Here is a 57671-nt window from a genome sequence, read left to right on the forward strand (position 1 = left end):
AAAACAGGTACCGATTTAGTACCTATTTCTTGTCTGCCGTTGGCTTTTTGTAGTCTTTAAATTGGAATAGATATTAAAAAAATAGCTTCCAATCTATTGATTTGGAAGCTATTATCTATATATTTCTCTCTGATGTCTCTCAGAGACAGAGCGAAAGACGGGACTCGAACCCGCGACCCCGACCTTGGCAAGGTCGTGCTCTACCAACTGAGCTACTTTCGCAATTGAGAGTGCAAATATAGATGCTATTTTTAATTATTCAAAATTTTCTCTCAAATTTCCTCTAAAAATATTACAATTATTTGACTTCCCAAGTATCTTTAGTCATCAAATAATCTCTTAATGTGCGGGTTGTATCTTTTTCCTGCACATCTTTTATTTGTTGTACTACCCCCTGATCATAAACCGGACTATTAACATCACGCACAACACCTAATGCGATAGGTAATCCCTGCTCTAATGACATCATGCCCAGCTTTTGATGCAAAGTATTATCTATTTCTTTAGCATCATGTACCAACACATCATCCATTGTATAGCTTTCCTGACCAATAGTCACAGCTTTCAGCTTCCAACCGTCAACAACAAGCCCTTTATCTTTATTTGTACCGAACAACATCTTCTCACCATGCTTAAGCAAGATAGTACGCTCGTCTCTCCAAGCCTTGTTCACAATATTGCTATGAATATCGTCATTAAAGATTACACAATTCTGAAGTATCTCAACTACAGAAGTCCCTTTATGATTAGCAGCTTTTACCAGCGTATCAGTAGTATTAGCCAAATCGACATCGATAGCACGGGCAAAAAATGTTCCGCGCGCACCAAGGCACAATTCTACAGGATGAAAAGGATCTTCAATCGTACCATAAGGCGACGATTTAGAAACAAAACCTCTATCCGATGTCGGAGAGTATTGCCCTTTCGTCAATCCGTATATTTTATTATTCAGTAGCAATATATTCAAATCTATGTTGCGACGTACGGCATGTATAAAGTGATTACCCCCAATCGCCAAACAGTCTCCATCGCCTGTTGCCAACCAAACCGAAAGCTCAGGCTTAGCCGTTTTCACACCCGTTGCCACAGCTGCCCCACGTCCATGAATAGTATGGAAACCATAAGTATTCATATAATAAGGCAAACGCGAAGAGCAACCAATACCCGAAACAACAGCTGTCATATGGGGTTCGAGTTTCAACTCAGCCATCGCCTTATAAAGGCAGTTAAGTAAAGCGTGGTCACCACACCCGGGGCACCAACGTACATACTGATCACTCTTATAATCTTTCGCCTGACGCGTATCTATTTGCAAATTTGTATCTATCATAATGTTTACTCCCCCATCTTTTTAGTGAAAGCCCCTATTAAATCTGACACCTCAAATGGTTGTCCTTCTATTTTATTATAACGCGAAAGTTGTAATCCGCTTATTTTCTCTTGCAGGTATCCTGCAAATTGTCCACTATTTTGCTCTGCCACAATCACTTTCTTATATTGCTTCAAAACAGATTCTGCATTCTTAGGCAATGGACTGATAAAATGGAAATGAGCTAGAGCAATCTTCTGACCTGCATCATTCATTTTCTCAATAGCTTCGCGTAAATGTCCATATGTACCACCCCACCCTACAACAAGCAAATCGGCATCTTTAGAACCAACAATTTCGAGTTCGGGTATATAATCGGCAATCTTATCTATTTTAGCCTGACGTACATCCACCATTTTTTGGTGATTAGCCGAGTCTGTAGAAATAGCACCTGTGTTGTAATCTTTCTCGAGTCCGCCTATACGGTGCGTACAGCCTTCTGTTCCTGCCGCAGCCCAATAACGAGCATAAGTCTCATCATCACGCAATGCACTGCGCCATTCATTACTTCTAAATAGACTAACATCATGCGGAGTGATAGACGGAAATCTATCTAAATCGGGGATTCTCCATGCCGACGAGCCGTTTGCAATATATCCGTCTGTTAGTAATATAACAGGAGTAATATGCTCTAACGCTATTTTGGATGCCCAATAAGCCATATCGAAACAATTTGTCGGACTTGCTGCCGCAACTACCACAAGAGGACTTTCGCCATTACGACCATAAAGAGCCTGACGCAAATCTGTTTGTTCAGTTTTAGTTGGTAAACCGGTAGAAGGACCTCCTCGCTGAACATCGACTACCACAAGCGGAAGTTCCGCCATAACAGCCAAGCCAATAGCCTCCCCTTTAAGAGCAAGCCCCGGACCGGATGTTGTAGTTACCGCAAGGCTTCCTGCAAAGCTGGCACCAATAGCAGTACATACACCTGCTATTTCATCTTCTAATTGAATCGCTTTTACGCCCAACTGTTTTAACTTAACTAGTTCGTGCAATATATCGGTAGCTGGTGTAATCGGATAAGAACCCAAGAACAATGGCTTACCCGAAGTCTCGGAAGCCGCAACCAAGCCATAAGCCGTCGCTGAATTCCCATTTACATCTATATAAAATCCTTTTTCTACATCTATTGTTTCTACACGATATGAGGAGACAGTCATATCACGGTTTTGTCCGTAATTGAAGCCATCGGTCAAAACCTTTAGATTCGCCTCAACAAGTATCGGTTTTTTAGAAAATTTAGTCGAAAGCATATGGTTCGCCACATCCAACGACCTATTAAATAACCAACAAACAAGACCTAAAGAAAACATATTTTTGCAACGCGTACGCGATTTACTATCCAAATCGAAACCTTCGAGGCTGGCACGCGTTAGCGACGTGATCGGCACAGCAACCACCTCTTGTGTAGTTAATCCGATTTCGACAAACGGATCTTCTGTCGCAAATAAAGCCTTCTCCAAATCTTTCTTCGAGAATGAGTCTGTATCGATAAGAATCACAGAATCCTGTTTCAAATATTTAGCATTAACCTTCAATGCAGCAGGATTCATGGCAACCAAAACATCGGCTTTTTCGCCCGAGTTGTGAATATTAGCACCTAAATGTACCTGAAAACCCGAAACACCGGAAAGTGTGCCCTGAGGTGCACGGATTTCGGCAGGATAATCCGGAAATGTAGCTATTTGATTACCAAAAATCGCTGATAAATTAGAGAAGATTGTTCCTGTTAATTGCATTCCATCTCCCGAGTCTCCCGAGAAGCGGATAACGACATCTTTTACGTCTTTTATGTTTACTTTATTCTGCATTTTTCTATAAGAAATAGTCTTTATTAGTTTTAGAATAACAAAGTAACAAAATATATACAAGAAAACAAGGTTCTTACATATAGAAAATAAACTTTGCCTTTTAATGTCATTTAGATTACAAAAACAAGCTGATACAACAATGTGAGCCAAACATTTGAATATCCGGCTCACATTTTAACTATTCGATATTAAAAATTATTCTTTAGGAATAGCTGCTTCATCCATAAAAACCACTTCCCATAGATGCCCGTCGGGATCTTGAAATCCCCAACTATACATCCAGCCGTAATCCTGCGGTTTATTCGATGGAGCTGCTCCATTTTTAAGAGCGGTATTAATTAGGTCTTCGACACGTTGCCTACTCTGAACCGAAAAACAAACAATAGCTTCGGTTGATGTTTTAGAATCGCTTATCACTTTCTTCCCAATAAAATCTTTAAAGAAAAGCTCCTTTAAAAACATTACGTATGAATCGTTCGTAATAATCATACATGTCGCATTGTCGTCAGTAAAATCCGGATTGAATTTAAAATCCAACTTTTCCCAAAACTCTGTTGTCCGCTTCAGGTCTTTAACCGGCAGATTCACATATATCCCTGTTGCCATATTATCACATCAATTATATTACTAATAAAAACTATATCCTATTAATAACAAATACCTAACTGAAAATGCTTCCGGATTAACTATGTTTTACAACAATAAACTTTGATACTTATTCACCCCAAGCCTCATAGCCTCCATCGATACTATATACCTCCTGAAAGCCTTGCTGAGAAAGATACATGGCAACAGACTGGCTACTATTACCATGGTAACACATCACCAGAACAGGCTGGGAAAAATCTGTTTTTTGTATAAAATCAAAAATACTGTCCTGAGACAAATGAATAGCACTTGAAGCATGCCCCTCTTTATAACTTTCGGAATCTCTAACATCCACTATAACAACATTATCATCATTCAACATCTCCTTGGCTTTTGCAGCGCTTATCCTTTTAAATACATTCATTTTATTTTCTATTCTTTATTTATATTCCAGGTAACTCAATTATATATGAACAATACCAAGCTGCTTTTGTTATAAAATTACAATAAATTTATACTATGTTAAAAAAAACACTAATTGTCCTAGGCACATTACTTTTATCAATTTCAGTATTCTCACAAACAGAACTGGCTTATAAAAAAGGAAAATTCTACGCTCTTTGGGGATGGAACAGAAATGCATACACCAACTCCAATATTCATTTTAAAGGTAACGACTACGATTTCACACTCTATCGTGTGAAAGCATCGGATAAGCAGAATAAGTTCAGCTATCACAACTATTTACAGCCAAATCGTATTACAATTCCTCAAACTAATTTAAGGCTAGGTTACTTCATTAAAGACAACTTAGCGATAACATTAGGTGTCGATCACATGAAATATGTAGTAAATCAAAATCAAACAGTAGACATATCGGGTAATGTACGCCCGGGATTTGAATCGCATGTCAACGATGATAATTCGATAAAACTCACAGAAGATTTTTTGATGTTTGAGCACACTGACGGCCTTAATTACATCAACTCGGAAATAGAATATTACCGTAACTTCTATAAAAAAGACTTCTTGAAGGTAAATGGTCTGATCGGCGGCGGTGCCGGATTCCTTCTACCCAAAACTAATGCAACACTTATGGGTGAAGAAAGGCACGATGCATTTCATCTGGCAGGATTCGGACTTACGGCAAAAGGTGGATTAGATATTCTTCTTTGGGATTTATTCTTCCTCAGAAGCGAAATAAAACAAGGTTATATAAATATGCCTAGTATAAGAACAACAGCCGATAGCAGCGACAAGGCTAAGCAGACCTTTTGGTTTGTAGAATGGACATATATGTTCGGGTTTAGCTGGAATTTTTAGGTTTTATAATATTTATCTTTTAGATATCAATCTAATAGATTCTAAGTCGTATTTCTTTTTTAAGATAAATCAGTTTTTCTTACACCTAACAGACCACAAATACCTGCGATCGGTATTACCGCGGCCAGTGCCAACGGCATCAGAACTCAAATTCCGATACACGGAAACAGTAGCCACACTATTTTGGCTGCCAGAACTGCTCGTCCAGAAAAAACTGCGATTACCATAATTCAAAAGCGTATTGCCATCCAGGTAACCGACAAGAAGAGCATTAAAACCACCTTCTGCAGAAGTTTTTGATGTACCATTAGTATTGATAGATACGTCAACAGAAGGAGTGCAGCTACTCTTCATCGCTGCACCATGACCAGAGGTCGTGGTAGAACCTCGATAAACATTCATATATATATGGTTAGGCTCCCCTCCCCAATCGACAACCCATGAAGTAGGGGTAAAGTTCAAAGTAGATGAACTACTATAGGTGGCAGCATTATTATAAATGTTTTGTTCGAGTTGATTCCACTCGCGATCGCTCGGGAGATGCCAACCATCAGGGCAGACTCCCTGAACATATTTATTGGGTGCTGTACCTAGTGGTCCTGTCATTTCGACTTCATACGATGCAACTGCAACCGATGTTACCTGCTGGTCGATAGTTATACTGGTATTGCCTTTGGCTGCGGCAAACCAACTATAAAGCAAACCTTGGTTTGGGCTCCATGTTGAAGGTGCAACACCCCAGTTAGCAGAGTTTCCATTAGGATAAGCGTATGCTACAATCGTGGATTCTGTTCTGCCTGTATGAACAGGTATAGCTCCGCCGCCCATGCTAGGAGCATAGCTTTTAGCCATGAGATTTTCTGTCATCCAAATTCCGGCGCTTCCAAACGCGGCTGCTTTAAAACTATTACCATCCTGATCTTTATACATTTTGACATTCGCTGACAATAGCTCATCCCCAAGAAGTTGCCACTTCGAACCATCCCAAACATTCATACCTGTCGGTGTGGGTGCGCAAACATTTGTGTTGTAAACCATCAGCCCGACATGCGCTATTTTCTGTGTAGCATAATCAGATTCGCTACCTGTGAGCATCGGATAAAGATTAGTCAAGCTCGTAAGAGATACGCGAGGCATCAGTAACCCTTTAGTAGAGGTTGCCAGATTGCCCGACTCAGCATTCTTATCTTTTAATTCGAGCAATGCACCCGATGCAGGAGGTATATTCGAACCGATAGTTACTTGCGCATATAGACCTGAAGTTAAAGCTAATAAACTAATAAAAGTTAGTTTAGTTAAATAAATCATCTTCATACTTAATTTATTGGTAATTGTAAGTTAGTGTGAACTCTTAGCTCCTACAATATTAACGAGCAAATGAGTTAGTGAAAAACAAAGGAATGACGAGCATTCCGAAAATCTAAATTATGTATACTTTGTGCGTAATATCGCACCTTTTCAATAAAATACACATAACAAGTCCGGCTTAAGTAATATAATATTTGTGGCTGACGTAATTTATAAAATTTAGTTGCAAAAATAACTTTATAATTTCAAATACAAGAGATTTAAGTTGTAATTTTTTAGTTAAAAAAGATCACAACTCATTATATCGTACATTTAACACAATATAAGAGCAAAACTATCTGCAAGTAAAACACTTTTAAGCATTAAAATGTTCTCCGAAGGCAATAGTCTTTATGGATTTATATACGATTAATCACACTATAAATTACTGACACGAAAGAGCGTGAAGATTTATATTATTTTCGTAACTTTGTTTCTCTATTAGAATTACCATTATAATATTACGAGATGCCTGTAAAAATCCCCGACAACTTACCTGCAATAGAGCTTCTTAAGAAGGAGAATATATTCGTTATGAGCCAACTAAGGGCCGACGAACAAGATATACGCCCTCTGAGGGTTCTCGTTCTTAATCTGATGCCTATAAAAATCACGACTGAGACCGATTTGATACGCTTGCTGTCAAACAATCCGTTACAGGTAGAAATCGAGTTTCTTAAGTTGCAGACTCATACATCTAAAAATACACCGGAAGAGCATTTACTTGCATTCTACAAAAATTTTGAGGATGTAAAAGACGATTATTATGACGGCATGATTATTACAGGTGCACCTGTTGAAATGTTCGAATTCGAAGATGTAAACTATTGGGGAGAAATTACCGAAATATTCGATTGGGCGCGTAAGCGTGTCACATCCACTTTATATATATGCTGGGCAGCTCAGGCAGCTATGCATCATTTTTACAAGGTAAAAAAAGAATTGCTACCCGAAAAAATGTTCGGTGTATTCAAGCATATTGCTCACGACAAAAAATTCCCTCTCTTTCGTGGGTTCGACGACGAATTTTACATTCCTCACAGTCGACATACAACTGTAACGAGAGAAGATATTGTGAAGCATAACGAACTAAGAATATTATCAGAATCGGACGATTCGGGTGTTGGCATCGTGTGCTCAAGAGGTGGACGTGAATTTTATCTGACAGGGCATTCGGAATATGCTCCGCATACTCTGCATACCGAGTACACGAGAGATAAAGAAAAAGGGATGGATATTAAATTACCTCAGAATTATTATAAGAACGACAATCCGGATAATGCTCCTTTAGTGACTTGGGCCGGACATGGCAATTTATTATTCAACAACTGGTTGAACTATTTCGTTTATCAGGAAACACCTTACGATAAGACGCTAATTGAGAAGCTAGACGAGATAAAATCTACTAACGATTCATATATGTATCACATATAAATTAAATAACAGATGAAAAGATTATCTTGTCTGATATTAGGTGTTATTCTTTCTTTAACATCGATACATGCACAATCTGTAAGAGAGAATATGAACAAAGCGCTTATCATAATAGATATACAAAACGACTACTTCGAAGGGGGAGCTAATCCGCTTGTGGGTTCTTATGAAGCCAGCCTGAATGCGAATCTACTACTTAACGATTTCAGAGCAAAAGACTTACCGGTTATACATATACAACATCTTGCAAACAGGGAGGGTGCAACTTTCTTTGCACCGAATACAAAGGGAGCCGAAATACATGCAAATGTAACTCCTGTTGATGGCGAAAAAGTGATTGTAAAACATTTTCCCAATAGCTTTAGAGAAACAGAATTGCACGCTTATCTGCAATCTCTCAAGATCGACAAATTGGTTATCTGCGGAATGATGACCTCTATGTGTGTCGATTCTACTACACGTGCTGCCAAAGACTTAGGATACAACTGCACTGTTGTAGGCGATGCGTGTGCTGCTCCTAACTTACAAATCAATGGAGAAACTGTGGCAGCAAAAGATGTGCAAAATGCTTTTCTTGCAGCCTTAAACTATTTCTACTCCACAGTTTTAACTACAGAACAATACCTCAAATAAATTGATAAAAGCCCGAAAAATAGAATTATTAGCTCCAGCTAAGAATTTAGAATGCGGTATCGAAGCTATTAATCATGGCGCAGATGCTGTTTATATAGGATCACCTCAGTTTGGCGCACGTGCTGCCGCCAGTAATACACTCGAAGATATAAAAGAACTGGCAGAATATGCCCATCTTTTCGGAGTAAAGGTATATGTGGCCCTCAATACTATACTATCGGACAGAGAATTAGCCGATGCCGAAAAACTGATTTGGGATCTTTACAATATCGCAAAGGCAGATGCACTAATCGTACAGGATATGGGTATAACAATGCTTAACCTCCCTCCTATTGCGCTGCATGCAAGTACGCAAACAGACAACAGAGATGTAAATAAAATAAAGTTTCTCAGAGATGCAGGCTTTAAACAAATAGTCTTAGCTCGTGAATTGACACTTGACGAAATACGAAATATCGCTTCACAAGTCAACACCCCGCTCGAAGCCTTTGTGCATGGTGCTTTATGTGTTTGTTATAGCGGTCAATGCTATCTTAGCCACGCCCTATCGGGCAGAAGCGCAAACAAAGGGGCATGCGCTCAATACTGCCGCTTACCTTACGATCTGGTTGATGCAACAGGCGAGAAGGTAATTTCTAAAAAGCATTTACTTTCGATGAAGGATCTTAACTTGTCGGAAGATTTGGAAGAACTACTCGATGCAGGTGTCAGCTCGCTAAAGATAGAAGGGCGATTGAAAGATGTATCGTATGTAAAAAATACGGTAGCTTATTACAGGAAAAAGTTAGATGCAGTTTTAGCAAAGCATCCCGAATACATCAGAGCATCCTCGGGAAAATCGACCTATACATTCGAACCCTTATTGGACAAGAGTTTCAACAGAGGATTTACCAAGTATTTCCTGCACGATCGTACCGATAATATATGGTCTGCTGATTCACCTAAATCGATAGGCGAACCAATCGGAAAAATTACAGAAATCACAACACGATTTATTAAAATAAGCACTTCAAAGAAATTGCATAATGGCGATGGGCTTTGCTTTTTCAACAACAAGAAAGAGTTGGAAGGTATCCATGTCAATCGTGTGGAGGGAGATATGATTTACCCCTTATCAATACCCGAAGCCAGAAAAGGAACATTTGTGTACAGGAACTTTGATCATGAGTTTGAAAAGAACTTGTCAAAGAAAACTGCCGAGCGAAAAATCAATGCAATTATTGATATCAACGAAGTCGCTTTCGGTTTTTCTATACAAATAACCGATGAAGATGATAACTATGCTATCCTGAATTTTGAACAGACAAAAGAGCCGGCACAAAAAGATCAGTCGGATAACATACGGAACAACTTAAGCAAAACAGGAAATACTATATTTCAAGTAGAAAAAGTGAATATTAATTTCACTCAAAATTGGTTTCTACCTTCTTCCGTCGTGTCTGAATGGAGAAGGCTACTTGTCGAGAAACTTCTTTCAGTTCGATCGATCAAGTACCGTCAAGATACCATTACACACAAGCAAACAACCCATGCATTTCCATTAAAAGAACTTACTTATCTTGGTAATGTAATGAATACTAAAAGCCAGCAGTTTTATCTGCAACATCAGACGAATGTTATACAGCCTGCCTTCGAAAAAGAAGCACAAAAAGATGTACCCCTGATGTTTACACGCCATTGTATCAAACAATCGCTTGGTTATTGTCCGAAAGAAAAGACAGAGAAACATCCATATGCCGAGCCGTTCTATTTAACATATAACAATACCCGCTTACGCTTATCTTTCGATTGCAAAAATTGTGAGATGAAAGTGTTTCACGATTCACATTGAGATAATACATTTTTGCTATATTTTCTGTATCTTTGACCTCACTATGTTATAACTAATTAGCATAGTTGATATTTATGTTGAAGAAATTATTGAAATATAGCTGGCCACCGGCAATTATAGCTGCTATTATATTTTACCTTTGCTGTCTGATTCCGAGCGATGATGTTCCCAATTCAGAAATTCCGCATTTCGACAAAATTGTGCATTTCTGCATGTATTTCGGGCTTTCGCTTGTTGCTTCATCCTACTATATCTACGAGAAGAAAGGTAAGGTTATTATCCTCAAATTGATTATATTTGCAATTATAATTCCCATATTCTACGGGGGATTAATTGAAATATTGCAAGATGTTTTTTTCGACAGAAGTGGCGATTGGTTCGATCTGCTTGCCGATATGCTCGGCTCGTTAGCAGCACTTCCTTTCGCTCTATCATTTAGGAAATTATTATTAAAACAACAAGAATTATGAAAAAGTTATGGCTTCTCTTGGCATTTATCTTAGTATTTGGTACAATGCAAGCACAAGATGCAGATAAACAATATAAGGTAAAAGTGGGCGACATGGCTCCCGATTTTGAAATGAGTCTACCATCGGGTGAGATTGTAAAACTATCGTCACTTCGAGGCAAGGTCGTTATGCTTCAGTTCACAGCCAGCTGGTGTGGTGTATGCAGAAAAGAAATGCCTCACATAGAAAGTCAGATTTGGCAAAAGCATAAAAACAACCCCAACTTTGCTCTATACGGCATAGACCGTGAAGAGCCTGCCGAAACTGTTATCAAATTTGCTGAAACAACAAAGGTTACTTACCCAATTGGACTAGATCCAAAGGCTGATATATTTGCACTTTATGCTGATCGTAAAGCCGGTATAACCCGAAATATTATTATAGATAAATACGGAAAAATCGTAAAACTCACCCGCTTATTCGAAATGGAAGAGTTTAACGAAATGGTTAAATTAATAGATGGCTTATTAGCCGAATAAAATGGCTTGGATTTATTTACTCATAGCCGGTGCTGCTGAAATAGTATGGGCCTATGGCCTGAAGATGTCGCATGGCTTTACCAATATAGGATGGACTTTGTCCACCTTCTTTTTTATAGCATTTAGCTTTTATTTCTTTGCCCGCTCCATGCGGACAATACCGATAGGAACTGCTTATGCCGTATTTACGGGCATTGGAGCAGCGGGGACTGCTATTGTAGGAATCGTATATCTGAATGAGGATTTAAACTTTTTGAAAATAGCATCCCTAATTGTTCTTATTTCAGGCATAGTAGGCTTAAAAATGCTTGATAAAGGAGAGAGCAAAGGGCCGGAAACAAATAAAACAAAAGAACAATGATAAGTTGGTTATTACTTTTCTTAGCAGGTCTGTGCGAAATTGGATTCGTAACAATGATGAAGCTATCGAAGGGATTTAAAATATTGAAATTCTCAGTACTTACAATATTATTTATGGCGGTCAGTTTTACACTCCTATCCACTGCATTACGCACTATACAAATTGGTGTCGGTTATGCTGTATGGTCTGGAATCGGAGCAATAGGAAGCGTGCTTGCAGGTATGATCTTTTTCAAAGAATCGAAAGATATAAAAAAACTATTCTTCATATCGCTGATTATAATCGGTATCGTAGGACTTAAACTATCTACAAATTAATAAACAGACAAGAAAAATGAGTATTGTCATTATAAAGTATAACGCAGGAAATATATTCTCAGTCGAAAATGCGCTTAAACGCTTAGGAACCGAAGCCATTGTTACAGGTGATATTAAACTGATTCGTGAAGCCGACAAGGTTATATTTCCAGGAGTGGGCGAAGCCAGTTCGACGATGAAATATTTGCGCGAACATGGTTTAGATAAATGCATTCAAGGACTGAAACAACCAGTGTTGGGTATCTGTCTGGGTATGCAACTGATGTGTTCCCGATCGGAAGAAGGCGATACAGATTGCTTGAATGTTTTTGACATTGATGTGAAGCGATTTATTTCAAAGAAACATGAGGATAAAATTCCGCACATGGGTTGGAATACTATTACCGATCTGAAAAGTGCAATATTCGACAGCTCGATGGAGAATGAATATACTTACTTTGTACACAGCTACTATGTTCCAATGTGTGATCACACGGCTGCCACAACCGACTACATTCTTCCATTTAGCGCAGGATTACATAAAGAAAATTTTTATGCTACACAATTTCACCCCGAAAAGAGTGGAACGGTAGGCGAAGGTATATTACGAAATTTCTTAGATATAAAATAAATGATCGAGATTATTCCCGCTATAGATATTATTGACGGAAAGTGCGTGCGCCTTTCGCAAGGTGACTACAATATCAAAAAAGTATATAACGAAGACCCGCTCGAAGTAGCCAAGATGTTCGAAGATGCTGGCATAAGCCGTTTACATCTGGTCGATCTGGACGGTGCGAAAGCCAAACATATTATCAACCATGCTGTTTTAGAAAAAATAGCTTCCAACACCTCTTTAACTATCGATTTTGGTGGTGGCGTGCAAAGTGATGAAGATATAGATATCGCTTTCAATGCAGGTGCAGCAATGGTAACAGGTGGTAGCATTGCCGTAAGAGATAAGGAACTGTTCACAGGCTGGGTTAAAAAATATGGGGCTGATAAAATAATATTAGGTGCTGACTGCAAAGATCATAAAATAGCCGTTGCAGGCTGGCAGGAATCCACGTCTTTAGACATTCTTTCTTTTATAGGTGATTATAAAAAAGAGGGTGTGACAAAAGTAGTGTGTACAGACATAAGTAAAGATGGAATGTTGGAAGGTCCATCAACTGACCTGTATAAAGAAATACTAGTCTCTTTCCCCGATTTGTATCTGATTGCAAGCGGCGGAGTAAGCTGTTTTCAAGACATACTTGATCTTGAAAATGCAGGCGTACCCGCTGTAATACTGGGTAAAGCCATTTATGAAAACAGAGTAACCTTAGAAGAATTATCTAACTATAGTAAACACTAAAACTTATGCTAGCAAAAAGAATAATTCCTTGTTTAGATGTAAAAGACGGAATGACCGTAAAAGGTACAAACTTTGTCAATCTCCGTCAGGCAGGCGATCCCGTCGAATTAGCGATTCGTTATTGTAAAGAAGGTGCTGACGAACTTGTTTTTCTCGATATTACAGCTTCGCACGAAGAACGAAAAACATTTACAGATTTAGTAAAACGTATTGCCGAAAATATCAACATTCCCTTTACGATTGGTGGAGGTATTAACGAGCTATCGGATGTAGACCGGCTGTTAAGTGCAGGAGCCGATAAAGTGTCTCTGAACTCGATAGCTATAAGAAATCCTAAAATAATAGAAGAAATAGCGAAAAACTTTGGTTCTCAGGTGTGTGTTTGCGCAATAGATGCTAACTTTGAAGATGGCGCATGGAATTGTTACACAAGTGGCGGACGTATTAAAAGTGACAAAGAGCTTTTCTCATGGGCAAAAGAGGTTGAAAATCTTGGTGCAGGAGAAATCCTTTTCACAAGTATGAGCCATGATGGTGTGAAGACAGGTTACGCCAATGAGGCATTGTGCCAACTGTCCGAATCGTTGAATATTCCGATTATCGCATCAGGAGGTGCAGGTAGTATGGAACATTTCCGCGATGTGTTTACACAAGGAAAAGCTGATGCAGCATTAGCGGCAAGTGTTTTTCATTTCGGCGAGATCGATATAAAAGATTTGAAAGATTATTTGAGAAAAGAGAATATAAACGTAAGATAATGATGAATTATAAATTATGAGTGATGAATATAGTAAAAGATAAAAGCTATAAATTCGCCATAAGAATTGTTCGTTTATATAAATTCCTGACGAATGACAGAAATGAGTTTGTCTTAAGTAAACAGCTCTTGCGGAGTGGAACAGCAGTTGGAGCTTTAGTTAGAGAAGCTCAAAATGGAGAAAGCAAAGCGGATTTTATACACAAAATGGGCATAGCCCAAAAAGAATGCGATGAATCAATATACTGGATCGAATTACTTAAAGATACAGAATATATAAAAGAGTATGAATTTCGAACCATACATAATGATGCAACTGAAATATTAAAAATAATCAGAAGCATCATTCTGACTTCAAAAAATTCATAACTCATAACTTATAATTTATAATTAAATAACATGACTCTCGATTTTGATAAAGTAGGCGGACTCATCCCTGCCATTATACAAGATAATGAAACCAATAAAGTATTGATGCTTGGTTATATGAACCAAGAAGCTCTTACTAAAACAAAAGAGATTGGTAAAGTAACATTTTTCAGTCGTACTAAACAACGCCTATGGACTAAAGGCGAAGAAAGTGGTAACTTCCTCAACGTAGTAAGTATTGTTGATGATTGCGACCACGATACATTACTCATAAAAGTAAACCCTGTTGGCCCTGTTTGCCACACAGGAACAGATACTTGCTTCAACGAAGAGAATAAAGAAGATATACTCTTCCTGAAGTACCTTCAACACTTTATAGAGAAACGCTATAAAGATATGCCCGAAGGTTCTTATACGACCTCGCTTTTTGAGTCGGGTATAAACCGTATGGCACAGAAAGTTGGTGAAGAGGCTTTAGAATCTGTTATAGAGGCATGCAATGGCACAGACGACCGCCTAATCTACGAATCGGCAGATATGCTCTATCATTTGATCGTATTACTTACATCAAAAGGACTGAGTATTGAAGACCTATCTCGCGAACTTCAGAAAAGACATAAAAAATAATTACCCGCTATGAATAATGACAAAGATGTTATAGTTGAATATAAAGGTGTTGAGCTAGATCGTGATGGAAACGTTATTCTAAGCGACATTAATGTATCGATATGCGAAGGCGATTTTGTATATCTGATAGGAAAAGTCGGTGCAGGGAAAAGTACTTTTCTGAAAAGCCTTTATCGTGAAATACCGGTTAATAAGGGTACGGGAAGAATCTTGGAATACGAATTGGGAAGTATGAAAAAGAAAGACATTCCCTATCTGAGAAGAAAGATCGGTATCGTTTTTCAGGACTTTCAATTACTGATTGACCGCTCTGCGTCTAAGAATCTGGAATTTGTTCTTCGAGCCACAGGTTGGAGTAACAAAGATCTTATAGATATTCGTATCAATGAAGTACTTACACAAGTAGGTATGCAAAATAAAGGCTATAAAATGCCTCACGAACTATCGGGTGGCGAACAGCAACGTATTGTTATTGCACGTGCTTTACTTAATTCTCCCGAAATAATTCTAGCCGATGAACCTACGGGAAACCTCGACCCTGAAACAGGAAATCAAATTGTACAACTATTGCATGATATATCGAAAGAAGGAACGGCCGTCATTATGTCGACACACAACTATGCAGTAGTACAGAAATATCCCGGACGCATTGTAAAATGTGAAGACGGACACCTAAAAGAAGTAAATGTTGGAAACAGAGAGCATGCATAAGATGCTCTCGCACTAGCTGAACTTCTCACAATATTCTATTAATAACTTATGAAAATAATCATTATAATGTCTTCAATCCTCCTATCCTTAGCCATTACCTCATGCGATACAAATAAAGCGGTAAGAGCAGAATATGCGGGTGTTGACATTTCTGATAAAGCATCCATTGTTAGAGACAAGAATACAAAACAAGCATCGCTAATAATAGATACAGATGGTAAATGGGCACTATACGCAGGCCCATCTGCCGATCAAATCAATTTCGAAAAAGCCATAGCAACAGGCGAAAATAGCGGAACATTCCCATTAGATGGGAACGACTCAACCAGAACATATTTTCAACTTGTCACCAATGATGGGAAAGCAATCCTTGCCGAACGTCATTTGCCCATGGCAGGAGGATACAATTTCAGGGATATAGGAGGAATAAAGACTACAGACGGGAAATACGTTAAATGGGGAAAAGTTTTAAGATCTGACGAACTGCATAACCTTACAGAAGCCGATTTAAACTATTTGAGTAGTATTCCACTTATTTCGATTGTCGATTTCAGAGCTAACAACGAAGTAGAGAAAGCACCGGATAAAAACCCGGTTTCGTTACATAAAAACTATCATCTGCCTATCAGTCCGGGTAACTTACTATCCATAGAAAGTATAGTTACTTTACCTGAAGCAGATATGGACAGCATCATGAGAAATATAAATAAAATGCTGGTTACTGATAGTGCCAGTATAAAGCAATATAAAATATTTTTCGAGTTGCTGCAAAACGAGAAAGACATTCCACTTATGTTTCACTGCTCGGCAGGTAAAGACCGCACGGGTATGGGAGCTGCGCTATTTCTTTATTCATTAGGCGTTGATGAAGAAACAATACTTAAAGATTACTTGGCATCTAATAAATATCTAGGTGATAAATATACCCCTATAGTTTCGAAATATCCTAACTTAAAACCATTATTGGAAGTCAGACCTCAATATATACAAGCCGGCATCGAAGAAATAAAAAATAAATATGGTTCTATCGATAATTTCTTAACGAAAGAACTTAAAGTAGATACTCTAAAAATGAGAGAACTGTATTTATATTAAGAATCCATTTTAAGCATAAAACAATGATATTACAACGATTAGACATTTCGAGCAATAAAGAATATACTTTTGTGGAAAATCTATATATAGAATCTTTTCCCCTCAGTGAACGTCGCCCTGTGGAAAAAATGTTTAATCTCTACAAAGAGAATCCCAGATTTACAATTGCCATTCTAATTGAAGATGAACAACTTGTAGGTTTCCTAACCTATTGGGATCTGGATACATTTATCTATGCAGAACATTTTGCTATTTCGCCCGAATTTAGAAACGGTGGTTATGGCAAAAAAGTTATGGATTTATTTATTGAAGACATGTCGAAGCCTATAATATTGGAAGTAGAGCTTCCGACAACTATTCTTTCGGAGCGCCGTATTGGTTTTTATCAGCGTATAGGATTCAAACTGTGGGAGAATATACAATATCAACAGCCTCCTTATATACAAGGAGGAAGTAATATTCCAATGAAGCTCATGTCTATTGGTGATATAGACCTAGAAGCGAATATCACAGAAATAAGAAGTGCAATATATAGCAATGCTTACGGTTGCTAAATAGCCATTGTCATCGAAAACTCTCTTTGATTTTATAAGGTAAAGAAATAAGTGAGTAAAATCTGCCAAATGAAGTCCAAAATATTACTTTGTATATTTTTCTTTTTGTTCTTAGTTACACCTTCAGCATACTCTCAGGAAAATGTGCAAACAAAGCAAATCAATCATAATGTCCACACTTGGAATGGGCTACTTACTACCCATCGTCTTTCTGACAATTGGGGAGTCACTGCCGATTTCATCATCAGAAGGGATGACTTTCTAAAAGAACCGGGGTTCTATTTTGCTCGATTAGGAGGAGGATATTGGTTTAATGACAATGTATCTGTCTCTGGAGCGTATGGTAATCTCTGGCTTTACAGGCCTCAACTTAGAGATAAAAACTTCACACTTGAATACCGTTTCGACCAACAATTAATAGTGGCATCCAGCCTTTGGAAGTTTAATGTAACGCAACGTTTCAGAATAGAATCGCGTTGGCGAGAAATAGTAGAAGGTGATCAAACAATGGGCAGAACGTTTTCGGAACGTATCAGATATTTATATACTTTCCGCTTACCCATATCTAAAAAACCTAACGTGCCACAATTGATGTTTAGCAACGAAGTTCTGCTCCAATTTGGCAAGCATATTGTTAATAATCCATTGGATCAGATTCGTTTATTTGTAGGTATTCGTCAATCGTTGGGTAAAGGTGTTGCTTATGATTTCGGATACTTCCCTATCTATCAGCAAACCGGTGCAGGAAATGTATATAACCTGAACCATACAATGCGGCTTTTATTCTATTTCTCAACAAATAAGTCGAAGCTCGACAATCACAATCTTCAAATGGAAGAACAGGAGTAATATTTTCTGATAGAGTTCGTCTTGACTTTTAACCACAGAGTCGCACAGAGTACCACGGAGTATATATTACTGTAAAATTGAATGTTTCATCTTTAGAATATGATTCATTTCAGTACTGAACTTAAAAAACTCCGTAAAACTCCTTTTACTCTGTGGTTAAAGTAAAAGTCGAGACGACTTCACAAGTAAAAAAGATTGCCCGAAAATTTCTCTCGGGCAATCTAAACTCAAACATGCATTAAAACACAAACACTAAAAGGAAATCTATCCATCTTAATTAATCACTCGATATTAATTCCATCCCGGATTTTGCACTAAAGTAGGTGAGCGTTGAATCTCGGTTTCCATAATAGGGAACAAATAATGGCGTGGTACATCAAATACCCTCTCTTCTACGCAATAACGCTCCATTCTATACTTTACGCCATTTATTACAATCTTTCCGTTCGGATCTTCTACGGGACGCATACCATTAATCATACGCTGGCTTTTAGGGTAAGACCTTAAACCTGTTGCCCAGTATTTCTGAGAACGTTCATCGTTTGTCGATCCGGCAGACCTCCAAGCTTGCTCCTTTATCAGCTCAGCTTCATTACTTGGCTCAACGTATAAGCGGCAATCCCAAGCACGTTTATTCTCATAGTAAAACTCAACCCTGCGCTCGCGTTTGATGTACTCACGCATAAGATTTTTATCCGTTTTGGTAGCAGGTGGCATTGGCGCCATAAACGAACGGGCTCTCACCGCATTTACCTTTTGATATATTTCTTCGTTTGGACCCGATATCTCATTTACCGCTTCACAGTAGATATAGACAAAGTCGGGCAGACGCCATATAGGAGGTGCACTTATGCTGACGCTTCCGCTTCTGTTCCATGAATCTCTGAAATATTTACGGTGATAATAGCCTGTTTTAGTAGCATTAGACGCGTTGATCTTATCAGAACCTGTAGCAACATCGACAGTAGCCGGATTGTTATTACCATCGCGAAAAGGTGCTCCATGATAAATAATATCTCTATAAAAACGAGGATCACGCTTTACCGATTTATATGGATTGCCATCGTCATATCCGTCTGCTTTGGCTTTTGCCGAATATACGGGATAACCATATCCATCGGGCGAAATATATTCATACTCGTCTACTTGCTCTTGTACCGGTTGCTGACGGGCACTACCCCCACGAGACGGAGGGTACATATCGCCATACCAACCTTCATATTTGTCTTTTGTAACAAACCATACAGCTTCATTTTGAAATGCCGTCATATCATAATACATATCCCAGAGACGAGCATAGACAGTCGATTCATTCTTATTCTCCCCTGCGTCGTCGTTAAAATCTGTTTCGGAGTGTGTATCATACAGTTTATACCTAAGCTTTCCATCGTTTTGACATTCTAATACAGCTTTTGCGGCATCTCTGGCGGAAGCCCATCGTGATTGGTCGTAAGTATATTCATTTTCAAAAACACGCTCACCTGTATAACCGGCCTCTTTTGCTCCATTCCAGAGAGGAGTGGCAGCAGTCCATCTGGCAATGGCAATAAGGCCTAAGCATGCCCCTTTGTCAACTCGTCCGAAATGTTCACCTCCCCATGCTCCGGGAACTCTTTTGTATCCTTCCTCAGCATCGGCTACTATCTTCTCAACAATAGAGTGAACAGATTCTTTAGTAAAATCCATAGACGAATTAGGATCAATGGAATGATCTAAATAAGGAATTTCTCCGTATGAGCGCAAAAGTAAATAATGCAAATAACCCCTAAGGAAATAAACTTCTCCTATCCTTTTTTCTAAACTGCCTGGCTCTAGTGGATTGTCAGGCGAATTATATTTTGCTACACCTTCAAGAATTACATTTGCACGTCTTATAAAAGCATAAATATCCCACCAGTATTGTCCATTGCTGCCTGCAAGGCTCATTGTACTCCAGTCGCCAGTATTAAACCGGTTTGTAATATTACCTTCAACTGTTGTTCCTTCAGCCTCGTCGGTAATCGCTGCCGACGAAAAATGATAAAACCATGCTAGAGGTCTATTTGCCACTTTGGATCTCGAATACAAATCTGTAACCAGTTTATTAACCTCGGTATAGCGTGTAAAAACCTCTTCTTCCGTTTTCTGATCATCCGGCTGCTTATCAAGATAATCTTCGCAGGCAAAAGATAGTATCGCAAACAGAATACAACTTATTATATATTTTATATTTCTCATATTCATTATAATTTATTGTTTTACAATTTTAGAATGTGACATCTACGCCAAAGTTCATGACCTTAAGTACCGGATACCAATAACCACTTGTTTGTCCTACTTCCGGATCGATATCAACATCACCCAAACCATCCCACGTAATTAAATTCTGGGCTTGAGCATAAAGCCGTACTTGCTTTAGACCTGTTTTACGAAGAAGATTACGAGGAAGATTATATCCCACCTCCACATTTTTCAATCGGATATACTTTGCATCGTACAAGAAAAGGCTACTTTGATTATTCTTATTATTTGTATGCGCCCCCATATGCAAAGCAGGATACTTGGCGGTTTCAGCAGTTTCGGGAGTCCATCGGTCTAAGTGCATAGGGCGCACCTTTCCCAATTTATCCTGATCATATTGCGGAAAATCCCAAACCGACCCATCAGTAAGCAATACCGATGTATTGGCAGCTCCCTGAAACAAGAAACTGATGTCGAATCCCTTATATTGCAATGTGATCGGAATACCAAATTGAATCTCGGGACTACGTGGATTTCCCATTATAGTACGGTCACCCAAATCATCTATTTTACCATCGCCATCTAAATCTTTGTAAACAACATCTCCCGGTATTAATTTGCCCCATGGTTGGAAACCATTACCATTATTCATACCGTTCAGTTTATCAGCCTCTTCCTGATTATTAACAAAATGATCAAATACATAAACGAAGTTTTCATATAATCGGGATCCTGTTTCAGTTCTCCAGCTATTTTCTCTGGGAATCTCATTCATAAACACAATTTTATTTCGTGCAAACGTTAAATTCGGTTTGATAAAATATCTGAAATCTTTACCAATTTTATCAGACCAGGTAACTTCAAAATCAATTCCTCGGTTTCGTACTTTTCCCGAATTGATATACGGAGCGCCTTTACCTACTATTGTAGGGAAACCAAGTTTGTTGTCATCGCCGACATTGGTAATAATATCGTATCTGAATTCGTTAAACACATCAAATGCAATACCTAGCCTCTGATTTAAGAAAGAAGCATCAATCCCTATATTTGTTTTACGCGATTTTTCCCATGTCAAATCAGGATTGGCTAAGCGTCCTTCCCTTATACCCCCGGGATTCGTATTGAAATATTGCGTACCGAAGTCGTACCCGTCTCCTCCTTCGAAGAATGGTAAATATGCAAACCTTCCGCTAGGCAATTTATCGCTACCTACCAAACCGTAAGAACCTCTTAACTTAAGATGATCTAACCAAGATTTCGTACCATCCATAAACTTCTCGTTCGACATAACCCAACCGGCAGATGCTGCGGGAAAGAACCCGAAACGTTTGCTTTTTGCAAAATTCTCCGATCCGTTATATCCAAAATTAAATTCGAACAGATAACGTTTATCATAATTATAAGTCGTTTGCCATGTTAAACCCTGATAGCGATAATCAACATCAGCTCTATCAGTTGTATATGCGCTTTGAGATGAACGATTCAATAATGCCATCGCTGCAACTTCATGCAGTTTATTGAAAATATTGGCATAACTGAGTCTAAACTGAAAATAGGTTCTGTTGCTAGGAGCAGACTGAGTCAATCTATTACGGACTGTTTGATCAACATCAAATTTATTACCTGTCTTAAAGGCACCATCATAAAAGCCGGGGGTCATAAACACATCTCGTCCGTCTACCGGTTGAAATGTCGCATAACCGGGATATTCACGGTAACCTTCGCTATATGTTTCCACATCTCTGTAAATCCATTGCTCTTCTTTGGTATCGTACGAAAATAGCCCTTCAATTTTGAGTCCATCTGTAATAAAATCGAGATCGTATCCCATAGAATAACTACCATCGAATGAAGATATTTTTTGGTTATGGTATCCTGTACGGCTTAACTCACCCAGTATATTGAAACGATACAACTGATCTCCAAAAAGTAGCCCTTGAGGGTTATTCAGTATGTACGCCTGATTAGCTGGATTATCGTTAGGTGCCAGTGTTATGGGCAAATGGGGAGGTTGTGTCATTGCGAGTGTCATAAGTCTGGATGCACTTGTTCCCGGTGCATTACGATCTGTAATGCGTGCTCCGAGATCTAATCTGACCCAGAATTTATCTGTGATATTGACATCGATATTAGATCGGAAATTATATCTTTTAAAAACGGCCTGCGTATCCGATTCACCCAAATCGGTATGCTTATAATTACCCCCTTGTTGGAAATAGCCTGCCATTACATAATAACGGGCTCTGTCATTTCCACCGCGTACCGATAATGTATAATCTTGTTGTTTTCCAGTCTTAAATATATAGTCGAAATAATCCCAATTGTAGCCTAAGCCATCACTATTATCACCTTTAGCCATTCGGAATTTATCAATAGCATCCTGAGTAAATAAATTCGTCATACCGGGATTGTCATTTCTCATAGCCTCGTTATATAGCATTGCATAATCGCCAGACCCTAATAATGAAGGTAATTTGGTCGGACTATTAAATCCGTATGCTGCTTTAAAATTTACTGTTGCACCATCCTGAGCCTTTCCTCTTTTGGTTGTTATTACCACAACACCATTGGCTCCCCGTATTCCAAAAGGGGCAGTAGATGACGCATCTTTCAGAATAGTAAATGTCTCTATTTCTTCCGGCGAGATATACGACATCTCACGCTCCACACCATCTACGATAACGATGGGTGATTGATCGCCATAAGTTGCTTTACCTCTGATAAATATTTCACTCTTATCGACTCCGGGTTCTCCCCCACTATACTGATTAACAATCAGCCCGGGAAGACGACCAGCCAAAGCATTATTGATATTTGCCGTAGGGCTTTGTACCAGATCCCGGGTAGTAATAGTAGATACCGCTCCGGTTATCGTCATTTTCTTTTGCGTAGTATAACCAACTACTACCACTTCTTCCAATGCTTTGGTATCCTCCACTAGATAAATCTCGAGAGTCTTCTTACCTGCTAGAGATATCTCCTGTGGCTGAAAACCTAAGTAGGAAAATGTGAGTAAAGCATTTGCAAAAGGAACTGTGATAGTGAAATTACCATCAGTATCAGTCATTGTTGCAGTATTAGTTCCTTTAACGATTACACTTACTCCCGGTAAGGTTTCTTTTGTTGATTGATCGAATACTTTACCTGTAACTTTAGTGGCATCTTGTTGCGTACTGTTTATTTCATTCTTGCTTACGCCAATAGCATTTATCCCTATACTACTACCTCCCAGCATAAAAAATGTAATCAGGAAAAGTAGCGTTCGGATATGAACGTGCGTATTCTGCATAGAATCGTTTTTTTCCATAGTCAATAAGATATTAGATTAATAATAAATGTTTTAACTGAATCTCATCCTCTAATGCTATTATGTAAGAAGCAGAAACAAAGGCATGAGAATCACGATTAATAGGTTAACTGTTAATTTAAGATTTGCGTCTCATCATAGGCCTCGATTTAAAATATTAGACATAGGTTTATAGCTCAATACCCGATTGGGATTAAGGAAATGTTCTAATTTTGGACGGAAAATAAGAATTGATATGGCTAAGGTAGGTACATAGAAAAATAGAATAGAAGCTAATTCTCTTAAGAAAATCAGCCTATTCTTTGATATAAATAATATTTTGGTTAAATTATCGCAGGGGTGCCCGTTATAGTGTGTATTCTCTCTCTCTCTCTCTCTCTCTCTCTCTCTCTCTCTCTCTCTCTCTCTCTCTCTCTCTCTCTCTCTAATAAAATAGAGCTAACGTCCAAATTTCCAAGAAAGAAAATGGTCAAATCAGTAATAAATTTTTGAGGATATTTTAGCATTAAATAAGGTCTTGATATACTTCGTATAATAATATCGACAGCAAATATAGCACATAATATAAAATATACAAATATTTATTAATAAAAACATCGCCATAATTAAACCTCACTGAAAACAACACACACAATTATCATTACAGCTATACTTATTAAATAATATTACAATAGACTAATGTATCATAAAACAAATAGCACGCAACACATATTATTTACAAAAAAAAGGAGTTGTCAAATTTGACAACTCCTTTCAAGCGAAATATATAATTTTATACTTCTATTATCTTAATAGCATATTCTTAATATCAGGATTTGCCAAGAATCGTGCAAATTCTCCATCAATAGCGATATCGGATGCTGATGCACCATTATCTAACGCCGATTTAAGATTTCCTGCTACACCTGCTGCATTATTTGTTCTGGCAGCAACAATAGCCGCTAAATAATAAGTTGTTGCATCCTTAGTAGGAACAGCATCTAATATTTGTAGAGCTTTACTATAATTCTTAGTCAATAGTTGAGCTAAAGCAGCATTGTTCGATTTAGTTTCACCAAAAGCCTGAACAGCTTTGCTGTATTCGCCATTCTTAATATATAGCAATCCTAAAGCTTCACCTAAAGTATTTGCTCCGGCTGCACTACCCAATAATTGCTCTGCCTTAGCAGTATTATTATCAGCCATTGCTAACAAAGCAAGATTCATATTTGCTTCAGGGGCACGGGATGAAACTTGATTTGCTTTAGTGAATGCTTGCGAAGCTTTAGCCATATTTCCTCTTTCGAAGTAATATGCTCCTAGGTTATTCCATCCACGGTAATCGTTAGGATATTTTTGAGTCACGTATGTATATACTTTATCTTTTGAAACACCATCTAAAGTTGCAGCATATAACAATTCTTCTACTGATAAACCAGTCATACCAGAGTTTACGGCAGCCTTCAATTCTTCATTTGTTTTTCCAATAACTTCAACATTTGCAATCAAACGCGAACGACGAAGTTTTGGTAAAATAGTTGCAGCCAAATCTGAATATACAATAGAAATATTCTTAATTTCTTTTTCTCTTTCTACAGGATCAGAATACATAGAAAGAACACTCAATATCAGATCTTTATCTTGCAAACTAGAAGCTTGAACAAGTTTTTGGAATCCTTCCCAGTCTTGAGCCGTATATTTTGCATTGATTTCTGTATCAACATTCTTTTTCTCGAACTCTTTCGACAAGAATTTAGTTGTATTTTGCTCACGTTTTTCTGCTAGTTTTTCATTCAATTCAAAACCACCATCAGGAGAAGCATAAGCAGAAACCTCAACATTTACATTTTTACGATCATTATGATCTGCTTCTTTTACAAGATCTTGCCATGCTGCAAGGTTTTTAGATGTCAATTCGCTAGAACGCAGTTCTGCTTGTTGAATCAAGAACATTATATCAGCATCGTAAGTCTCTTTAATAATACGTTGGAAAGCATCCGGAGCAACCGCAGGAGTCGAAGATGCAGCACTTGCCAAAGCGGCTGTTGCGATAACACCGTCGGCAATCTTCATATCAGGGAAATTAACAAGAGCCTTACCATTTTTAAGTACATCGACTCTCAAGCAAAGTTCCGATTTTTTCATTGCCGGAATGTAGTCGAAAGCCGATCGAAGAGTAATTGCGCCCCCGTCAGCCTGACTTATAACAATACCGTTTCCGGCAACTTTCTCTCCTTGGTAGGTTTCTGATGTCCCTAAAGCTTCGCCACCATCGTATTTCAATACCGGTGTTACAATAACTGTTACATTTTTGTCGAACCATTTTGCAGGGAAACGACCATTGACTGTTACCGGAACTTTTGTTCCTACTAACTCTAAAGGAGATGGATTTGCAGTGAATAACGAACTTGATAACGGATTCATTTTCTTACTACACGAAGTCATCATTATAGCCGCAAAAGCTATAAAGCATAGAAATAATTGTAATCTCTGTTTTTTCATAGAGCTAAAATTACTGATTTTATTATTGATATTATATGATTAACCTTATCATACAAAGCTAGCCTATTTATTTGGCACAATAGAATGTTGAAATCACTGTTTTCTCTTATCCATACTAGTTTTAATATTTTTTAATCTTTCAGCATTTTCACCGCCACTGTTGCTGAAGCATAAATAGCATTTTCAATGAATGCAGAATAGATTGCCTCATTCAGCGACACATTTATAGAAGCATAATCCGAAGAATCTACCCATACACGTATAGTAACATCTATTGTCCCATTATTAAGCATAGTTACCCCAACAAAAGGAGCCGGACTTTGTTTTATTTTAGCTTCTTTGCTGATAACCGATGAAAGAATATCTTTTACTTGCAAAATATCAGCCCCATAGCTAACAGACAAAGTAATATCGATACGTCTCTCATTTTGAGTAGAATAATTTGTAATACTACCTGTAGATAAAGGACCGTTAGGCATAAATATCGTTCTATTATCTCCTGTCAGAAGTACGGTATATAAAATACCAATCGATTGAACAACTCCATCCATACCTTGTGCTACAATACGGTCTCCAATCTTAAATGGTTTATTGATAAGAATCATTATACCACCCGCAAAATTAGACAGGTTATCTTTCATTGCCATACCGATAGCCAAACCTGCAGCAGCTAGAATTGCAGCAAAAGATGTCAAAGAGAATCCTAAGATATTAACAATAAGCAGGAATAGAGTAATTTGAAGTGTTATATTGGCCAGGCTATCTAAGAAAGATTTTACGGTACTCTCAATATGGCGTTTTTCAAGAAAACGACCGATCAATTTTCGCAGCCACCCAATAAGCCAACGGCCAACAAAAAAGATTATAGCAGCCAGAATTATCTTCTGACCCAACACAATAGCATGGTCGAATAACTGACCTAACAAATTATCGATTCGGGAAACTGATAGTTCTCCATTTTGAAGCACTTCTGCCGGAATTACATCTAAAAACATCATAGCTTATTTTTTAATTATGAATTAAATTAATTATATTGCAAAAATTTCAATAATAAAGGAATAAGAAAGAAAAGAATTATCTTCCCAAAAAGTCAGAACTTATGGGTAACCTCATTTGTTACATTTTAATAAGGCAACAAACTAAACTCTAATTTAAAACAAAATAATTATGAAAAAGTTATTATTTACGTTTATTTTATTAATCACTTCTTTTTCTGTTATTGCTTGTAGTAATGATGATGACGACAGAATTATTTCGCTAAAAGAGCTTCCAGCAATTTCTCAAGCTTTTTTAGAGAAGCACTTCCCTGAACAAACAGTAACGTTGGCCGAAAAAGATGATGATGGCTATGAAGTTGTTTTGAATAATAAATTCAAAATTGATTTTTCATTATCGGGCGATTGGGATGATATCAATGGATATGGACAGGCAATTCCCAAGAGTATATTAGAATTACTGCCCACAGGAATCGTTTCACATGTTGAAACAAATTACCCCTCGGAGATATTTATAACCGAAATAAATAAAGAAACTTATGGATTTGAAATAGAATTATCGAATAAGTTAGAATTAAAATTCAAATCTGACGGTACATATATTGGAATTGATAAGTGATATTGATAAGACAAAAAAATTCACACAGGAGATACTAAATGTTTAGTATCTCCTGTTTTGTTATACACTTAAGCACATTCATTTACCTTAACCTATTAATTACTGCGTCATAATATTCTCTAAATGTTTTCACTTCAATAAAAAATTTAAATATTAATCATTTGCATTACAACGATTAATATTTAAATTTGCCGACAGTTAAGGAATTTGTTAAATTTTATGCATCATATTATTCAAAATATGACGTAAATATTACCACCAAAACTTAAATATCTTTTACAAAACTTTTTTCTCACCCGTCTCCAAATAGAGAGGCTGAGGCTACTTAATCAACAAACATATGAAGATTACCTATCTAACAAAAAAAATCTTATTTTTTCTACTGATCTCTTCTTCCTCAACACTGAATGCCCAAGTAACTATTGGCTCTGATATTCCTCCAAAAGAAGGCGCTTTACTCGAATTAAAAAACAATATCGATGGCTCATCTACTAAAGGGTTAGGGATGCCACGAGTGGCAATTACCAGCTTAACTGACATCAAGTTAAGCATACCCAGTGTTCAAGTAGGGGAAGAAGCCCAACATGCCGGATTAATGGTGTATAATGTAAATGAAGACCAATGTGCCCCGACCCCTATCTTTAAAGGTTTATATGTCTGGGACGGTTCTGTATGGCAGCATCTAGGTAATGCAACATCTCCTGATGTTCAAATATATCAGGATCAGGATGGCAACGACTTTAAAGCTCGTCAGTTTGGTGCAGCAGGTGTATGGATGCTAGAAAACCTATATGCAAAAAACTTTGCGCCCGGGATGGGCGGTGCACCTATCCCTTTACCCACCGGTACTATTGTTTATAGTACTATAGCCTACGTCTATCCTAAAGGAACCTCTAGCAACTGGAGTGCTGTACCTCCCACTTGGGATAAAAGTCAGGGGTTGCTCTATACTTGGGCTACTGCTGCAAAAGGCAATACATCGACAGCGAATCAAGGTCAGATATCCGGAGCAAGTCCCGGTGTGGCAGAGGTGGAAAATATTGGACCTCTTGGTAGTGTTCCTCTTAAGTACGTACAGGGTGTTTGCCCTGATGGCTGGCATTTACCAAGTGACCGCGAATGGAATGAGCTTGAAAAAGAAATCTACAACAAAGCGAATATTTATAGCACTTCATCATCGTCGGAATTCTCTCCTACTACGTGGGTTTCAAGCTGGGAAACAACTCCTGATGATCGTGGTTCTAGTAGCACTCACGGTCATGCTAATGCAATGATGGTTCAATGTAGATTAGCGGGTAGCGGCATTGGTAATCCTGCCGGAACAAGTAGACCCGCAGCACAAGGAGGCTTTAGCGCCACTCTTCCCGGTGGCATATTCGCCAGCAGCGCACAAAACTATGGCTATTATAATTACTTATGGTCAAGCAGCTCCGCGGGCAATAGCGAGTCCGCATGGTCTCGGGATATTCATGTAAATAAAGCTACAGTAGCCCGTAAGAACAGCTCCCGAAATAGTATGTACTCGGTAAGATGCAAAAAGAATCAATAAATTAAATGATATCCTCATCGATATGTAATATTAATAAAGCACAGTAAAATTCTGACAGAGGATACTAAACATGCAGTATTCTCTGTTTTTATCACACGCTTATATATTTAGTATATTTAAGCAACTGATATCATTTTAAGTTAAAAAAAACGATTCAAATTCAATTATTAAGCCACATTCTCTAAATATTTACATCACAACAAATAATAACCCTTAATCATTTGCATTATAGCGATTTATATCTATATTTACAGAGTATTAATGAAGAGTTTATTAGACTTTGTGATTCATTTGTTCTAGATTAATATATACTGGAATTATTTTATACAACTACTCTTCTTCTTTTTCTTCCAAATTATTAGGAAAAAAGAGAATGATTAACACTAAAAAGCAGATGAAAAAGAAATATTTAAGAGAGTTTTTTATAATTACTTTCCTCTTCCTTTTTTCAATAGTAAATGCTCAGGTAACTATTGGCTCTGATGCTCCTCCAGGAATAGGATCCCTGCTTGATTTAAAAGAGAAAGCCGATGGCACGTCAACCAGAGGGCTAGGTATGCCACGGGTAGCAATTACTAATTTAACAGACATCAAAGTAAATATTCCTAGTGTTCTGGCCGGAGAAGAATCCGCACATACAGGCTTGATGGTTTACAATATCAACGAAAATTGGTGCTTAAAAACGCCTATCACTAAAGGTCTTTATGTATGGGATGGTTCGATGTGGGAGAATCTTCTCTCACAGGAATCTCGTGAGGTAACAACCTATAAAGATCAGGATGGAAATAATTTTAGGGCACGAAGGTTTGGAAATGCGGGAATTTGGATGATAGAAAACCTTGCAGCAAAAACCTATGCTTCGGGCATGGGCGGCGGTAATATCCCTGTTCATACCGGTGGCCAAAACACTAGTACTGAAGGTCGTGCCTATCCTCAACCTACTAGTAGCAGCGGAACCGACTGGGGAGCCGTGCCTCCCACATGGGAAAAGAAACACGGATTGCTTTACAGCTGGCCGACAGCTGCGAAAGGTAATACTTCTACTGTGGATCAAGGTCAGGGAGCAGCAGAAGAAAATATTGGAGTAATGATTCAGGGAGTTTGCCCTGACGGCTGGCATTTACCGAGCGATCGCGAATGGAATGAACTTGAAAAGGAGATTTATAATAATGCCGGCACATACAGTAGTTCTTTGACTTCAAGTTTCAATCCCACATCATGGGATCCGGCATGGGAAACTGTTATAGGCGGACGTGGTTCTGGTTCTTCTATTGGACACAGCACTGCTATGAAAAGTGAGTGCCCTCTAACTGGTAGTACCAAGATTAATGGCACAAGTAAATCTGCGGCACAGGGTGGATTTGCGAGTATGCTTACCGGCTATGTGGACGGCGTCACAATCCAGAGTTATGGTGCGAGTACTTTTTTTTGGTCCAGTAGTAGCTCCGAGGCTGCTGGTGGTACCAACGCATACTACCGGAACTTGTATAAAGACACCATTACAATCTTCCGAAGTCCCATCCGTCGGTTCTACTTGTGTGCGGTCAGGTGTAAGAAAAACTGATTTTCTTTTTTGAGCCATAGTCGATTTAGTTACTTTACCGAGACAGATAAGTAATATCAATAACGTATAAACAAGCTTACACAGAGAATACTATATCGCTTAGTATTCTCTGTTTTGATATATACATATATATTATGCTATGAAATATATAACTTTACTTCTTTAACATAGAAAACTATATTTTGGACAACAAACAAATAATCGATCTTAAGGATTTTCTCAACCAAAAGGTAGAGCAATACAACACTCCCGATTTTATTGCGAACGATCCTATCTGCATTCCCCATAGTTTTACATCGAAACAAGACATTGAAATTATGGGATTCTTTGCTTCGATATTCGCATGGGGGCAACGCAAGACTATTATAAATAAATGTAAAGAACTTGCTCTACGAATGGATAACAGTCCTCATGATTTTATAACGAATCACAAAGATTCGGATCTGAAAGTTCTACTGGAATTTAAACATCGTACATTCAATGACACCGATCTGCTATACTGTATCCACTTCATGAAACAGCATTATGCCAAGTATGAAAGTTTAGAGGATGCCTTTGCTTCAAGGTCAGATATGAGTGCAGAAGAAGCTTTAAATCATTTCGAATCTTATTTCTTTTCTCTACCCGAAGCTCCCCATCGTACGCGGAAGCACATCCCATCCCCTCACCGACAATCGGCATGTAAACGATTGAATATGTACCTGCGATGGATGGTCAGGGATGACAATAAAGGTGTAGACTTTGGCATATGGAAACAACTGAAACCTAAAGATCTTATTTGCCCTTTAGACCTTCATGTAGAGCGCACAGCACATATGTTAGGACTATTACAACGAGACAAAGCTGACTGGAAAGCAACAATTGAACTAACCGAAAATTTAAGATTGTTAGATATTAATGATCCTGCAAAATATGATTTTGCCCTGTTTGGAATCTCCATCGAAGAAAAATGTCTCATTGACAGAAGCATACGAATATAGAACGACGAATTTTTAACATGTAAATCTACAATATACGTGTTTTATATACGTAAACTTAATTTTTTAGTATCTTTGCTCTGTTATTCGAACTTATATTATTCGACAACCGATGGGCAAATTATATATCATACCCACGCCAATAGGGAATCTCGAAGATATGACTTTCAGAGCCATCAGGCTATTAAAAGAAGTCAATCTCATTCTGGCAGAAGATACACGTAAAACGGGTATCCTTCTCAAGCATTTTGAAATTCAGAACAAAATGCAATCATACCACAAATTCAATGAACATAAAGCGATATCTCATATTATAGATAGGATAAATGCAGGGGAAGACATGGCTCTGGTCTCGGATGCGGGCACGCCAGGTATATCCGACCCCGGCTTTCTGGTTGCACGTGAGTGTGCCAAAGAAGGTATTGAAGTAATATGCTTACCGGGAGCTACGGCTTTCGTTCCGGCTCTTGTTGCATCGGGCATACCATGCGACAAATTCTATTTTGAAGGTTTCCTTCCGCAGAAGAAAGGGAGGATGACCCGTCTAAAGGCTTTAGCGGAAGAAACCAGAACAATCGTATTATATGAATCGCCTCATAGAGTGGTTAAAACATTGACCCAATTAGCTGAATATATGGGCGAAGAAAGATATGCAGCGACCTGCCGCGAAATATCAAAAATATATGAAGATACCCGCAGAGGAAATTTACAAGAACTAATTTCTCATTTTTCGGTGAACGAACCTAAAGGAGAATTTGTTATAATAGTATCAGGTAAAAATGAATAAATATTAAATTAACCAAAATAATTGGATATGAATATGAAAAAGTTAATTATTGGATGTCTATGCGCCCTTGCATTAGCATCGTGTAACGTGAAAAATTCGGATGAATATAAGGCTTTGCAGGCTGAAAGGGACTCTCTATTGCAGAAAAATGCACAGGGAAGTACTGAAATGGCAGAGATGATGGGTATCATCAACGAAGTTGAAGAAAACTTCAACCAAATAAAGGAAGCGGAAAAATATCTGACTGTTGAATCGAAAGCAAAAGGTGAGATGACAACAGATACCAAAACCCGTGTAAGAGACAATTTCGAAATGATCCATGAAATTTTGAAAAAGAATCAAGCTGAATTAGATAAATTAAATGCACGCCTTAAAAATAGTTCAGGCGAAATGTCGGGTTTGAAAAAGACTATCGAACGTCTTAGCGCTGAATTGACAGAAAGAGCAAATACAATTACCGAATTGCAAACATCTTTAGCAACTCGTGATGCTCAAATTGCACAATTGGAAACAAGTGTACAATCACTTTCTGAAAATGTAGATAATCTTTCTACTCAAACTGCCGCTCAAGCTTCTAAAATTAAGGAGCAAGATAAAGAACTGAATACTGCTTACTACATGTTTGGTACTTCTAAAGAATTGAAAGAAGCAAAAGTAGTTTCAGGTGGTTTCTTGGCTTCTCCTAAAATCTTGAAAGAAAATATTGAGAAAAGTCAGTTTATTAAAATTGACATTCGCGAAACTAAAAGTATACCTGTGTATGCAAAGAAAGCTAAACTTCTTTCTAACCACGCTAGTGATAGCTATACACTAGAAAAAGACGCGAACGGAAATATCACTATAAAAATTACAGATTATAAGAAATTCTGGAATCTTAGCAGCTTCTTGATTATAGAAGTAGGATAAGTAGAATTATAGTATAATAACAAAAAAGGCCGGTATTGACTAATACCGGCCTTTCTTGTTATGACAAATATATAAGTTAACGTGAGTTTGAAATAAACACCGTATAATTGTGCGTTATAATCTGGTATCTGCCTTTAGTACATTCTGTCATCCTGATACGCAGTGAGGAATCTTTTATACCTAGATGTTATTAACTGCCAACTTATTTCATAGGAGATCCCTCCTTTCTGTTCGGGATGACAGAGTCTTCGGGAAATTTTATTCGTTATTGTCTCTTCTTTTATTTCGAATTCATGTTAGATTAAGTAGTTCTTATTGCTGTCACCCCTTTTTGATTTATACACCACAACCCAAAGGCAGTTAACAGACCATTCAACAATAGTATTTCATAGCCTACAGTATAACCAAATTGATATTTCAAAGCAATCTCTAGTCCATAACAAAGTATCGGTGCTATAATACACACAACCGGCACAAATTTATCTTTCAGCGATATCTTTGTAAACAGCCCCATAAAGAATAAACCAAGTAGAGGTCCGTAGGTATACGATGCTGCCTTATAGATTGTATCTAAAATATTGCTTCTTCCTAAAAAATCGATCAGAAATATTGTGACAAGGAAAAGCAAACTAACGAATATATGCACTCTATTTCTAATTCTTTTAGCTGTTTTAGCGTTCTTCTTTTCAGTTCCAAGCAAATCGACACAAACAGATGTAGTCAAAGATGTTAGCGCAGAATCAGCGTTAGAGAAAGAGGCAGCAACGATACCGATCGCAAAACAGATCAAGACAGGTAATCCTAAATATTCAGTAGCTAGTAAAGGCAATATTTCATCCGAATTCTCGGGTAATGAAATATTATATTGAGAGGCAAAAGCAAGAAGCAAAATACCTAAAGCCAGAAACAGATAATTCATAGGTATGAAGCCGAATCCGTAGCTTACCATATTTTTCTGTGCATCTTTCAAGTTTTTACAAGATAAATTCTTCTGCATCATATTTTGATCAAGCCCAGTCATCACAATTACAATCAATATTCCGCTAAGAAATTGTTTAAAGAAATTTTGCTTCGAAGCCCAATCATCAAAAACGAATATACGTGAATGTTCGCTGCTCCTTATTACATCTATTGCTTGTGGAATATCAAGCCCCAATCGCGATACAACCTGCCAGATGATTAGGATTAATGCTGTGAGTAAACATATGGTTTGCAAAGCATCAGTCCACACAATTGTCTTTATTCCACTTCGGAACGTATATCCGCAGATAAGAACTATTATTCCGGTAACCGTTATATAAAAAGGAATATTCCACTGGTCGAAAACCAGAACCTGAAGAATCAGTGCAACCAAATATAGTTTGGATGCAGAACCTATTATTCGAGATAAGATAAAAAATGATGCTCCTGTTTTATAAGAATAGAATCCGAATCGCTTCTCCAGATACCCATATATTGTTGTCAAATTCAGCTTATAGTATAGTGGAAGCAAAACAAAAGCTATAATCAGATAACCCGGAAAAAAACCCAAAACCATCTGCATATAACTCATATCGAATTGCCCAACCATACCCGGCACAGACACAAATGTTACTCCTGATATGGAATCGCCCAACATACCAATAGCAACTATATACCATGGCGACTTCCTATTACCTAAAAAAAATGCATCATTATCGGTATGTTTTCTGCCGACCAGATATGAAATCAGAAGTAAAACTCCAAAATATACAGCTATGACAATTAAGATAGATGTTCCCATTTATTTTTCGTCTTCAATATACACATTTTGATAACCATTTGAGAAAAACACCTTCCGTTTGACCGTTGCATCATTACCCGAATCAATAATTACATAACCCTGATGTCTGATTGTATCTGCGCTTATCCTTTCGTTAGTGTCGATAGTAAGATCTTGCGAGTTATACCCTCTACTAATAAACTCGAATTCGAAATTGATATATGATGGACCTATATAGTAGGTCTTGTTTTTTTCTTTCAGAACCAGATTATTTATTTCACTACTTTGCGTATTAAATGATTCGAGGGCACCGATTTGCCGACTAAAGTTTACAAATGAAATTATCTGTATAACTATAACACCTATGATCAGAACAACATTTGGCAATTGTTCTATATATCTTCCAATGGACACACCAATAAGAAAAATAAGCACAAATGCGTAATAAACAAATGTACGAGGGAATGGTATAACAGAATGAGCAATAAGTAAAACAACAGGAGCTAAAAGAAAAAGTACCCAAAGTACCATCGTCCACTTGTCCTTATTCTTAAAAGCGATTACAAATCCAGCTAAAATTAAAATAATAGAAATAAAAAACGGTAACCCGAAGATATCTTGCAATGTCTCCCTAAAAAAATCGGGCAAAGCCTCTATAACTACAAATCGACTTTTAGGTTCCACAAATTGGTTGCCTGTCAAAGCCTTTATTCCATCTACAATCATAATAGGGGCATAGAGAAGTATTACCGAAGCGATAGTAAGCACATTATACACGATCTGCTTTTTTATATTTCTGTAATTATAAATCAGAATCAATGCATTAAGTATTACAAAAGGGTATAAAAATGATGGCATTGTATAAAACCCTAAAACACTACTAACCATAAAAAAGAGCCAATCCTTCGTTCTATTATTATTCTTAATAATATTATAGCTCGCATAAAGGGCTATAATGAAAAATAAAGTTACCATACCATATCCCCTAGCCATAAAATTGAAATACACCGACATAAAAGTCATCGAAACAATACCAACAACAAACATGGCAACCTTCTGAGAATAAAATCTCTTAACAAAAGAATATGCTATCGTCCAGGCCAGAATAGACGAAATGATAGCTGTTAAACGCAAACAAAAAAGCGTTGGTAAGAATGGGATACAGTCTGTTATATTCGTTAGTAGAGAATGTAATACATGATTGTTAGGATAGGGATAGAAGATCATGCAATAGTAAAACGGCTTATTGGTAAAATTAAGGAAAGTAAAGGCTTCATCGTATGATACAGGAATAGTTAGCCCTAAATAAATTGACGAAACTATAGGAATGGCTAAAACAAGTAAAGCTTTCTTAGTCTTAAAATCCGTAAAAACTGATTTAACAGCACGCAGAAAATAATATATAAACTTCTGTATGTAAGTGTACACTTTATCAAATGAGAAGAAAAGGAATCCAATAAGAAGCAAGCCAAACAACAAGGCACCTTGCAAAATAAGTAATCGGGAAGGATTTATCATTTCAGCTAAAACATCCCGCTTATCTGATGGATAATTCACTAATTGCAAAACCAAGTCTATAAAAGCATCATAAGGAAATATAAAAGAAAGAACCAACACAGCGAATAGCAACATGAAAGAGACTATAACACCTAACTTGAGAATGAGCTTATTTATACTTTTATTCTTTATTTTCATCAGCTTATATCTAATAAGCACAAAGATACTACTTTGCCATTAACTGACAAGAGGCCATTTACCTCAGAATATAAATGAACAGATAGCTTCTGGTATTTGATTATGATGTTGTTTTTCTTAAGTTTGTAACTCAACATACTGAAATATTTATTAAGCGCCAATTTTCCCAAAGAACAATAAAAATGTCATATTCAAATTCATCATTCCGACAAAATGACAGTCCGAATGTTAAAATAATGATAAAGCTGAAACAGAGGGTTAAAAGTGTTAAAAAATAGACTTTGAATATCCTAAATGAATGATTTTTGTGTTTACATTTGAAGAAATTTCAAGTAAAAAATTTACAAACTAAAAACAATACTTACATATGAAAAAGATTTGGAAAAACATTTCAACTTATGCTATGGTTGCGTTAGTGAGTATCGGTGCAACATATGGAATGTATCGCTTTATGGACGCTAAAGGTCATTATAGCTCATCTGATATTTTCAGCTACGGCCAAGAATTCGATCAGCAAAATGTACATTTAGCCAGTTTAACAGCAGATGGATATCCTGACTTTACAAAAGCTGCCGAAAGCTCCATACACGCCGTAGTACATATAAAATCTACTGTAAAAAGCCAGGCAGCCGCTCAACCGCAAGGACGTCAGCGAATGATAGATCCTTTTGAATACTTCTTTGGCTTCGGCGATAGAGGAGGCAATGACTTTCAATACGGCAACCCTCAGCCAAGCGTTGGTTTCGGTTCGGGTGTTATTATATCCAAAGACGGATATATTATTACCAACAACCACGTAATCGATAAGGCTACCGAAATAGAAGTTACGCTTAATGACAATAGCAAACATAGTGCTAAACTTATTGGTGCAGATCCAACAACTGATATCGCCCTATTAAAAATTGAAGGGAATGATTTCGCATACGTACCATTCGGCGATTCAGACAATCTTAAGGTTGGAGAATGGGTATTAGCTGTAGGAAACCCATTCAATTTGACATCGACCGTTACAGCCGGTATAGTTAGTGCCAAAGGACGTGGAGGTATAGGAGCAGGAGGTAAGAATGATATGACAATACAATCGTTCATTCAAACTGATGCTGCAATTAACCCCGGTAATAGTGGTGGTGCATTAGTAAATACAAATGGACAGCTTATCGGTATCAATACAGCCATATATTCACAAACAGGTAATTTCGCAGGATATGGCTTTGCCGTACCTATTTCTATTGCAGGTAAAGTTGTGGCTGATATAAAAGAATACGGAGCAGTACAACGTGCCGTTCTGGGAGTTATGATCAGTGATTTGTCGGTAGCAAAAGAAGCTACTCCTGAAAAAACTAAAAACCTGAAAATAAATGAAGGTGCTTATGTTGGAGGGTTTGCAGAACACAGTCCGGCTAAGCAAGCAGGAATAGAAGAAGGCGATGTTATCATTGCTGTGAACGGAACTAAAGTGCGTAGTGTAGGCGAATTGCAAGACCAAGTAAATCGCTTCCGCCCTGGGGACAAAGTGAAAATCACAGTAAAACGTGGTGACGCAGATAAAACATTCGATGTCACTCTGAAAAATAGCGACGGCAATACCTCTGTTGTGAAAAAAGGAGACGGATTAGCAACTGTAGGAGCAGCGTTCAAAGATTTATCTGCTGAAAAGAAAAAAGAATATGGCATCAGCTATGGAGTTGAAGTTGCAGGAGTAGACAATAGTGGCAAGTTCAACAAAGAAGGAATCACTAAAGGCTTTATTATCCAAAAGATAAATAACCAACCGGTTACTTCGCCAAGCGATGTGGAAAGTATAATTCAAGCAGCGGCTAACAGTCAGGATAAAGCCCTGTTTATCACAGGATTTTATCCGACTACCGGAGCAAGAAAATACTATGCAATTGATTTGAGTGAGAAATAATGTTTTTTTAATATAAAATAGCGCTCAGGCTAAAACAATCAGAAGGCTTGAGCGTTATTTCATTTAGTAACGATCAAGAAAAAGCTATCTCAAGAACATCTGTTAATTAAAATACCTAGTTAAATAAAAGGGGGCTGACACTGTCGTTCTTATTCAAAAATTCACTATATTTGCAAACATTTTGGGATGCATAAAATTATATATCTATAGATGAGGCAGTTAAAGATTACAAAGTCGATCACTAATCGCGAAAGTGCGTCGTTAGACAAGTACTTACAAGAAATTGGACGAGAAGACTTAATTACAGTTGAAGAAGAAGTTGAATTAGCTCAAGCTATCAAAAAGGGAGACAGGGCTGCTTTAGAGAAACTTACACGAGCAAATCTAAGATTTGTCGTTTCTGTTGCAAAACAATATCAGAACCAAGGATTAAGTTTACCCGATCTAATTAATGAGGGAAATTTAGGTCTGATAAAAGCCGCAGAAAAATTTGATGAGACAAGAGGTTTTAAATTTATCAGTTACGCAGTATGGTGGATTCGTCAATCTATTTTGCAAGCGTTAGCTGAACAATCTCGTATTGTACGTTTACCTCTCAATCAAGTAGGTTCTCTAAACAAAATCAGCAAAGCATTTTCTAAATTTGAACAAGAGAATGAGCGCAAACCTTCGGCTGAAGAGTTAGCCGAAAAACTGGATATTCCGGTTGACAAAATTTCGGACTCACTGAAAGTCTCGGGACGACACATTTCTATGGATGCTCCTTTCGTTGAAGGAGAAGACAACAGTCTATTGGATGTGCTTGTAAACGATGACGCTCCGATTGCCGACCGTTCGTTGATGAATGAATCGCTCCAACAAGAGATTGACAGAGCATTATCAACTTTGACAGAAAGAGAAAGTGAAATCATTAAGATGTTCTTTGGACTTGGGTATCAGGAAATGACCCTCGAAGAAATCGGTGATAAATTTCAATTAACACGAGAACGTGTACGTCAAATCAAGGAAAAGGCAATTAAACGTCTACGTCAAAATTCGCGAAGTAAACTATTGAAAAGCTATTTAGGCTAAATTTCAATTAGAAATAAACTGAAGAGTTGGAGAAATCCAGCTCTTTTTTTATTTAAAGTTATATGTGGTAGAGTAATAATAATCGACTGTCCCCTCCTCTATTTGTATCACAATATCTTCTATTGCTCTGTCTTTACCCAAAGGATCGTATTCCGTCTTTAAACTATTCCCAAAGATACCGGCAAAAGTATTATAAACTCCGGCCTTAAAACTACCGACTAATGATTTTACAATATTATAGGATGATGTATTGCATTGTCTATCGATGAGTTTAATCAGTATCTTACCCTGACTACGACTCATCTTCTTCATCTTGGGCTTATAGGTATCCATCATATGTTTTTGAACCACTTCAAGATGCTTTTGCTTAGCTTTTTCGTCAGGGATAGTCTGCATGTATTCATAAGTTTCAATAATAGAACCAGCTATCATTTTAGCATAAGGATAAGTTGCCTTTACATCTCTCACAAGCTTGGTATACTCTTCCCTATCTTTTTTGTTTTTAAACTTATATGGGGCAAATACATGTACAGGGCGTAATTGCACAACAGCGATAGTATCACCCTCATATATAGAGTACATATCCAGATATGTTTTCACCCCCTCCTGCCCTTTCACCGTATTCCATGAAAAGATAAGCAATAGACACGATATAAATACTAATCGCTTCATATTTAATATAGAAATTAAACACTCAAATATACAAGAAAAAAATAACCAGAATAGAAGTTTTAGTAAATTTTATCTAGCAGAATTTCTGCAACCTCGAAAAGAACTTATTACCTCTGAAATAGAAATCAGCAAGTATGCTTTTAGGGTAAATAGTTTTAAGATTACTTTGGGTCGCCTTCTCTAAATTTTCTCTCCTAGCTAAAGTGTATGATTGCTTTATCTGTCTAAATTCTTTATGAGCAGCGTGCACAGCTTTAGCATTAGGCATTTTACCCGTCAATGCATATTTCAATGCTGCAATGTAGTCCAATAATATTCGTTTATTTAATACTCTATCTATCGAATCTTCGGGAAGGTTCTTATAAAGCATCAATAAATTATTTCTAAAATTGAGAAAGGTTTTACGTGGGCTTTCTTCCGAAAGTGTAGCACCTCCTACATGATAAACCACAGATGATGGTATACAAACAATGCGTTTTCCTCGCGAGTTTAGCCGCCAACAAAGATCAATTTCTTCCATGTGAGCGAAGAAAGTAGCATCAAACCCTCCCGCATCGAAAAAATCCCGGGCACGAATCACCATGCATGCACCTGTTGCCCATAGCACATCTGTTATAGTATCGTACTGACCTTTATCTTGCTCTATTTCTCCAAATATGCGTCCTCTGCAAAAAGGATAGCCATATTTATCTAAAAAGCCTCCCGCTGCTCCTGCATATTCAAAATACGACTTATTTCTCTGTGCTAACAATTTAGGTTGAGCAGCAACAACATCTTCATTAACATCTAAAAAATCAACAATAGGCTGTAACCAGCCCTCTCCTACTTCCACATCGGAATTTAAGAGAACAAAATATTTGGCTTCAATCTGTTTCAATGATTGATTATAACCATCTGCATAGCCATAGTTTTCGGGTAAAACGATTCGCCTTATTTGTGGGTAAGTCTCTTTAAGGAAACCAATAGAATTGTCTGTCGAGCAATTATCCGCAACAATAATCTCTACGTCATCCGACAGTGTATATTGAATAACCGACGGTAGAAACTGCTCTAACAATTTCACACCATTCCAATTTAATATTACAACTGCGGTTTTAATCATCTATGTTGAATTGATTCTACTTCCTGACGACTTCTTTTCCAGCGTTTATGTGTCCAAAGCCAATAGGCCGGATAACGAAGAATCGTTTTTTCCATTGCCCTGATATATCTTTCTGTTATAACAAATTCGGGTTCATCCTGAGGCTTATCTGTTAACAAGCGGATAGTTGCTTTATAATATCCTCGTTTTAATTTCTGAACATCAAGATAAAAAACTATAAATCCTGTTTTCTTAGCAATACGCTCCACACCCGTAAACACAGGAGTGTCCTGATTCAGAAAATTAGTCCAATAGTGAATATTATTAACCGATGGCGTCTGATCGGCCATAAAGCCTATCAGCATTTGCTTATTTTCCCTTTTCTTTTTGATGATAACCCTCAGTGTATCACTTTTGGGTATTCCTAACGAACCGAAACGGCTTCGTATCTTAAGGAACAAATCATCAAAAGCTTTATTTTTAAGAGGTTTGTATATCTGTGCTAGAACCTCTCCATCTACAAAATTCAGATTGAGAGATGGCACCCACTCCCAATTGGCATAATGCCCCATAAACAGCAAACCCGATTTGCCATTTTTCATGTATTCTTTCACCAGCCCAACATTCTCGAATTGTAAACGTTTCTGCATTTCCTCATCGGAGATATGCAAAAGCTTAACTGTTTCAAAAAAATAATCGCAAAAATGATGATAAAACTCCTTTTCTATAACTAGACGCTCTTTCATCGTCTTGTCGGGAAAAGAACCTGCCAGATTCCGGCGTACAACCCTCTTTCTATATCCGACAATATTATATACAATAACATATAAAACATCAGATAAGACATATAGGAACTTTAATGGAAGCAGGGCATGCAAATACATCCAAGCATATACAATATAATAAAGAATATTATTTAATAGTTTCTTCATTTTTCGACTAGAGCTGTTTTTGCATTGTTGAAATTGCCTAAAGTTATAATTTTTATTTCATTTGCCTGATTTATATCGAAAGGGACTTCTACTTTCACATAATTTTCGGTAAAACCATACATAACATCATCATATTGTGCATGCTCTAATAAAACTTTGCGTTGGGTACCTTGCTGCGACTGATAAAAAGTTTGTAATTTCTGATCCGACAAATCCAATAGAATTTTACTGCGTGTATGCTTCGTTTTAGGATCAACCTCATGGTCGATCTTCAATGCTTGTGTATTCGGACGTTCAGAGTATGTAAAGACATGCAATTGTGAGAAGTCCAAACTTTCAAGAAATTGTCTTGCTTCTTCAAAATACTCGTCCGTTTCTCCACGAGTACCCACAATTACATCTACACCAATAAAAGCATCGGGTATAATTGATTTTATTTTCTCAACCTTATGACGGAACAAAGCTGTATCGTAGCGACGGCGCATCAATTTAAGTACCGCATCGGAACCCGATTGTAATGGAATATGGAAATGGGGAGCAAATCGCTTAGAACTTGCAACAAAATCGATAATCTCGTCAGTCAGCAAATTCGGCTCAATTGAAGATATCCGATAACGTTCAATACCTTCTACCTCATCTAGAGCTTTTACCAAGTCGAAGAACGTTTCCCCTGTTGTACGTCCAAAATCTCCGATGTTTACGCCTGTCAACACGATCTCTTTTCCTCCTTTAGCGACAACCTCCTGAGCTTGCTCCACTAAACTATCAATTGTTCCGTTACGGCTCCGCCCTCTAGCGAAAGGTATAGTACAAAACGAACAAAAATAATCGCACCCATCTTGCACCTTAAGAAAATAACGTGTTCTGTCGTCTTGCGAACAGGAAGGTACGAATGATTTTATATTATTTGTTTTAGATGTATGTATTACACCTTTATCTTTTTTCTTTAGCTCGTCAAGATAAGCAACAACATCCAATTTCTGTTCCGATCCTAATACAATATCCACCCCTTCTATGCCTGCAATATCTTCAGGTTTGAGCTGTGCGTAACAACCCGTTACAATCACATACGCGCCAGGGTTTTCTTTAATCATCTTTCGAACAGCCTGACGGCATTTCTTATCGGCCAATTCCGTTACCGAGCATGTATTTATTATACAAATATTAGCCACTTCCCCTTCTCTTGCCTTTCTTACACCTACGGAGTTCAATTGCTTTCCGATAGCAGATGTTTCAGCAAAGTTTAGTTTACAGCCGAGAGTGAGATAAGCAGCAAGCTTATTTTCAAATATAGAGTTATCAATCATTATTATGTATAGTCCTAAATAAATATTGAGTGGGGTAATGTGCAGTTATAATATATAAACCATTACCCAAAAGCCTACAAAATTACATAATTGTCTCAACTTTACATAGAGAATACTTGGAGATTATGTTAAGAGTATTTATTTTTGCACAAATTCACTAAAAATGAGCAATCGATGATCGATAAAAATTTTGTAAAACTTTACGAAGACAGCTTCAAATACAATTGGGATCTTCCGGCACTTTCCGACTATTCGGAACAAAGCACGCTTTATTATAAAGATCTTGCAAAAGAAATTGCACGTGTCCATCTATTACTGAAAGGAGCAAATATAAAAACAGGAGATAAAATAGCGCTCATTGGCAAAAACAATATACCATGGTGCGTTAGTTATTTAGCTGTTATACACTATGGGGCTATCATAGTTCCTATATTACAGGATTTCCATGCTGACAATGTACAGCATATTATCAATCATTCGGAAGCAAAACTGTTATTTACAGGCAACCAAATATGGGACAACCTCGATGAAGATCGATTGCCACTGATAAGAGGTGTATTTTCAGTAAATGATCTCAAATTTAATTGTTTGTATGAACAAAAAGGCGAAAGACTATCATCTATAGCCTCCTCTCTTGAGAGCCTTATGGCAGAAAAGTATCTGAGTGGCTATTCTCAAGGTGATGTGAAATACGCAGAGGTGGATAATTCGGAGGTTGTTCTCATTAATTATACATCAGGCACTACGGGCTTCAGCAAAGGAGTTATGCTGACAGCAAATAATCTGGCGGGAAATATAACTCATGCTCATTATCTACAACTTCTCTTTAGAGGACAAAACATTGTATCCTTCCTTCCTTTAGCCCATGCATACGGATGCGCATTCGAGTTTTTATACTCGCTGAGCGAAGGTTCACACACAACATTACTAGGCAAAACTCCATCACCCAAGATTCTCACCCAAGCCTTTGCGGATGTAAAACCAAATCTCATTATTTCTGTTCCACTTGTTATAGAAAAAATATACAAAAAAGCCATTCTTCCCAAAATAGAAAAACCAGCCATAAAAGCTGCATTAAAAATACCAATCCTCAAAGATCGGGTATATGCTAAAATCAGGCAAGGACTAATGGACGCACTTGGCGGTAACTTCCACGAAGTAATAATTGGTGGTGCTGCACTGAACAAAGAAGTTGAAGCGTTCTTACATAAAATTAAGTTTCCTTTCACCGTAGGTTATGGCATGACCGAATGCGGACCTTTAATTTCTTACGATCATAATTATGATTTTATCCCCACTTCGTGTGGCAAGGTATTAGATAATATAATGGAAGTAAGGATAGATTCTGCCGATCCATATAATATTGTAGGCGAGATTCAGGTAAGAGGAGAAAATGTAATGAAAGGTTATTATAAAAATGAAGAGGCGACCAAAGCTGCATTTACGGAGGATGGTTGGCTTAAAACAGGTGATTTGGGAACAATAGACCGCGACAATCGTATATTTATCAGAGGCCGGTGTAAAACGATGCTACTTGGACCTAGCGGACAAAATATATTTCCGGAAGAAATAGAAGCAAGACTGAACAACATGCCATTCGTTATGGAAAGCCTTGTTGTGGAACGAAGCGGTAAATTAGTAGCACTTATTCACCCTGATTATGAATCGATGGATTCAGCTCAAATAGAACAAAATATGCTTCCTGAGATAATGGAAGAAAATAAACGCACTTTGAACAAATTACTAGCCAGCTACGAAAATATAGCATCAGTACAAATATATGCCAGTGAATTTGAGAAGACCCCAAAGAAAAGTATTAAGCGATATTTATATGAAAACTAGGGCTTCTCAGAACTAAAATAAGAAAAAAAATAAAAAACATTAAAAAAAATACATTTGTGTTATATAACATATAATAAATATGTGTATATTTGCATCGTGTTATCAATAAAATAACTCGAATACATTTACCGTTTAAGTTAAATAGAAAAGAAAAATGAAAAAATTAGTATTATTCGCTGTTGCTGCTATCGCAATTACTTTCGCATCTTGTGGAAACAATGCTGCTCAAAACGCAGAAGAAGCTGCTAAAAAAACTGCTGATTCTCTAGCTGTTGAAGCTGCAAAACTTCAAGAAGCTGCTGCTGCTCAAAGCGATTCTTTAGTTAACGCTGCTGACTCTCTTGTACAAGAAGTTAAAGCTGAAGTTAAATAATAGAAGCAAAACAGCCTTAATGGTTATAACCTGTATGAGTTACTCATATAGGTTTTTTTAATTTATACAAAACCATTCAATGCCAATATTCGTTGTATTTGAACAGACTTTACAAATATTCAGATAAAAAATAACTACCTTTACATAAAGATTGGCTATCGTCAAGTCAGTAGCTCAGAACAAACTCGTAAGCACAAAACATTCTAACAAATTATTATTTATTTAATGGAAGTAGAAAAAGAACACTGGGATATAGAGATAAAACCGAGAGGCTGTAATTTCTCGCTTAATCTCAAAGAAGTTTGGCAATATAGAGACTTGCTACAAATGTACATCAAGCGAGATATTGTAACAATGTACAAGCAAACAGTTCTTGGACCTCTATGGTTTATTATACAGCCACTATTCACAACAGTTATGTACATGTTTGTATTTGGTGGAATTGCGAACATACCAACAGACGGCTTACCTCAGATGCTATTTTATCTAGCCGGAATCCTTTGCTGGAGCTATTTTGGAGATTGTTTGGGCAGAGCCTCCGGAACTTTTTCTCAAAATGCAGGTGTATTCAGCAAAGTTTACTTTCCTCGCCTGGTTGTTCCCATTTCTGCTATAACCTCTAACTTAATCCGCCTAGTAATACAATTAGCTATTTTCTTGATTGTCTACTTCTATTATATATACAACGGAGAAAATCTACAACCTAATTCGACATTATTCTTATTACCTCTGCTTATTTTAATGTTAGCAGGTCTAGGGATGGGATTTGGAATTATAATTTCATCTTTGACGACAAAATACAGAGACCTTGCCATATTATTTGGCTTTATTACTCAGCTTTGGATGTATGCAACTCCCATTATATATCCTTTATCGGCTATACCACCCAAATACAGTGGAGTAAAATGGATAATAGAATTAAATCCTCTTACATCAATTGTTGAAACTTTTAAATACAGTTTTACCGGAGCCGGAACATTTAGCTGGTTTTCACTAGCATATAGTTTCATTTTTACAATTGTAGTCGTAGTAATCGGCTCATGGATGTTCAACAAAATTGAACGGAAGTTTGTTGATGTAGTATAATCTAAAAGGAACAAGAAATAATGTCTGATATAGCAATAAAATTCGAAAATATTTCTAAACAATACCGCCTTGGCACAATTGGCACAGGAACTATTAGTCACGACCTGAACAGATGGTGGCATGTGGTTAGGGGTAAAGAAGATCCCTATCTCAAAATTGGCGAAGTGAATGATCGCTCGTCGAAGGCTACCAGTGACTATGTATGGGCGCTCAGAGATATAAGTTTTGAAGTTAAACAGGGAGAAGTACTTGGTATCATTGGTAAGAATGGTGCCGGAAAATCTACTCTTCTAAAAATTCTATCGAGAGTAACGTCTCCTACAACTGGCACAATTAAAGCAAAAGGGCGTATTGCTTCACTTTTAGAAGTAGGCACAGGCTTTCATCCTGAAATGACAGGCCGGGAAAACATATACATGAATGGTTCTATCATGGGGATGACGAAGGCAGAAATCACAAGAAAACTGGATGAAATAGTTGACTTTGCCGGTATTGAAAAGTACATAGATACACCGACAAAGCGTTACTCATCGGGAATGACTGTAAGGTTAGGATTTGCTATTGCCGCCCATCTAGAACCGGAAATACTTGTAGTCGATGAAGTTTTAGCAGTAGGTGATGCAGAGTTTCAGAAGAAAGCTATAGGTAAAATGCAAGATGTATCGAAGGGTGAAGGTAGAACGGTGTTGTTTGTGAGCCATAATCTTGAGGCAGTAAGAGAATTATGTTCAAAGTGCATACTGTTAACATCCGGAAGTGTTGCTTTTTCTGGAGAAACAGATGATGTTCTAAATGAATATATCAGATTATCTAATGAAGATAAAGCAGGTGAAATATTAGTAAAGAAAGACAATTTCACTTTTCTCGGATTCAATAATAATGAGAATAGTTTGCGTAATCTTAAGATAGACGATGATATCAATTTAGAATTAAAGTTCCAAACGAAAGAAGATTGGAAAAATGTATTTATTGATATAAGTATCCGAAACAAAAAGGAGCAAATGATAATAGATAATAAAGCAAAATTCATCTCGCAAGGGATTGATTTCAAAGCAGGTGAGACTTCTATTGTTTCATACACTGTAAAAAAACCATATCTAGCCCCTGGAGACTATTATATTACACTATACATTTATAATAAAGATGGAAGAATTTATTGGCATGAACTTATTCCACTATTAACAATAAATAGCACAAATACATACGATAATGCACAGACAATCCTTCTTGATGATGTGAAAGGAATTATACTTCCCAATTTCAAAATTGAGAAAACATGAAAAAAATACTCATTATAAGCCCTGATATACCTTATCCTCTAACCAAAGGAGGAAGACAGGGTGTTTTTCATTTTATAGACAAGCTAAGAGATAGATATGATATTTCCCTTTTATTTATTTTAGAGAATATTGATAAGGAATCGTATATTGAATTAAGCTCCCTATGGAATAATGTGACGTTCTATCCGCTAGAACGGCCTGCCATTCAAGAGAGAAAAGAATCGTTATTTTCCAAGCTATATAATTTACCTTATAAGGTTAAGGATAAAATAATGTATTATTCTAAAAAAAATGATACAGATAAAGTAAGTAATTCTGATTTTGTAAGAGACAACAGCACTTTGAATAGTTCTTTAGTGCTTGTGCATTCAAAAGAATTTATAGACTATGTAACAAAAATAGCAACACAGGAATTTGATATAATACAAGTTGAATTTTATCCCCTACTATCTCTGGTACACATACTACCTGCTAATGTTGAAAAAATATTTATTCACCACGAACTACGGTATGTAAGAAATGAAATAGAGATGTCTTTTTTCCAAAAAGTAACCAATTGGGATAAATATGTATTCAAATCATCAAAATTATTCGAGATAGAAACCTTACGACTATACGATAAAATTGTAACAGTTACGGATATAGATAAACTAAAACTGGAACAAGAACTTGAAGGAAAACCTATCTTCGGCTCCCCATTAATGGTTAATATGCCTGAAGACAATCTCACCTACAAATATAAATTTAATAATAAACTGACTTTTGTAGCGAGTGCAACACACTTCCCTAATTATGATGGCATTAAGTGGTTTATTTCGAATATTTGGCAGCAGGTATATAAAAAGCATCCTGAATTAGAACTGCATATAATTGGCGGTGGATGGAATGCCGAAATGTTCCAAGATATAGAGCTCCCTAAGAACATCTTTTTTGACGGATATGTAAAAAATTTAAAAGATATACTACCTAACTCTATTTCAATCATCCCAATAAGGATAGGAAGTGGAATGAGAATGAAAATTATAGATGCTGTTAATTTCAAAATACCTTTTATCACAACGAGTGTTGGAGTAGAAGGACTGGATTTTATTAATGGAAGAGACTGCCTTATTGCAGATGATGCCAACAGCTTTGCCCAACATATAACGGATTTAACTAAAAACGAATTATTACAGAATAATCTCATTTTGAGTTCTCATAATACGTTACGTAATATGTATAACGAAGACATCTTAATAAATAAAAGAATGCTTGTTTACGAAACAAGCATACCTGATAAAGAATTCGGTAAATAAGTATATTAGATAGTACAAAGTTTAAATAGAAAAAATAATGATATCGGTTATTCTTCCCAATTATAATCATGCTGCTTTTCTTAAGCAAAGAATTGATTCTATACTAAATCAAACTTATAAAGATTTTGAGCTTATTATATTGGATGATAAATCGCCCGATAACAGTAAAGATATCATAGAACAATATAGAGGAAACGAACATATATCACACATAGTATACAATGACGTAAACACTGGATCTACATTTAAACAATGGAATAAGGGCATCCAGATTGCAAAAGGTGAGTATATCTGGATTGCAGAGAGTGACGACTGTGCTGACAATAATTTATTACAGACTTTGGTCACAAACATCCAAAAAGATAAAAATATTTTCATTTCATTTTGTCAATCTTTTGAAATAAATGGACAGAATGAAATCGCTGGAGATTGGATATTCAGAACTCAGGATATGGTTGATTCTGAAATATTTAATTCTGATTTTACAATGAACGGCCAGGAGTTCATTACTAAATATTTAATAGAAAGAAATGTTATTCCGAATGCGAGTGCTGTTTTGTTCAAAAAAGAAGAATTCTCTAAAATAGGAAACGTTCCATCAAATATAGGCTTTGCCGGCGATTGGCTGCTATGGCTGCAACTCCTATCGGCAGGGGATATCGCTTATTCTCATCATAGGTACAATTATTTTAGAAGACATGATAAAAGTGTAGTTGTATCAACAACAAATAAGAAAATATTTTTAAAAGAATACGAACTAAAGATGCGATTCGCATATCAGAAGTATATGAATCGACACAATAAAATCACACATTTGATTAAATTAAATAAAAAATATATCGAAAGTAGTTCTATTCTGGAGGCACGATTTTTATGGAATAATAAGAAATACATAAAAGCTCTGAAATATTACTTATTCTCGATCCGATACTCTAGTGATTTAGTTCAAGTATTACAGCGTGGATTTAAATATGTATTTAGCAAAAAATAGTTATTTTTATTAATAATGATAAATATAGCCCACATATCTCCCAATCAGAATGCATATTCTGAGACCTTTATTCAAAGCCATAAAAAGCATTTTAAAGGTAATGTCAGTTTCTATTATGGAGGAAGCCACCCTCAATATTTGGAAGGAGAGGGTTTAATTCCCACTAAAAATAAGGTTAGATTAGAATTCTATATAAAAAGACTCCTGTCTAAAGAAGTATCCGCAGACTTCTTTAGAGAGAAAGCTTTGATAAACTCTTTCAAAGAAAAGAAAATAGATGTTGTATATGCCGAATTTGGCTTGACCGGCGTTGCAATGATGAATGTTTGTAAAAAACTAAGAATTCCTCTGATCGTAAACTTTCATGGATACGAAATTTCGGTAACTTCTTTAGTTGAAGAATATAAATACAGATATATCGAACTTTTTCATTTTGCGACAGCAATCATAGCTGTCTCTAAGGTAATGCAACAGCGATTAATAGATTTAGGATGTCCTCCTGAAAAAATAACATATACGCCATGCCCACCTGACAATTCTTTTTTTGATATTGTCCCTGATTATTCTGGAGAGATATTTTTGGCCATTGGACGCTTTACTGAAAAAAAAGCTCCATACTATACAATCTTAGCGTTTAAGAAAGTGTTAGAGAAACATCCGACAGCACAGCTTTATTTCGCTGGCGATGGGCCCTTATTTGAAGTCTGTGTAAACCTAGTTCGCTATTTTAAGCTACAGAATAATATTCATCTGCTTGGTAGTCGTCCCCATCAAGAATTATTTCATTATTATTCTATTGCGAAAGGTTTTATACAACATTCAATCACAGCTATGAGTGGTGATATGGAAGGGACTCCGGTAGCAATACTGGAAGCATCTGCAGCAGCGCTACCAGTCGTATCTACAAAACATGCCGGAATTCCTGATGTTATTATTAATAACGAGACCGGCCTGTTGGTTGATGAACACGATGTAGACCAGATGGCGGATAAGATAATCTATTTGATAGAGAATAAAGAAGTTGCTGAAGCAATGGGTAAAGCTGGTCGCCTGAACATAAAAGAAAATTTTTGTTTAGACATCCATATGAGTAAACTTAACAAAGTGATACAAAATAGTATTCATGACAAATTAAAAATATAATCAAAATGGAATCTCATATGTTAGCTCCCATAGTGCTGTTCGTCTACAATAGACCGACACACACATTGCAAACATTAGAGGCTTTGGCAAACAACTCTCTTGCTAAGGATTCCATCCTCTATATATATGTTGATGGTGCAAAAACAAATGCAAATGTAGAAACAATAAAGAGAATTGAAGAGACAAAAGATATCATCAAACAGAAACAATGGTGTAAAGAAGTACATATTATAGAATCGGAAGAAAATAAAGGGCTAGCCAATTCTATTGTAGAGGGAGTGACTGATATTGTCAATAAATATGGTAAAATAATAGTATTAGAAGATGATATTGTAACATCACCCGGCTTTTTGAAATACATGAATGATGCATTAGATTTATATGAGAACAAAGATCGTGTTATGCACATATCAGGCTTTGTCCCTGTGACATCAGGCGCTGATAAATTGCCGGAAACCTACTTTCTACGTTTTATGAGTTGCTGGGGATGGGCCACATGGAAAAAAGATTGGAGTGAATTGATTCTCGATACAGACTTTTTATACAAAACAATACCTCATCAAAAAGATTATTCGGCGTTCAATCTAGAGGGTGCCACTAATATGTTTTCACAAATAGAGGCTAACCATAATGGAACTCTCAAAACTTGGGCTATAAAATGGTATTCCACTATTTTTCTTAAAAAAGGGCTATGCCTTTACCCCCGCTATTCTGTTGTAGATAATGTCGGGATCGATGGAAGTGGCGAAAACAGTGGTAATGCACAAGATTTGTTTAAGGTAAGTCTGGCTCAATCAGTTGATGTTAAACCAATAAAGATAGAGGAGAATCTGTATGCTAAAAAATATTTAAAGAGATTCTATATTTATGGGAGAGATTCGTCTTTCAGAAAACGATTAATTCGTTCTATAAAAAAAACATTCCTTTTCAAGGTATATAAAAAACTTAGATACCAATGAAAGTCGTACACGTTTCAGCATCTGCCACCGGAGGAGCAGGACTTGCAGCCTACCGATTACATCTAGCTATGGAAGATATAGATGAAGTAGATAGTTATTTTGTGCAAAAAGCCGATACCAGCAATGAACAGGCAGCCAATAATACCTATACAGTACCGGAGAGGCATTCTATACCTTACAGAATACTAAGAAAGCTAAGACTTACTCCTGAATATGTAAATCAGAAACGAATACCAAAGTTCTCGAATAATTATCAATACGAGATAGCTACGTTCCCGACAACATCGTACAGAATAGAAGATTTCCCACTGATTAAAGATGCAGATATAATTCATTTGCATTGGGTAGCCGATTTCCTGAACTATCCAACTTTTTTCAAGAAAGTGAAGCAACCTATTGTATGGACACTTCACGATAAGAACCCATTTCACGGATTATTTCATACAGAAACAGACGAGGCTGCAAATAAATCCACGTATGGAAATTTAGATGCTCAGATTTTAAAGAGTAAGGAAGAATATATACATCAAAATAATAATATACATATAGTTACGCCATCAGATTGGCTAAAAAAGAAATCGGAAAACAGCCAAATATTTAAACAATATCCTCATTATCTGATACCCAATAGTATCGATCTATCGAAGTGTAATATTAATAGAAAGGAGGCCAAGAAAGAGTTAAATGTGAATAATGGACTAAAAACTCTGTTCTTCATCGCCCATTCGATAGATATACCTCGCAGAGGCTTTTTCCTCTTGCGTGACGCTATAGAAAAACTTGGATATACCAATTTCAATCTGATTACGCTAGGTGGTGATAGAATTGATATTAACAGTAATATTAACCACATTCATTACACAACCACTCATAACGAAACATTGATAAATACTATTTACTCAGCATCCGATCTGATGGTACTGCCAACAATGGAAGACAACCTGCCTAACGTGATGCTTGAGTCGTTTGCAAATGGAACCCCCGTTCTTAGTTTTAGCAATGGAGGTATGGCGGAACACATAAAAACAGGTGAGAACGGCATCCTTATCGACAATATAAGTGTAGAATCTTTAACCGACGGACTTAAAGATTTTCTAGATAATAAGTATACCTTTGATGAACAGCTAATAAGAGATTATGCGGAAGAGCATTTTTCACCTAAATTACAAACAGACAGATATATAAACTTATATAAGAATATACTGAATAAATAGACACATGAAGCTATCGATCATTACCATAAACTACAATAATGCACAGGGATTGGAAGATACAATCAAGAGCATTATTTCTCAAAGTTCGCAAGACTTTGAGTACTTGGTTATAGATGGCGCTTCTACAGATAGCAGTGTCGATATTATAAAAGATTATGCTGAGAATATAAGCTATTGGGTCAGTGAACCCGATTCAGGCATATACAATGCCATGAATAAAGGCATTAAACAAGCCAAAGGCGAGTATCTCTTATTTGTAAACAGTGGTGATATACTACTCAATGATGCTAAAATAGATTGTGTAATAAGCCATGCAAGCGGAGAAGATCTAATCTATTATGATATTGATATATTTGATATTGATAACAATACCCATAGATTAAAGACATATCCCGATTTTCTAGATTTCAAATATTTTGTTTCAGACTCGCTACCCCACCCTGCGACTCTAATAAAAAAAGAGCTCTTTGATAAACATGGTTTCTATTCCGAAAATATAAAAATCATTTCCGACTGGGCCTTTTTTATGGATGTCGTTTGTCTTAAGGCGTGCACATATAAACACATAAGCGAAAGCTTTTCGTCTTTCAGCTCGGGAGGTATTAGTTCACAAACAGAAAATCAAAAATTGATACTGGCAGAAAAAGGTAGGCATATCAGTTTGAACTATAAGCTCTATGAAAGCATTTATAAAGAATGGCTTTCGAACAGAGAAGAATTATATAAACTAAAAGTTGCTGCAAGTGTTAGATTCTTAAAGAAGTTAGGACTGTTAAGATGGTTAAAGTTATAAGAATATGAATCCTAAAATATCTATTATAGTTCCTTGCTACAACCAAGCCGCGTACCTATCTGAAACATTACAATCTGTTTTAGACCAAGAGTATGCTGACTGGGAATGTATTATCGTGAATGACGGATCGCCCGACAATACGGAAGAGATTGCGATGCAATGGTTCGAAAAAGATAGTCGATTCAAATACTTTTATAAAACAAACAGCGGTGTGTCGGATACCCGCAACTTCGGTATACAACAGGCCACAGGAGAATATATACTACCATTGGATAGCGACGATAAAATAGGTCCGCGCTATATCAATGAGGCTCTAGACGTATTCGATAAAAATGCTAATACCAAGTTGGTTTACAGCAATTCGCTCTTGTTCGGGACAAAAAATGACAAAATAATAGCACATGAATTTGATTTCAAAAGATTGCTTTTCGAGAATTATATTTTTTGCTCGGCAATATTTCATAAAGCTGATTTTCTAAAAACATCAGGATATAATTCGAATATGAAACACGGGTTGGAAGACTGGGATTTCTGGCTTACATTTCTAAAGAAAGACGATGTTGTAATAAAGCTAAACGACTTCCATTTCTCCTATCGGATTAAAGATATATCAAGATCGCAAGCTATCGATATTGAGAAAAACGAATCTTTATTATTACAAATATTCAAGAATCACACGGAATTATATCTCAGTTATGTAAATCCAATCAGAAACTATATAGAAGCCAATTATTATAAAGAACAAGAACAGGTATATAAACGCTCTAACGAATACAAAATCGGATATATTATTTGTACACCTATCAGAATAATCAAGAAAATATTGAAACGAATATTCTAAAGTAATATATAATGAAACTGAATGTCTTATTAATAACATATAATCAAGAAAAATATATTGAACAAACAGTAGAAAGTATTCTGATGCAAGAAACTACTTTCACTTTCAATATAATTGTGGCAGATGATTGCTCATCTGACTCAACGCTTGATATTATTAAAAGATATGCAGATAATAATAAAATAGAATTTCATTTTCTCCCCAAAACAAATAACTTAGGCTTTGTAAAAAATTATCAGCGAGCGTTCGATGCTTGCGATGATGAATATATAGCCATTATGGAAGGTGATGATTATTGGATAAATCCTTTTCATCTTGAAAATCATGTGACGTTTCTAGATCAACATCCGGAATGTTCGATGAGCTTCAACAGACATTTACGGTTATTTGAAGATCAGAAGCGTGAAGAGATTTTCGAATGGGACAATGAAAAAGATTACGAATATATTTCGACAGAGCAGATGGCATTGGGCAACCGCATTGGCAATCTATCGTGCTGTGTCTTGAGGAATGAATTTATAAAAAAACTTGATCCTAAATTATTCAATCTCGAATTTGCAGACTGGTTACTTGGTATGATTATGGGGCAATACGGTCCCCTAGCCTATCTGAAAGAAGTAACATCAGCATATCGCATTCACGACAACGGACAATGGTCGAGAATGACAGATAAAGAACAAGGTGAAGCTATTATTGCTGCCATCGATATTTATGATAAAATACTCAACTACAAATACACAGAAGTATTTAAACAACATAAAAAAAGAATAAACATCGGTCTCTACGGAGATAAATCGCTAAGAGGACAGATAAAAAGTATTACACCCGAAAGTATACGGAAATTATACCGACGAATTATAAAATAAAGATATGAGCAAAAAGATATATGTAACACAACCTGCGCTTCCCCCATTGGATGAGTTTATCCCTTATCTCGAAAAAATATGGGATAACAAATGGCTTACCAATAATGGTCCATTTCATCAGGAATTTGAAAAAGAACTAGCAGAGTATCTGGGTGTAAAACACATCTCTGTTTTCTCTAATGGTACATTGGCTTTGATTACTGCATTGCAAGCCTTACGTATTACAGGTGAAGTTATTACCACCCCATTTAGCTTCGTGGCAACTACACATTCGCTATGGTGGAACAACATCAAGCCGGTATTTGTAGATATAGACGACAAACATTTCAATCTCGATCCGCAAAAGATAGAAGCAGCCATCACGCCGCAAACAACAGCTATCATGCCGGTACACGTGTATGGAAACCCATGTAATGTAGAAGAAATACAGCGAATTGCCGATATTTATGGGCTTCGTGTTATATATGATGCCGCCCATGCTTTCGGTGTAAAGAAAAACGGTGAATCTATTTTGAATTGGGGCGACCTGTCTATACTTAGTTTTCATGCAACAAAAGTGTATAACACGGTTGAAGGTGGAGCGATTATCTGTCAGGATGAAAAAACAAAACAACGCATAGATCTCCTTAAGAACTTCGGATTTAAAGATGAGGTTACCGTCATAGAACCAGGTATCAATGCCAAGATGAATGAGATACAAGCAGCTTACGGCTCACTACAACTAAAATATGTAGACAGTTATATTGCCAAACGCAGAGAAATTGTAATGCTGTATAACAAACTACTGAAAGATATCAAGGGTATCCAAGTAGTTGATGAAATGGACAATGTAGCTCATACTTACGCCTACTACCCGATATTAGTAAATACGC

General features: G+C 36.9%; 53 protein-coding genes and 1 tRNA gene (1 of these 54 running past the window's edge). 38 read left to right on the plus strand and 16 right to left on the minus strand.

The window, feature by feature from the left end; genetic code table 11:
* Positions 1–149: 149 nt before the first annotated feature.
* From G7Y57_RS12290 to glpE, 5 genes are all read right to left on the minus strand, one after another.
* Positions 150–222, minus strand: a tRNA-Gly gene (locus G7Y57_RS12290).
* Between the two features lie 76 nt (positions 223–298).
* The gene (locus tag G7Y57_RS12295) at positions 299–1330 is read right to left on the minus strand and encodes a 2-oxoacid:ferredoxin oxidoreductase subunit beta (protein WP_165024439.1); all 1032 of its coding nucleotides are present in this window, start codon (positions 1328–1330) and stop codon (positions 299–301) included.
* Positions 1331–1335: 5 nt separating this feature from the next.
* Positions 1336–3183 carry a 2-oxoacid:acceptor oxidoreductase subunit alpha gene (locus G7Y57_RS12300; protein ID WP_165024442.1) on the minus strand — a complete coding sequence of 616 codons (1848 nt, stop codon included), beginning with the start codon at positions 3181–3183 and terminating at the stop codon, positions 1336–1338.
* 195 nt (positions 3184–3378) lie between these two features.
* Positions 3379–3789, minus strand: coding sequence for a VOC family protein (locus G7Y57_RS12305; protein ID WP_165024444.1), 411 nt, complete (start codon positions 3787–3789; stop codon positions 3379–3381).
* A gap of 109 nt (positions 3790–3898) precedes the next feature.
* A complete protein-coding gene (gene glpE, locus G7Y57_RS12310) occupies positions 3899–4195 on the minus strand; it encodes a thiosulfate sulfurtransferase GlpE (RefSeq protein WP_165024447.1) in 297 nt (98 codons plus the stop codon).
* A gap of 95 nt (positions 4196–4290) precedes the next feature.
* Here glpE and G7Y57_RS12315 point away from each other — a divergent pair, with 95 nt between their 5' ends.
* Entirely contained in the window at positions 4291–5094 is an 804-nt protein-coding gene (locus G7Y57_RS12315; RefSeq protein ID WP_221412130.1) for a hypothetical protein, read from the plus strand.
* A 69-nt stretch (positions 5095–5163) separates the two neighbouring features.
* Here G7Y57_RS12315 and G7Y57_RS12320 read toward each other — a convergent pair whose 3' ends face one another.
* A complete protein-coding gene (locus tag G7Y57_RS12320) occupies positions 5164–6402 on the minus strand; it encodes an FISUMP domain-containing protein (protein WP_165024449.1) in 1239 nt (412 codons plus the stop codon).
* A 507-nt stretch (positions 6403–6909) separates the two neighbouring features.
* Between G7Y57_RS12320 and metA the strand changes: the two genes are divergently transcribed.
* The 16 genes from metA to G7Y57_RS12400 all read left to right on the plus strand — a co-directional run bounded on the left by metA (position 6910) and on the right by G7Y57_RS12400 (position 18303).
* Entirely contained in the window at positions 6910–7875 is a 966-nt protein-coding gene (metA, locus tag G7Y57_RS12325; protein ID WP_165024451.1) for a homoserine O-succinyltransferase, read from the plus strand.
* A 12-nt stretch (positions 7876–7887) separates the two neighbouring features.
* Complete coding sequence (locus tag G7Y57_RS12330; RefSeq protein ID WP_255491430.1) at positions 7888–8508, plus strand: cysteine hydrolase family protein; 621 nt, start codon at positions 7888–7890, stop codon at positions 8506–8508.
* A gap of 1 nt (position 8509) precedes the next feature.
* The gene (locus G7Y57_RS12335; protein ID WP_165024453.1) at positions 8510–10339 is read left to right on the plus strand and encodes a peptidase U32 family protein; all 1830 of its coding nucleotides are present in this window, start codon (positions 8510–8512) and stop codon (positions 10337–10339) included.
* Between the two features lie 74 nt (positions 10340–10413).
* Entirely contained in the window at positions 10414–10809 is a 396-nt protein-coding gene (locus G7Y57_RS12340; RefSeq protein WP_165024456.1) for a VanZ family protein, read from the plus strand.
* Complete coding sequence (locus G7Y57_RS12345) at positions 10806–11327, plus strand: TlpA family protein disulfide reductase (protein ID WP_165024458.1); 522 nt, start codon at positions 10806–10808, stop codon at positions 11325–11327. The genes G7Y57_RS12340 and G7Y57_RS12345 overlap by 4 nt, the downstream gene beginning before the upstream one ends.
* Before the next feature lies 1 nt (position 11328).
* On the plus strand, positions 11329–11688 hold the full coding sequence (locus G7Y57_RS12350; protein WP_165024461.1) for a DMT family transporter: 360 nt from the start codon (positions 11329–11331) through the stop codon (positions 11686–11688).
* Positions 11685–12005, plus strand: coding sequence for a DMT family transporter (locus G7Y57_RS12355; RefSeq protein ID WP_304487066.1), 321 nt, complete (start codon positions 11685–11687; stop codon positions 12003–12005). The genes G7Y57_RS12350 and G7Y57_RS12355 overlap by 4 nt, the downstream gene beginning before the upstream one ends.
* Before the next feature lie 16 nt (positions 12006–12021).
* Positions 12022–12615, plus strand: coding sequence for an imidazole glycerol phosphate synthase subunit HisH (gene hisH, locus G7Y57_RS12360; RefSeq protein ID WP_165024463.1), 594 nt, complete (start codon positions 12022–12024; stop codon positions 12613–12615).
* Positions 12616–13341 (plus strand): 1-(5-phosphoribosyl)-5-[(5-phosphoribosylamino)methylideneamino]imidazole-4-carboxamide isomerase, encoded by a 726-nt coding sequence (hisA, locus tag G7Y57_RS12365; protein ID WP_165024466.1) that lies wholly within the window; start codon positions 12616–12618, stop codon positions 13339–13341.
* A 5-nt stretch (positions 13342–13346) separates the two neighbouring features.
* Positions 13347–14099: an imidazole glycerol phosphate synthase subunit HisF gene (gene hisF, locus G7Y57_RS12370; RefSeq protein ID WP_165024468.1), complete on the plus strand. Its 753-nt coding sequence runs from the start codon at positions 13347–13349 to the stop codon at positions 14097–14099.
* A 23-nt stretch (positions 14100–14122) separates the two neighbouring features.
* A complete protein-coding gene (locus G7Y57_RS12375; protein ID WP_165024471.1) occupies positions 14123–14467 on the plus strand; it encodes a four helix bundle protein in 345 nt (114 codons plus the stop codon).
* Between the two features lie 30 nt (positions 14468–14497).
* Positions 14498–15094: a bifunctional phosphoribosyl-AMP cyclohydrolase/phosphoribosyl-ATP diphosphatase HisIE gene (gene hisIE, locus G7Y57_RS12380; RefSeq protein WP_165024473.1), complete on the plus strand. Its 597-nt coding sequence runs from the start codon at positions 14498–14500 to the stop codon at positions 15092–15094.
* Between the two features lie 9 nt (positions 15095–15103).
* The gene (locus tag G7Y57_RS12385) at positions 15104–15805 is read left to right on the plus strand and encodes a cell division ATP-binding protein FtsE (RefSeq protein ID WP_165024476.1); all 702 of its coding nucleotides are present in this window, start codon (positions 15104–15106) and stop codon (positions 15803–15805) included.
* A gap of 48 nt (positions 15806–15853) precedes the next feature.
* On the plus strand, positions 15854–16900 hold the full coding sequence (locus G7Y57_RS12390; protein WP_165024478.1) for a tyrosine-protein phosphatase: 1047 nt from the start codon (positions 15854–15856) through the stop codon (positions 16898–16900).
* Between the two features lie 23 nt (positions 16901–16923).
* Positions 16924–17454: a GNAT family N-acetyltransferase gene (locus tag G7Y57_RS12395; protein ID WP_165024481.1), complete on the plus strand. Its 531-nt coding sequence runs from the start codon at positions 16924–16926 to the stop codon at positions 17452–17454.
* Positions 17455–17523: 69 nt separating this feature from the next.
* Positions 17524–18303 (plus strand): DUF2490 domain-containing protein, encoded by a 780-nt coding sequence (locus tag G7Y57_RS12400; RefSeq protein ID WP_165024483.1) that lies wholly within the window; start codon positions 17524–17526, stop codon positions 18301–18303.
* Between the two features lie 291 nt (positions 18304–18594).
* Here the strand turns inward: G7Y57_RS12400 and G7Y57_RS12405 are convergent, their stop codons facing one another.
* The 4 genes from G7Y57_RS12405 to G7Y57_RS12420 all read right to left on the minus strand — a co-directional run bounded on the left by G7Y57_RS12405 (position 18595) and on the right by G7Y57_RS12420 (position 27309).
* A complete protein-coding gene (locus tag G7Y57_RS12405; RefSeq protein WP_165024486.1) occupies positions 18595–20520 on the minus strand; it encodes a RagB/SusD family nutrient uptake outer membrane protein in 1926 nt (641 codons plus the stop codon).
* 28 nt (positions 20521–20548) lie between these two features.
* Complete coding sequence (locus G7Y57_RS12410; RefSeq protein ID WP_185153937.1) at positions 20549–23758, minus strand: SusC/RagA family TonB-linked outer membrane protein; 3210 nt, start codon at positions 23756–23758, stop codon at positions 20549–20551.
* Between the two features lie 855 nt (positions 23759–24613).
* Complete coding sequence (locus tag G7Y57_RS12415) at positions 24614–26311, minus strand: hypothetical protein (RefSeq protein ID WP_165024491.1); 1698 nt, start codon at positions 26309–26311, stop codon at positions 24614–24616.
* A 131-nt stretch (positions 26312–26442) separates the two neighbouring features.
* Positions 26443–27309: a mechanosensitive ion channel family protein gene (locus G7Y57_RS12420; protein WP_255491432.1), complete on the minus strand. Its 867-nt coding sequence runs from the start codon at positions 27307–27309 to the stop codon at positions 26443–26445.
* Positions 27310–27478: 169 nt separating this feature from the next.
* Between G7Y57_RS12420 and G7Y57_RS12425 the strand changes: the two genes are divergently transcribed.
* From G7Y57_RS12425 to G7Y57_RS12450, 6 genes are all read left to right on the plus strand, one after another.
* Positions 27479–27925 carry a PepSY-like domain-containing protein gene (locus G7Y57_RS12425; protein WP_165024493.1) on the plus strand — a complete coding sequence of 149 codons (447 nt, stop codon included), beginning with the start codon at positions 27479–27481 and terminating at the stop codon, positions 27923–27925.
* A gap of 340 nt (positions 27926–28265) precedes the next feature.
* A complete protein-coding gene (locus G7Y57_RS12430; RefSeq protein WP_165024496.1) occupies positions 28266–29474 on the plus strand; it encodes an FISUMP domain-containing protein in 1209 nt (402 codons plus the stop codon).
* 394 nt (positions 29475–29868) lie between these two features.
* A complete protein-coding gene (locus G7Y57_RS12435) occupies positions 29869–31038 on the plus strand; it encodes an FISUMP domain-containing protein (protein ID WP_165024498.1) in 1170 nt (389 codons plus the stop codon).
* A gap of 182 nt (positions 31039–31220) precedes the next feature.
* Positions 31221–32018 (plus strand): TIGR02757 family protein, encoded by a 798-nt coding sequence (locus G7Y57_RS12440; RefSeq protein WP_165024501.1) that lies wholly within the window; start codon positions 31221–31223, stop codon positions 32016–32018.
* 109 nt (positions 32019–32127) lie between these two features.
* On the plus strand, positions 32128–32802 hold the full coding sequence (rsmI, locus tag G7Y57_RS12445; protein WP_165024504.1) for a 16S rRNA (cytidine(1402)-2'-O)-methyltransferase: 675 nt from the start codon (positions 32128–32130) through the stop codon (positions 32800–32802).
* Between the two features lie 33 nt (positions 32803–32835).
* Complete coding sequence (locus tag G7Y57_RS12450; protein WP_165024508.1) at positions 32836–33708, plus strand: hypothetical protein; 873 nt, start codon at positions 32836–32838, stop codon at positions 33706–33708.
* Positions 33709–34009: 301 nt separating this feature from the next.
* Here the strand turns inward: G7Y57_RS12450 and G7Y57_RS12455 are convergent, their stop codons facing one another.
* Both G7Y57_RS12455 and G7Y57_RS12460 read right to left on the minus strand, forming a co-directional pair.
* Positions 34010–35470 carry a sodium:solute symporter gene (locus G7Y57_RS12455; protein WP_165024510.1) on the minus strand — a complete coding sequence of 487 codons (1461 nt, stop codon included), beginning with the start codon at positions 35468–35470 and terminating at the stop codon, positions 34010–34012.
* Positions 35471–37144 (minus strand): glycosyltransferase family 39 protein, encoded by a 1674-nt coding sequence (locus G7Y57_RS12460; protein WP_165024513.1) that lies wholly within the window; start codon positions 37142–37144, stop codon positions 35471–35473.
* A 367-nt stretch (positions 37145–37511) separates the two neighbouring features.
* Between G7Y57_RS12460 and G7Y57_RS12465 the strand changes: the two genes are divergently transcribed.
* Positions 37512–39053 (plus strand): Do family serine endopeptidase, encoded by a 1542-nt coding sequence (locus G7Y57_RS12465; protein WP_165024515.1) that lies wholly within the window; start codon positions 37512–37514, stop codon positions 39051–39053.
* A gap of 210 nt (positions 39054–39263) precedes the next feature.
* Positions 39264–40124 carry an RNA polymerase sigma factor RpoD/SigA gene (locus G7Y57_RS12470; protein ID WP_165024517.1) on the plus strand — a complete coding sequence of 287 codons (861 nt, stop codon included), beginning with the start codon at positions 39264–39266 and terminating at the stop codon, positions 40122–40124.
* 48 nt (positions 40125–40172) lie between these two features.
* Here the strand turns inward: G7Y57_RS12470 and G7Y57_RS12475 are convergent, their stop codons facing one another.
* From G7Y57_RS12475 to mtaB, 4 genes are all read right to left on the minus strand, one after another.
* The gene (locus G7Y57_RS12475) at positions 40173–40796 is read right to left on the minus strand and encodes a DUF4294 domain-containing protein (protein WP_165024521.1); all 624 of its coding nucleotides are present in this window, start codon (positions 40794–40796) and stop codon (positions 40173–40175) included.
* A 73-nt stretch (positions 40797–40869) separates the two neighbouring features.
* Positions 40870–41898 carry a glycosyltransferase family 2 protein gene (locus tag G7Y57_RS12480; protein WP_165024524.1) on the minus strand — a complete coding sequence of 343 codons (1029 nt, stop codon included), beginning with the start codon at positions 41896–41898 and terminating at the stop codon, positions 40870–40872.
* Positions 41895–42809, minus strand: coding sequence for a lysophospholipid acyltransferase family protein (locus tag G7Y57_RS12485; RefSeq protein WP_165024525.1), 915 nt, complete (start codon positions 42807–42809; stop codon positions 41895–41897). Before G7Y57_RS12485 ends, G7Y57_RS12480 begins: the two co-directional genes overlap by 4 nt.
* Entirely contained in the window at positions 42806–44116 is a 1311-nt protein-coding gene (gene mtaB / locus G7Y57_RS12490) for a tRNA (N(6)-L-threonylcarbamoyladenosine(37)-C(2))-methylthiotransferase MtaB (RefSeq protein ID WP_165024527.1), read from the minus strand. Before mtaB ends, G7Y57_RS12485 begins: the two co-directional genes overlap by 4 nt.
* Positions 44117–44290: 174 nt before the next feature.
* On the opposite strand from mtaB, the gene G7Y57_RS12495 reads away from it, so the two are divergent.
* From G7Y57_RS12495 to G7Y57_RS12555, 13 genes are all read left to right on the plus strand, one after another.
* Positions 44291–45958 carry an AMP-binding protein gene (locus G7Y57_RS12495; RefSeq protein ID WP_165024528.1) on the plus strand — a complete coding sequence of 556 codons (1668 nt, stop codon included), beginning with the start codon at positions 44291–44293 and terminating at the stop codon, positions 45956–45958.
* Positions 45959–46112: 154 nt separating this feature from the next.
* The gene (locus G7Y57_RS12500; RefSeq protein WP_165024530.1) at positions 46113–46331 is read left to right on the plus strand and encodes a hypothetical protein; all 219 of its coding nucleotides are present in this window, start codon (positions 46113–46115) and stop codon (positions 46329–46331) included.
* A 225-nt stretch (positions 46332–46556) separates the two neighbouring features.
* Complete coding sequence (locus G7Y57_RS12505) at positions 46557–47417, plus strand: ABC transporter permease (RefSeq protein WP_165024531.1); 861 nt, start codon at positions 46557–46559, stop codon at positions 47415–47417.
* 20 nt (positions 47418–47437) lie between these two features.
* Positions 47438–48697 (plus strand): ABC transporter ATP-binding protein, encoded by a 1260-nt coding sequence (locus G7Y57_RS12510; protein ID WP_165024533.1) that lies wholly within the window; start codon positions 47438–47440, stop codon positions 48695–48697.
* Positions 48694–49992 (plus strand): glycosyltransferase, encoded by a 1299-nt coding sequence (locus G7Y57_RS12515; protein WP_165024534.1) that lies wholly within the window; start codon positions 48694–48696, stop codon positions 49990–49992. Before G7Y57_RS12510 ends, G7Y57_RS12515 begins: the two co-directional genes overlap by 4 nt.
* 37 nt (positions 49993–50029) lie before the next feature.
* Positions 50030–50983, plus strand: a complete 954-nt coding sequence (locus G7Y57_RS12520; RefSeq protein ID WP_165024536.1) for a glycosyltransferase family 2 protein — start codon at positions 50030–50032, stop codon at positions 50981–50983.
* A 15-nt stretch (positions 50984–50998) separates the two neighbouring features.
* Positions 50999–52126: a glycosyltransferase gene (locus G7Y57_RS12525; RefSeq protein ID WP_165024537.1), complete on the plus strand. Its 1128-nt coding sequence runs from the start codon at positions 50999–51001 to the stop codon at positions 52124–52126.
* 5 nt (positions 52127–52131) lie between these two features.
* On the plus strand, positions 52132–53085 hold the full coding sequence (locus G7Y57_RS12530; protein ID WP_165024539.1) for a glycosyltransferase family 2 protein: 954 nt from the start codon (positions 52132–52134) through the stop codon (positions 53083–53085).
* Positions 53082–54299 (plus strand): glycosyltransferase, encoded by a 1218-nt coding sequence (locus G7Y57_RS12535; protein ID WP_165024542.1) that lies wholly within the window; start codon positions 53082–53084, stop codon positions 54297–54299. The genes G7Y57_RS12530 and G7Y57_RS12535 overlap by 4 nt, the downstream gene beginning before the upstream one ends.
* A 4-nt stretch (positions 54300–54303) precedes the next feature.
* Complete coding sequence (locus G7Y57_RS12540) at positions 54304–55092, plus strand: glycosyltransferase family 2 protein (protein ID WP_165024544.1); 789 nt, start codon at positions 54304–54306, stop codon at positions 55090–55092.
* Between the two features lie 4 nt (positions 55093–55096).
* Positions 55097–55933 carry a glycosyltransferase family 2 protein gene (locus tag G7Y57_RS12545; protein WP_165024546.1) on the plus strand — a complete coding sequence of 279 codons (837 nt, stop codon included), beginning with the start codon at positions 55097–55099 and terminating at the stop codon, positions 55931–55933.
* An 11-nt stretch (positions 55934–55944) separates the two neighbouring features.
* Complete coding sequence (locus G7Y57_RS12550) at positions 55945–56799, plus strand: glycosyltransferase (RefSeq protein ID WP_165024549.1); 855 nt, start codon at positions 55945–55947, stop codon at positions 56797–56799.
* 4 nt (positions 56800–56803) lie between these two features.
* A protein-coding gene (locus tag G7Y57_RS12555; RefSeq protein WP_165024551.1) for a DegT/DnrJ/EryC1/StrS family aminotransferase crosses the window boundary here: on the plus strand, positions 56804–57671 show its 5' portion. The gene runs 248 nt beyond the window's last position; 868 of the gene's 1116 nt are visible here — the first part of the coding sequence; it begins with the start codon at positions 56804–56806; its stop codon lies off the right edge, out of view.

It is taken from the genome of Dysgonomonas sp. ZJ279 (assembly GCF_011039205.1).
In the GTDB taxonomy this organism is placed as follows: Bacteria; Bacteroidota; Bacteroidia; order Bacteroidales; family Dysgonomonadaceae; genus Dysgonomonas.

Coding starts and splice junctions, on each gene's coding strand:
- G7Y57_RS12295 (WP_165024439.1), bottom strand. CDS start 1,330: ATGATAGATACAAATTTGCAAATAGATACGCGTCAGGCGAAAGATTAT.
- G7Y57_RS12300 (WP_165024442.1), bottom strand. CDS start 3,183: ATGCAGAATAAAGTAAACATAAAAGACGTAAAAGATGTCGTTATCCGC.
- G7Y57_RS12305 (WP_165024444.1), bottom strand. CDS start 3,789: ATGGCAACAGGGATATATGTGAATCTGCCGGTTAAAGACCTGAAGCGG.
- glpE (WP_165024447.1), bottom strand. CDS start 4,195: ATGAATGTATTTAAAAGGATAAGCGCTGCAAAAGCCAAGGAGATGTTG.
- G7Y57_RS12315 (WP_221412130.1), top strand. CDS start 4,291: ATGTTAAAAAAAACACTAATTGTCCTAGGCACATTACTTTTATCAATT.
- G7Y57_RS12320 (WP_165024449.1), bottom strand. CDS start 6,402: ATGATTTATTTAACTAAACTAACTTTTATTAGTTTATTAGCTTTAACT.
- metA (WP_165024451.1), top strand. CDS start 6,910: ATGCCTGTAAAAATCCCCGACAACTTACCTGCAATAGAGCTTCTTAAG.
- G7Y57_RS12330 (WP_255491430.1), top strand. CDS start 7,888: ATGAAAAGATTATCTTGTCTGATATTAGGTGTTATTCTTTCTTTAACA.
- G7Y57_RS12340 (WP_165024456.1), top strand. CDS start 10,414: ATGTTGAAGAAATTATTGAAATATAGCTGGCCACCGGCAATTATAGCT.
- G7Y57_RS12345 (WP_165024458.1), top strand. CDS start 10,806: ATGAAAAAGTTATGGCTTCTCTTGGCATTTATCTTAGTATTTGGTACA.
- G7Y57_RS12350 (WP_165024461.1), top strand. CDS start 11,329: ATGGCTTGGATTTATTTACTCATAGCCGGTGCTGCTGAAATAGTATGG.
- G7Y57_RS12355 (WP_304487066.1), top strand. CDS start 11,685: ATGATAAGTTGGTTATTACTTTTCTTAGCAGGTCTGTGCGAAATTGGA.
- hisH (WP_165024463.1), top strand. CDS start 12,022: ATGAGTATTGTCATTATAAAGTATAACGCAGGAAATATATTCTCAGTC.
- hisA (WP_165024466.1), top strand. CDS start 12,616: ATGATCGAGATTATTCCCGCTATAGATATTATTGACGGAAAGTGCGTG.
- hisF (WP_165024468.1), top strand. CDS start 13,347: ATGCTAGCAAAAAGAATAATTCCTTGTTTAGATGTAAAAGACGGAATG.
- G7Y57_RS12375 (WP_165024471.1), top strand. CDS start 14,123: ATGAATATAGTAAAAGATAAAAGCTATAAATTCGCCATAAGAATTGTT.
- hisIE (WP_165024473.1), top strand. CDS start 14,498: ATGACTCTCGATTTTGATAAAGTAGGCGGACTCATCCCTGCCATTATA.
- G7Y57_RS12385 (WP_165024476.1), top strand. CDS start 15,104: ATGAATAATGACAAAGATGTTATAGTTGAATATAAAGGTGTTGAGCTA.
- G7Y57_RS12390 (WP_165024478.1), top strand. CDS start 15,854: ATGAAAATAATCATTATAATGTCTTCAATCCTCCTATCCTTAGCCATT.
- G7Y57_RS12395 (WP_165024481.1), top strand. CDS start 16,924: ATGATATTACAACGATTAGACATTTCGAGCAATAAAGAATATACTTTT.
- G7Y57_RS12400 (WP_165024483.1), top strand. CDS start 17,524: ATGAAGTCCAAAATATTACTTTGTATATTTTTCTTTTTGTTCTTAGTT.
- G7Y57_RS12405 (WP_165024486.1), bottom strand. CDS start 20,520: ATGAGAAATATAAAATATATAATAAGTTGTATTCTGTTTGCGATACTA.
- G7Y57_RS12410 (WP_185153937.1), bottom strand. CDS start 23,758: ATGCTGGGAGGTAGTAGTATAGGGATAAATGCTATTGGCGTAAGCAAG.
- G7Y57_RS12415 (WP_165024491.1), bottom strand. CDS start 26,311: ATGAAAAAACAGAGATTACAATTATTTCTATGCTTTATAGCTTTTGCG.
- G7Y57_RS12420 (WP_255491432.1), bottom strand. CDS start 27,309: ATGATGTTTTTAGATGTAATTCCGGCAGAAGTGCTTCAAAATGGAGAA.
- G7Y57_RS12425 (WP_165024493.1), top strand. CDS start 27,479: ATGAAAAAGTTATTATTTACGTTTATTTTATTAATCACTTCTTTTTCT.
- G7Y57_RS12430 (WP_165024496.1), top strand. CDS start 28,266: ATGAAGATTACCTATCTAACAAAAAAAATCTTATTTTTTCTACTGATC.
- G7Y57_RS12435 (WP_165024498.1), top strand. CDS start 29,869: ATGAAAAAGAAATATTTAAGAGAGTTTTTTATAATTACTTTCCTCTTC.
- rsmI (WP_165024504.1), top strand. CDS start 32,128: ATGGGCAAATTATATATCATACCCACGCCAATAGGGAATCTCGAAGAT.
- G7Y57_RS12450 (WP_165024508.1), top strand. CDS start 32,836: ATGAAAAAGTTAATTATTGGATGTCTATGCGCCCTTGCATTAGCATCG.
- G7Y57_RS12455 (WP_165024510.1), bottom strand. CDS start 35,470: ATGGGAACATCTATCTTAATTGTCATAGCTGTATATTTTGGAGTTTTA.
- G7Y57_RS12460 (WP_165024513.1), bottom strand. CDS start 37,144: ATGAAAATAAAGAATAAAAGTATAAATAAGCTCATTCTCAAGTTAGGT.
- G7Y57_RS12465 (WP_165024515.1), top strand. CDS start 37,512: ATGAAAAAGATTTGGAAAAACATTTCAACTTATGCTATGGTTGCGTTA.
- G7Y57_RS12470 (WP_165024517.1), top strand. CDS start 39,264: ATGAGGCAGTTAAAGATTACAAAGTCGATCACTAATCGCGAAAGTGCG.
- G7Y57_RS12475 (WP_165024521.1), bottom strand. CDS start 40,796: ATGAAGCGATTAGTATTTATATCGTGTCTATTGCTTATCTTTTCATGG.
- G7Y57_RS12480 (WP_165024524.1), bottom strand. CDS start 41,898: ATGATTAAAACCGCAGTTGTAATATTAAATTGGAATGGTGTGAAATTG.
- G7Y57_RS12485 (WP_165024525.1), bottom strand. CDS start 42,809: ATGAAGAAACTATTAAATAATATTCTTTATTATATTGTATATGCTTGG.
- mtaB (WP_165024527.1), bottom strand. CDS start 44,116: ATGATTGATAACTCTATATTTGAAAATAAGCTTGCTGCTTATCTCACT.
- G7Y57_RS12495 (WP_165024528.1), top strand. CDS start 44,291: ATGATCGATAAAAATTTTGTAAAACTTTACGAAGACAGCTTCAAATAC.
- G7Y57_RS12500 (WP_165024530.1), top strand. CDS start 46,113: ATGAAAAAATTAGTATTATTCGCTGTTGCTGCTATCGCAATTACTTTC.
- G7Y57_RS12505 (WP_165024531.1), top strand. CDS start 46,557: ATGGAAGTAGAAAAAGAACACTGGGATATAGAGATAAAACCGAGAGGC.
- G7Y57_RS12510 (WP_165024533.1), top strand. CDS start 47,438: ATGTCTGATATAGCAATAAAATTCGAAAATATTTCTAAACAATACCGC.
- G7Y57_RS12515 (WP_165024534.1), top strand. CDS start 48,694: ATGAAAAAAATACTCATTATAAGCCCTGATATACCTTATCCTCTAACC.
- G7Y57_RS12520 (WP_165024536.1), top strand. CDS start 50,030: ATGATATCGGTTATTCTTCCCAATTATAATCATGCTGCTTTTCTTAAG.
- G7Y57_RS12525 (WP_165024537.1), top strand. CDS start 50,999: ATGATAAATATAGCCCACATATCTCCCAATCAGAATGCATATTCTGAG.
- G7Y57_RS12530 (WP_165024539.1), top strand. CDS start 52,132: ATGGAATCTCATATGTTAGCTCCCATAGTGCTGTTCGTCTACAATAGA.
- G7Y57_RS12535 (WP_165024542.1), top strand. CDS start 53,082: ATGAAAGTCGTACACGTTTCAGCATCTGCCACCGGAGGAGCAGGACTT.
- G7Y57_RS12540 (WP_165024544.1), top strand. CDS start 54,304: ATGAAGCTATCGATCATTACCATAAACTACAATAATGCACAGGGATTG.
- G7Y57_RS12545 (WP_165024546.1), top strand. CDS start 55,097: ATGAATCCTAAAATATCTATTATAGTTCCTTGCTACAACCAAGCCGCG.
- G7Y57_RS12550 (WP_165024549.1), top strand. CDS start 55,945: ATGAAACTGAATGTCTTATTAATAACATATAATCAAGAAAAATATATT.